The 56,358-nt window shown below is 62.2% G+C and carries 55 protein-coding genes (2 of these 55 only partly in view); 34 read left to right on the top strand and 21 right to left on the bottom strand.

The features are described 5' to 3' along the window. The 6 genes from iolD to ACR0NB_RS15545 form a co-directional block, all read left to right on the top strand. Window positions 1–405: the end of a 3D-(3,5/4)-trihydroxycyclohexane-1,2-dione acylhydrolase (decyclizing) gene (gene iolD, locus ACR0NB_RS15570; RefSeq protein ID WP_480776155.1), read on the top strand. 1,428 nt of this gene lie to the left of the window's left edge; the window shows 405 of its 1,833 coding nt (coding positions 1,429–1,833); its start codon lies beyond the left edge, outside the window; its stop codon occupies window positions 403–405. Next, entirely contained in the window at window positions 402–1,301 is a 900-nt protein-coding gene (iolE, locus tag ACR0NB_RS15565; RefSeq protein WP_480776154.1) for a myo-inosose-2 dehydratase, read from the top strand. The genes iolD and iolE overlap by 4 nt, the downstream gene beginning before the upstream one ends. Window positions 1,302–1,343: 42 nt before the next feature. Next, entirely contained in the window at window positions 1,344–2,525 is a 1,182-nt protein-coding gene (locus ACR0NB_RS15560) for a phytanoyl-CoA dioxygenase family protein (protein ID WP_480776153.1), read from the top strand. Window positions 2,526–2,568: 43 nt separating this feature from the next. Continuing rightward, window positions 2,569–3,375, top strand: a complete 807-nt coding sequence (gene iolB / locus ACR0NB_RS15555) for a 5-deoxy-glucuronate isomerase (protein WP_480776152.1) — start codon at window positions 2,569–2,571, stop codon at window positions 3,373–3,375. Then, window positions 3,372–4,130, top strand: coding sequence for an SDR family NAD(P)-dependent oxidoreductase (locus ACR0NB_RS15550; RefSeq protein WP_480776151.1), 759 nt, complete (start codon window positions 3,372–3,374; stop codon window positions 4,128–4,130). The genes iolB and ACR0NB_RS15550 overlap by 4 nt, the downstream gene beginning before the upstream one ends. A gap of 90 nt (window positions 4,131–4,220) precedes the next feature. After that, window positions 4,221–4,637, top strand: coding sequence for a VOC family protein (locus ACR0NB_RS15545; protein ID WP_480776150.1), 417 nt, complete (start codon window positions 4,221–4,223; stop codon window positions 4,635–4,637). Between the two features lie 42 nt (window positions 4,638–4,679). Here the strand turns inward: ACR0NB_RS15545 and ACR0NB_RS15540 are convergent, their stop codons facing one another. The 3 genes from ACR0NB_RS15540 to ACR0NB_RS15530 are packed head-to-tail and all read right to left on the bottom strand — an operon-like array spanning window position 4,680 to window position 7,366. Further along, on the bottom strand, window positions 4,680–5,519 hold the full coding sequence (locus ACR0NB_RS15540) for a class II fructose-bisphosphate aldolase (protein WP_480776149.1): 840 nt from the start codon (window positions 5,517–5,519) through the stop codon (window positions 4,680–4,682). Beyond that, on the bottom strand, window positions 5,516–6,352 hold the full coding sequence (locus ACR0NB_RS15535) for a 5-deoxy-glucuronate isomerase (protein ID WP_170456715.1): 837 nt from the start codon (window positions 6,350–6,352) through the stop codon (window positions 5,516–5,518). The genes ACR0NB_RS15540 and ACR0NB_RS15535 overlap by 4 nt, the downstream gene beginning before the upstream one ends. 9 nt (window positions 6,353–6,361) lie before the next feature. Continuing rightward, window positions 6,362–7,366, bottom strand: a complete 1,005-nt coding sequence (locus tag ACR0NB_RS15530) for a PfkB family carbohydrate kinase (protein ID WP_480776148.1) — start codon at window positions 7,364–7,366, stop codon at window positions 6,362–6,364. Between the two features lie 96 nt (window positions 7,367–7,462). Between ACR0NB_RS15530 and ACR0NB_RS15525 the strand changes: the two genes are divergently transcribed. After that, on the top strand, window positions 7,463–8,566 hold the full coding sequence (locus tag ACR0NB_RS15525; protein ID WP_480776147.1) for a Gfo/Idh/MocA family protein: 1,104 nt from the start codon (window positions 7,463–7,465) through the stop codon (window positions 8,564–8,566). Window positions 8,567–8,609: 43 nt separating this feature from the next. Further along, window positions 8,610–9,743: a Gfo/Idh/MocA family protein gene (locus ACR0NB_RS15520; protein ID WP_480776146.1), complete on the top strand. Its 1,134-nt coding sequence runs from the start codon at window positions 8,610–8,612 to the stop codon at window positions 9,741–9,743. Here the strand turns inward: ACR0NB_RS15520 and ACR0NB_RS15515 are convergent, their stop codons facing one another. Continuing rightward, window positions 9,744–10,742 carry a LacI family DNA-binding transcriptional regulator gene (locus ACR0NB_RS15515; RefSeq protein WP_170343223.1) on the bottom strand — a complete coding sequence of 333 codons (999 nt, stop codon included), beginning with the start codon at window positions 10,740–10,742 and terminating at the stop codon, window positions 9,744–9,746. Between the two features lie 245 nt (window positions 10,743–10,987). Here ACR0NB_RS15515 and ACR0NB_RS15510 point away from each other — a divergent pair, with 245 nt between their 5' ends. Together ACR0NB_RS15510 and amaB are read left to right on the top strand one after the other, a co-directional pair. Beyond that, a complete protein-coding gene (locus tag ACR0NB_RS15510) occupies window positions 10,988–12,094 on the top strand; it encodes a saccharopine dehydrogenase family protein (RefSeq protein ID WP_480776145.1) in 1,107 nt (368 codons plus the stop codon). Window positions 12,095–12,111: 17 nt separating this feature from the next. Continuing rightward, complete coding sequence (gene amaB, locus ACR0NB_RS15505) at window positions 12,112–13,611, top strand: L-piperidine-6-carboxylate dehydrogenase (protein WP_480728646.1); 1,500 nt, start codon at window positions 12,112–12,114, stop codon at window positions 13,609–13,611. Between the two features lie 44 nt (window positions 13,612–13,655). Here the strand turns inward: amaB and ACR0NB_RS15500 are convergent, their stop codons facing one another. After that, on the bottom strand, window positions 13,656–15,233 hold the full coding sequence (locus ACR0NB_RS15500; protein ID WP_480776144.1) for a DUF5928 domain-containing protein: 1,578 nt from the start codon (window positions 15,231–15,233) through the stop codon (window positions 13,656–13,658). Window positions 15,234–15,376: 143 nt separating this feature from the next. On the opposite strand from ACR0NB_RS15500, the gene ACR0NB_RS15495 reads away from it, so the two are divergent. Further along, window positions 15,377–16,195 (top strand): sulfotransferase family protein, encoded by an 819-nt coding sequence (locus tag ACR0NB_RS15495; protein ID WP_170583045.1) that lies wholly within the window; start codon window positions 15,377–15,379, stop codon window positions 16,193–16,195. Window positions 16,196–16,394: 199 nt separating this feature from the next. On the opposite strand, the gene ilvD is transcribed toward ACR0NB_RS15495, so the two are convergent. Continuing rightward, window positions 16,395–18,227, bottom strand: coding sequence for a dihydroxy-acid dehydratase (ilvD, locus tag ACR0NB_RS15490; protein ID WP_170342535.1), 1,833 nt, complete (start codon window positions 18,225–18,227; stop codon window positions 16,395–16,397). A 105-nt stretch (window positions 18,228–18,332) separates the two neighbouring features. Here ilvD and ACR0NB_RS15485 point away from each other — a divergent pair, with 105 nt between their 5' ends. The 4 genes from ACR0NB_RS15485 to ACR0NB_RS15470 all read left to right on the top strand — a co-directional run bounded on the left by ACR0NB_RS15485 (window position 18,333) and on the right by ACR0NB_RS15470 (window position 21,307). Further along, on the top strand, window positions 18,333–18,896 hold the full coding sequence (locus ACR0NB_RS15485) for a helix-turn-helix domain-containing protein (protein WP_480776143.1): 564 nt from the start codon (window positions 18,333–18,335) through the stop codon (window positions 18,894–18,896). Between the two features lie 22 nt (window positions 18,897–18,918). Then, on the top strand, window positions 18,919–19,188 hold the full coding sequence (locus ACR0NB_RS15480) for a CBU_0592 family membrane protein (RefSeq protein WP_170343184.1): 270 nt from the start codon (window positions 18,919–18,921) through the stop codon (window positions 19,186–19,188). 80 nt (window positions 19,189–19,268) lie between these two features. Then, window positions 19,269–20,123, top strand: coding sequence for a 3-mercaptopyruvate sulfurtransferase (sseA, locus tag ACR0NB_RS15475; protein WP_170365657.1), 855 nt, complete (start codon window positions 19,269–19,271; stop codon window positions 20,121–20,123). Continuing rightward, window positions 20,123–21,307 carry an amino acid aminotransferase gene (locus ACR0NB_RS15470; protein ID WP_480776142.1) on the top strand — a complete coding sequence of 395 codons (1,185 nt, stop codon included), beginning with the start codon at window positions 20,123–20,125 and terminating at the stop codon, window positions 21,305–21,307. Before sseA ends, ACR0NB_RS15470 begins: the two co-directional genes overlap by 1 nt. A 68-nt stretch (window positions 21,308–21,375) precedes the next feature. Here the strand turns inward: ACR0NB_RS15470 and ACR0NB_RS15465 are convergent, their stop codons facing one another. After that, a complete protein-coding gene (locus tag ACR0NB_RS15465) occupies window positions 21,376–22,704 on the bottom strand; it encodes an ammonium transporter (protein ID WP_170589234.1) in 1,329 nt (442 codons plus the stop codon). 34 nt (window positions 22,705–22,738) lie between these two features. Continuing rightward, window positions 22,739–23,077, bottom strand: a complete 339-nt coding sequence (locus ACR0NB_RS15460) for a P-II family nitrogen regulator (RefSeq protein ID WP_093963790.1) — start codon at window positions 23,075–23,077, stop codon at window positions 22,739–22,741. A 255-nt stretch (window positions 23,078–23,332) separates the two neighbouring features. On the opposite strand from ACR0NB_RS15460, the gene ACR0NB_RS15455 reads away from it, so the two are divergent. Next, window positions 23,333–25,519 (top strand): transglycosylase domain-containing protein, encoded by a 2,187-nt coding sequence (locus ACR0NB_RS15455; protein WP_480776141.1) that lies wholly within the window; start codon window positions 23,333–23,335, stop codon window positions 25,517–25,519. A gap of 48 nt (window positions 25,520–25,567) precedes the next feature. On the opposite strand, the gene leuB is transcribed toward ACR0NB_RS15455, so the two are convergent. Continuing rightward, complete coding sequence (gene leuB, locus ACR0NB_RS15450) at window positions 25,568–26,671, bottom strand: 3-isopropylmalate dehydrogenase (protein ID WP_093963789.1); 1,104 nt, start codon at window positions 26,669–26,671, stop codon at window positions 25,568–25,570. 143 nt (window positions 26,672–26,814) lie between these two features. Then, a complete protein-coding gene (locus tag ACR0NB_RS15445) occupies window positions 26,815–27,708 on the bottom strand; it encodes a LysR family transcriptional regulator (protein ID WP_170359837.1) in 894 nt (297 codons plus the stop codon). Between the two features lie 96 nt (window positions 27,709–27,804). Between ACR0NB_RS15445 and ACR0NB_RS15440 the strand changes: the two genes are divergently transcribed. Then, window positions 27,805–28,716, top strand: coding sequence for a Rossmann-fold NAD(P)-binding domain-containing protein (locus ACR0NB_RS15440; RefSeq protein ID WP_170440163.1), 912 nt, complete (start codon window positions 27,805–27,807; stop codon window positions 28,714–28,716). Here ACR0NB_RS15440 and ACR0NB_RS15435 read toward each other — a convergent pair. From ACR0NB_RS15435 to leuC, 5 genes are all read right to left on the bottom strand, one after another. After that, window positions 28,711–29,757 (bottom strand): endonuclease/exonuclease/phosphatase family protein, encoded by a 1,047-nt coding sequence (locus tag ACR0NB_RS15435; protein ID WP_480776140.1) that lies wholly within the window; start codon window positions 29,755–29,757, stop codon window positions 28,711–28,713. The two genes, ACR0NB_RS15440 and ACR0NB_RS15435, sit on opposite strands and share 6 nt — an antisense overlap. Then, window positions 29,754–30,584: a hypothetical protein gene (locus tag ACR0NB_RS15430; protein ID WP_170359843.1), complete on the bottom strand. Its 831-nt coding sequence runs from the start codon at window positions 30,582–30,584 to the stop codon at window positions 29,754–29,756. The genes ACR0NB_RS15435 and ACR0NB_RS15430 overlap by 4 nt, the downstream gene beginning before the upstream one ends. 332 nt (window positions 30,585–30,916) lie before the next feature. Next, window positions 30,917–31,522, bottom strand: coding sequence for a 3-isopropylmalate dehydratase small subunit (leuD, locus tag ACR0NB_RS15425; RefSeq protein ID WP_480728578.1), 606 nt, complete (start codon window positions 31,520–31,522; stop codon window positions 30,917–30,919). 43 nt (window positions 31,523–31,565) lie between these two features. Next, window positions 31,566–32,120: an HdeD family acid-resistance protein gene (locus ACR0NB_RS15420; protein ID WP_480776139.1), complete on the bottom strand. Its 555-nt coding sequence runs from the start codon at window positions 32,118–32,120 to the stop codon at window positions 31,566–31,568. 38 nt (window positions 32,121–32,158) lie between these two features. Next, window positions 32,159–33,562, bottom strand: a complete 1,404-nt coding sequence (gene leuC / locus ACR0NB_RS15415) for a 3-isopropylmalate dehydratase large subunit (protein ID WP_170367504.1) — start codon at window positions 33,560–33,562, stop codon at window positions 32,159–32,161. Window positions 33,563–33,828: 266 nt separating this feature from the next. On the opposite strand from leuC, the gene ACR0NB_RS15410 reads away from it, so the two are divergent. From ACR0NB_RS15410 to ACR0NB_RS15395, 4 genes are all read left to right on the top strand, one after another. Next, window positions 33,829–35,190, top strand: coding sequence for a mechanosensitive ion channel family protein (locus ACR0NB_RS15410; protein WP_480776138.1), 1,362 nt, complete (start codon window positions 33,829–33,831; stop codon window positions 35,188–35,190). 164 nt (window positions 35,191–35,354) lie between these two features. Then, entirely contained in the window at window positions 35,355–35,714 is a 360-nt protein-coding gene (gene rsfS, locus ACR0NB_RS15405; RefSeq protein ID WP_093963679.1) for a ribosome silencing factor, read from the top strand. Between the two features lie 44 nt (window positions 35,715–35,758). Beyond that, complete coding sequence (rlmH, locus tag ACR0NB_RS15400; RefSeq protein WP_480776137.1) at window positions 35,759–36,229, top strand: 23S rRNA (pseudouridine(1915)-N(3))-methyltransferase RlmH; 471 nt, start codon at window positions 35,759–35,761, stop codon at window positions 36,227–36,229. Between the two features lie 5 nt (window positions 36,230–36,234). Beyond that, complete coding sequence (locus ACR0NB_RS15395) at window positions 36,235–36,720, top strand: flavodoxin family protein (RefSeq protein ID WP_480776136.1); 486 nt, start codon at window positions 36,235–36,237, stop codon at window positions 36,718–36,720. A 3-nt stretch (window positions 36,721–36,723) separates the two neighbouring features. Here the strand turns inward: ACR0NB_RS15395 and ACR0NB_RS15390 are convergent, their stop codons facing one another. Then, on the bottom strand, window positions 36,724–37,071 hold the full coding sequence (locus ACR0NB_RS15390) for a hypothetical protein (protein WP_480776135.1): 348 nt from the start codon (window positions 37,069–37,071) through the stop codon (window positions 36,724–36,726). A 35-nt stretch (window positions 37,072–37,106) separates the two neighbouring features. Continuing rightward, complete coding sequence (locus ACR0NB_RS15385; RefSeq protein ID WP_480776134.1) at window positions 37,107–37,817, bottom strand: DUF599 domain-containing protein; 711 nt, start codon at window positions 37,815–37,817, stop codon at window positions 37,107–37,109. An 81-nt stretch (window positions 37,818–37,898) separates the two neighbouring features. On the opposite strand from ACR0NB_RS15385, the gene ACR0NB_RS15380 reads away from it, so the two are divergent. The 6 genes from ACR0NB_RS15380 to ACR0NB_RS15355 all read left to right on the top strand — a co-directional run bounded on the left by ACR0NB_RS15380 (window position 37,899) and on the right by ACR0NB_RS15355 (window position 44,118). Then, on the top strand, window positions 37,899–39,347 hold the full coding sequence (locus ACR0NB_RS15380) for an FAD-linked oxidase C-terminal domain-containing protein (protein WP_480776133.1): 1,449 nt from the start codon (window positions 37,899–37,901) through the stop codon (window positions 39,345–39,347). Between the two features lie 25 nt (window positions 39,348–39,372). Next, entirely contained in the window at window positions 39,373–40,473 is a 1,101-nt protein-coding gene (locus ACR0NB_RS15375; protein WP_480776132.1) for an FAD-binding protein, read from the top strand. 4 nt (window positions 40,474–40,477) lie between these two features. After that, complete coding sequence (gene glcF / locus ACR0NB_RS15370) at window positions 40,478–41,800, top strand: glycolate oxidase subunit GlcF (RefSeq protein WP_480776131.1); 1,323 nt, start codon at window positions 40,478–40,480, stop codon at window positions 41,798–41,800. A 119-nt stretch (window positions 41,801–41,919) separates the two neighbouring features. After that, window positions 41,920–42,711, top strand: coding sequence for a trypsin-like serine peptidase (locus ACR0NB_RS15365; RefSeq protein WP_342355391.1), 792 nt, complete (start codon window positions 41,920–41,922; stop codon window positions 42,709–42,711). Next, a complete protein-coding gene (locus ACR0NB_RS15360) occupies window positions 42,708–43,526 on the top strand; it encodes a trypsin-like serine peptidase (RefSeq protein WP_170448693.1) in 819 nt (272 codons plus the stop codon). Before ACR0NB_RS15365 ends, ACR0NB_RS15360 begins: the two co-directional genes overlap by 4 nt. 124 nt (window positions 43,527–43,650) lie before the next feature. Beyond that, window positions 43,651–44,118 carry an Hsp20 family protein gene (locus ACR0NB_RS15355; RefSeq protein ID WP_170342492.1) on the top strand — a complete coding sequence of 156 codons (468 nt, stop codon included), beginning with the start codon at window positions 43,651–43,653 and terminating at the stop codon, window positions 44,116–44,118. A 142-nt stretch (window positions 44,119–44,260) separates the two neighbouring features. Here ACR0NB_RS15355 and ACR0NB_RS15350 read toward each other — a convergent pair whose 3' ends face one another. Continuing rightward, window positions 44,261–45,736 carry an NAD-dependent succinate-semialdehyde dehydrogenase gene (locus ACR0NB_RS15350; protein WP_480776130.1) on the bottom strand — a complete coding sequence of 492 codons (1,476 nt, stop codon included), beginning with the start codon at window positions 45,734–45,736 and terminating at the stop codon, window positions 44,261–44,263. A 289-nt stretch (window positions 45,737–46,025) separates the two neighbouring features. On the opposite strand from ACR0NB_RS15350, the gene ACR0NB_RS15345 reads away from it, so the two are divergent. The 7 genes from ACR0NB_RS15345 (at window position 46,026) to ACR0NB_RS15315 (ending at window position 53,128) form a co-directional block, all read left to right on the top strand. Then, on the top strand, window positions 46,026–47,105 hold the full coding sequence (locus ACR0NB_RS15345; RefSeq protein ID WP_480776129.1) for a hypothetical protein: 1,080 nt from the start codon (window positions 46,026–46,028) through the stop codon (window positions 47,103–47,105). A 270-nt stretch (window positions 47,106–47,375) separates the two neighbouring features. Next, window positions 47,376–48,494, top strand: coding sequence for a hypothetical protein (locus tag ACR0NB_RS15340; protein ID WP_480776128.1), 1,119 nt, complete (start codon window positions 47,376–47,378; stop codon window positions 48,492–48,494). A 21-nt stretch (window positions 48,495–48,515) separates the two neighbouring features. Then, a complete protein-coding gene (locus ACR0NB_RS15335; RefSeq protein WP_480776127.1) occupies window positions 48,516–50,447 on the top strand; it encodes an AAA family ATPase in 1,932 nt (643 codons plus the stop codon). Next, the gene (locus tag ACR0NB_RS15330) at window positions 50,444–50,812 is read left to right on the top strand and encodes a hypothetical protein (protein ID WP_170421035.1); all 369 of its coding nucleotides are present in this window, start codon (window positions 50,444–50,446) and stop codon (window positions 50,810–50,812) included. Before ACR0NB_RS15335 ends, ACR0NB_RS15330 begins: the two co-directional genes overlap by 4 nt. A gap of 55 nt (window positions 50,813–50,867) precedes the next feature. Continuing rightward, window positions 50,868–52,205, top strand: a complete 1,338-nt coding sequence (locus ACR0NB_RS15325; RefSeq protein ID WP_480776126.1) for a DUF6638 family protein — start codon at window positions 50,868–50,870, stop codon at window positions 52,203–52,205. A gap of 1 nt (window position 52,206) precedes the next feature. Further along, complete coding sequence (locus tag ACR0NB_RS15320) at window positions 52,207–52,473, top strand: hypothetical protein (RefSeq protein WP_093963662.1); 267 nt, start codon at window positions 52,207–52,209, stop codon at window positions 52,471–52,473. 10 nt (window positions 52,474–52,483) lie between these two features. Next, complete coding sequence (locus ACR0NB_RS15315; RefSeq protein WP_170359868.1) at window positions 52,484–53,128, top strand: DUF1523 family protein; 645 nt, start codon at window positions 52,484–52,486, stop codon at window positions 53,126–53,128. A 50-nt stretch (window positions 53,129–53,178) separates the two neighbouring features. Here ACR0NB_RS15315 and ACR0NB_RS15310 read toward each other — a convergent pair whose 3' ends face one another. The 3 genes in view from ACR0NB_RS15310 to flgK are tightly spaced (at most 2 nt apart) and all read right to left on the bottom strand, a layout consistent with a single transcriptional unit that may run on beyond the window. Next, window positions 53,179–54,273 carry a flagellar basal body P-ring protein FlgI gene (locus ACR0NB_RS15310; RefSeq protein WP_480776125.1) on the bottom strand — a complete coding sequence of 365 codons (1,095 nt, stop codon included), beginning with the start codon at window positions 54,271–54,273 and terminating at the stop codon, window positions 53,179–53,181. Further along, complete coding sequence (locus tag ACR0NB_RS15305) at window positions 54,270–55,277, bottom strand: flagellin (RefSeq protein ID WP_480776124.1); 1,008 nt, start codon at window positions 55,275–55,277, stop codon at window positions 54,270–54,272. The genes ACR0NB_RS15310 and ACR0NB_RS15305 overlap by 4 nt, the downstream gene beginning before the upstream one ends. Before the next feature lie 2 nt (window positions 55,278–55,279). Beyond that, window positions 55,280–56,358, bottom strand: the 3' portion of a protein-coding gene (flgK, locus tag ACR0NB_RS15300; protein WP_480776169.1) for a flagellar hook-associated protein FlgK. Its footprint extends 361 nt past the window's final position; 1,079 of the gene's 1,440 nt are visible here — the last part of the coding sequence; its start codon lies off the right edge, out of view; it ends in the stop codon at window positions 55,280–55,282.

The raw sequence follows: 56,358 nt of genomic DNA, 5'->3' as shown, positions 1-56,358 counted from the left end.
ACGGCGGCGATGATGGGCGTGTCCTTCACCGTGGTGATCACCGACAACCGGGGCTTTGGCTGCATCAACCGGCTGCAGATGGGCACCGGCGGGGCCGAGTTCAACAACTTGCTGGACCATGCGGTGCACGAGACGCCCTCGGCCATCGACTTTGCGGCCCATGCGGCGGCGATGGGGGCGACCTCGGTCAAGGTCGGCTCGATCGCCGAGCTGGAAGAGGCGCTGGCAAAGCGTGCTGAAGTCAAAGGCCCCTATGTGATCGTCATCGACACCGACCCGTACCCCTCGACCGAATATGGCGGCACGTGGTGGGAAGTGGCGGTGCCCGAGGTCAGCACCCGCCCTGCAGTGAATGAAAAACGTGCGGCCTACGAGGCTGCCATCAAGGAAAGAAACACCAAATGAGCGTGAAGATCGGCATCTCTCCGATTGCGTGGCAAAATGACGACCTGCCCGACCTGACGGCGGCGTTCACGATGGAACAGGCCCTGAAAGAGGCGCGTCAGATCGGCTATACCGGGGTTGAGCGCGGGCAGCGCATGCCCGCCGATACCGCAGGCCTGCGCGCCTATCTGGAAGGCAACGACATCGCCCTGTGCGGCGGCTGGTGTTCGGGCAATTCGCTGATCAACGATTTCGCCGCCGAACGCGACGCGGTGCGCGCGCAGGTCGAACAGTTCGTGGCGTTGAACAGCCCCTGCATCGTCTATGCCGAATGCTCGAACACGGTTCAGGGCCAGATTGGCACCCCGGTCAATGACCGCCCGCAGCTGTCGAAAGACGAGATCAAGGCCTACGGCGCCAAGATCACCGAACTGGCCAAGTGGATGGCCGATCAGGGGATGCCGATGGCCTATCACCACCACATGGGCACGATCATAGAAAGCGAAGATGACGTGAACTGGTTGATGGAGGGGTCGGGGCCGGAGGTTAAGCTGTGCTTTGACACCGGGCATCTGCTGTTCGGCGGCGGTGATGTACTGGCTACGCTGAACCGCTGGGGTGATCGGGTGCATCACGTGCATTTCAAGGACATCCGCCCCGGCATCGTGCGCGACACCCGCGGCAACCGGCGCAGTTTCCTGGATGCAGTGATCGCAGGGGCCTTCACGGTGCCCGGCGATGGCTGCATCGACTTTCAGGAGGTCTCCCATGCGTTGAAAGCCATGGATTACGAAGGCTGGATCGTGGTCGAGGCCGAGCAGGACCCGGCCAAGGCCCCGCCCTATGAATACTCGAAGATGGGCTATGACCACATCGTCGAGGTCTGCGGTCAGGCCGGATTGACGATCACGGCCTGATCTTTCGCCCCCCGGGGCGCCGCCATGGGAAAGGAGCGTTTCATGGTCCGTCAGCAACCTGGTTTCGCCGGCTATTTCGGCCCCGAGTCCTGTGATCTGGACGAATTCAAGGTGCTGACCTCGCAGAGCCTGCGGCCCGAGCAGGTGCGCCACGCGGCCGCTGTGGAGAAGAACGTGCCGGTCTATGACATGCACGCGCTGCGGCCCGCCTTGGAAACCCCCAACACCCGGCGCGCCCTGCTGGCTGAATGGGGCTGGGTTCTGGGCCGATCTGCCGGGGTGATCGCGTTGAAAGGCGCCTATGCGGATACCGCGGTCATCGACCGGGCGACCGAGGTGTTTCGCCGGATCATCGAAGATGAGCGTCAGGCCGGGGGCGGCGAGGGCGATCACTTTGCGGCCTCGGGCGCGAATGACAGGGTGTGGAACGCGCTGCAAAAGCAATGCCTGCGCGACCCCGAGGGCTTTGCGCTCTATTTCGGCAACACGGCGATTGCCGCCGCCAGCGAGGCCTGGCTGGGCCCCGATTACCAGATGACCGCGCAGATCAACCAGGTGCGGCCGGGCGGCAAGGCGCAGCAGGCGCATCGCGACTATCACCTGGGGTTCCAGACCGCCGACAAGGCGGCCCAGTTCCCGGTGCATGCCCATATGGTCACCGCCGCGCTGACCCTGCAGGGCGCGGTTGCCCATTGCGACATGCCCATTGAAAGCGGCCCGACCAAGCTGTTGCCCTTCTCGCAGCTGTATGGCCCCGGCTATGTCGCCTTTCACGACGACGCGCATCGGGCGCATTTTGAACGGGCCTGCATCCAGCTGCCGCTGGCCAAGGGCGATGCGGTGTTTTTCAACCCGGCGCTGTTCCATGCCGCCGGCGAGAACAGCAGCGCCGACACCCACCGGATGGCCAACCTGCTGCAGGTCTCGTCAGCCTTCGGGCGGGCGATGGAGGCTGTGGACCGCAAGGCGATGTGTCTGGCCGTATTCCCCGCGCTGGTGGCATTGAAACAGCGCGGCGATCTGGATGATGCCCGCATCGGCGCCGCGATCGCGGCCACGGCCGAAGGCTATCCTTTTCCGACCAATCTGGATACCGATCCGCCGGTGGGCGGAAACGCTCCGCCCAGCCAGGCCGACATCCTGCGCCGTGCGGTGTCGGAAAGCTGGACGCAGCCGCAGTTGGAACAGGCGCTGGACGCGCTGCAGGCGCGGCAGGCGGCATGACGGAACCCGGGCGGCCGGTGCTGCCCCAACACAGGTGAAACCGATGGCAGAACTGCTGAGAAAACCGTTCGGAACCCATGGCAAGGTGCATGACATCACGCCCTCCAGCGCCGGCTGGCGCTATGTGGGCTTTGGCCTTTATCACCTGCGGGCCGGGGATCGCGCCGCCGAGATCACCGGCGACCGCGAGGTCATTCTGGTGATGGTCGAGGGCAAGGCCCGGATCACCGGCGCCGGGCAGGATTGGGGCGTGCTGGGCGACCGGATGAACGTGTTCGAAAAATCCCCGCCCCATTGCCTGTACCTGCCCAACGGCACCGAGTGGGAGGCCGTGGCCGAAACCGATTGCGTGATCGCCGTGTGCTCGGCCCCGGGCAAGGGCGGCCATGCCCCGCGCCGGATCGGGCCCGAGGGCATCACCCTGACCGAGCGCGGCAAGGGAACGAACACGCGCCACATCAACAACATCGCGATGGAGGCCGAAGATTATGCCGACAGCCTTCTGGTGACCGAAGTCTTCACCCCCAGCGGCCATTGGTCATCCTACCCCAGCCACCGGCATGACGAGGATGACTATCCCCGCATCACCTATCTGGAGGAGACCTATTACCACCGCCTGAACCCGGCCAGCGGGTTCGGCATCCAGCGCGTCTATACCGATGACGGTCAGTTGGACGAAACCATGGCCGTGTCCGATGGCGATGTGGTACTGGTGCCGCGCGGGCACCACCCTTGCGGGGCGCCCTACGGGTTCGAGATGTATTATCTGAACGTCATGGCCGGGCCGCTGCGCAAATGGCGTTTCGTTCCGGCGCCCGAAGTGGAATGGATCATGGAGCGCGACAAATGACCAAGGGTTTTGCCATCTATCCCAGCCTGAAAGGGCGCACCGTTTTCGTGACCGGCGGGGCCTCGGGCATCGGGCGCGAGATCGTGCGTGGCTTTGCCGAGCAGGGGGCCAAGGTTGGCTTTGTCGACATCAACGCCGAGGGCGGAAACGCGCTGCTGGCCGAACTGGACGGAACCCACGCCTTTGCCGCCTGCGACCTGCGCGACATCGCGGCGCTGCGGTCCGTTTTTGACGAGCTGGCGGGCGCGCTGGGCGCGGCGGACGTTCTGGTCAACAACGCCGCGCATGACGACCGGCACGACTGGCGCGAGGTGACGCCGGACTATTGGGACGAGCGCATGGCGACCAACCTCCGCCACATGTTCTTTGCCATCCAGTCCGTAGCGCCGGGCATGATCGACAAGGGCGCGGGGTCGATCATCAATATCGGCTCGAATTCCTGGTGGGAGGCCGGCGCGGGCTTTCCCGCCTATGCCACCGCGAAATCCGCAGTGCACGGCCTGACCCGCACCATGGCGCGGGAACTGGGCGATCACCGGATCCGGGTCAACACGGTCGTGCCCGGCTGGATCATGACCCAGCGCCAGAAAGACCTGTGGGTCACGCCCGAGGCGCTGGCCAAGCAGATCGACCGCCAATGCCTGCCCGACCCGATCGACCCGGTCTATGTGGCGCGGATGGTGCTGTTTCTGGCCTCGGACGACGCGGCCATGTGCAGTGCCGGGAACTTCATGGTCGAGGGCGGCTCGATCTGACGCCCAAGGGATCGTTCCCGTCCGGAATGGACCTACGTCTATACGCTGAGGCCGGTTGACGGATCGATACCCGGCAAGGAAGGATGCGGCATGATTTCCTATGTCACGGTGGGCGCGGACGACATCGCGCGCGCAAAACGGTTTTACTGCGCCTTTCTGCCGGATCTCGGCTATGCGCTGGAGGAGGGGCCCGAAGGGCTGAGTTTCGCCCAGCCGGTGCCGCCGGGCCAGCAACCGGTTCTGCCGGAATTTTATGTCAAACCGCCTTTCGATGGGGCTGCGGCCTCGGCCGGGAATGGTGCGATGGTCGCCTTCGAGGCGCGAAGTCAGCAGCAGGTGCGTGACCTGCACGCCGCCGCGCTGCGGGCCGGCGGGTCGGATGAAGGTCAGCCGGGCTTTCGCGCCATGTACGGACCTCGCTTCTATGTCGGCTATCTGAGGGACCCACAGGGCAACAAGATCGCCCTGTTTTCCAGCAATCCAAACGAACCGGGGCGCGACGACTAGGACCCGCCAGCGCATTTTGCAGAACGGCACAGGTCGGGACGGTTAGAGCTGCGGCGGCGCACCAAAGGCGCGGATCACGGTGCGGGCAGCGGCCTCAACCGGGTCATGGGTTTCCTTCAGGATCGTCACCCGGTCGAACCGGTCGGGGTCGCGGTTCACGGCCTCGCGCAGGGCGGCGCCGAAGGCCATGCGCAACTCGGTCCCGATGTTGAACTTGCAGATCGCGGTTTCACGCGCCAGCCGCGCGCGCTGTTCGACGGGCACGCCCGATCCGCCATGGATCACCAACGGTACGCTGGTCACGGCCTGAATTCGGCGGATGCGGTCCTCGTCCAGCCCGCCTTCCTTGTTCTGCTGAAGGTGGACGTTTCCGACCGAGATCGCCATCGCATCCACGCCGGTCTGGGCGGCGAAGGTGGCGGCCTCGTCCGGGTCGGTCCCGGCCGATCCTTCGCCCCCGGAGTAGCCGACGAAGCCGATCTCGCCCTCGCACGAGATCCCGGCGGCATGGGCCATTTCGGCGATCGCGGCGGTCTCGTCGATATTTTGCTGCAGGGGCTTGCGCGACCCGTCAAACATCAGCGAGGTGAACCCGCTGTCCAGCGCGATCTTGCACTCCTCGAACGTATAGCCGTGGTCCAGATGCGCCACGACGGGCACCGAGGCGTTTTCGGCCAGATACCGGAACATCTTGCCCAGAACCGGCAGCGGCGTGTGCTCGCGGCAGCTGGGTCCGGCCTGCAGGATCACCGGGGCGTTCTCGGCTTCGGCGGCGGCGACATAGGCGCGCATGTCCTCCCAGCCCAACGTCACGAGGCCGCCGACGGCATAGCCCTGTTCATAGGCGGGTTGCAGGACGTCTTTGAGCGTAACGAGGGTCATTTGAACTTGGCGATCATGTCTTTGATGCCCGGGATCGTCTCGATCTGATAGGCGTGGGTGGGTTGGAAATACTGCACCAGCGATCGTTGGGTCAGCCCGCCGAGGATGGTGAAATAATACATCTCGTATCCCGGCAGAACGCAGCAGGGGTGATAGCCCTTGTCGATACAGATCGTGGAGCCATCGACGATGTGATAGGCGTCACCCGGTTCGTTGTCCTCGCGCTGCAGCATCTGCAGGCCCGAGCCCCAGTTCGGTTTGAAACGGAAATTGTAGGTCTCGTCATGCCGGGTCTCGTCCGGCAGGCGGTTGGTGTCGTGCTTGTGGCTGGGAAAGCCCGACCAGCCGCCCTGACCCACGGTGAACAGCTCGCTCACCAGCAGGCGGCCGACCTTGTCATGCTGCTTCTGGCCCAGGATATGCTTGATCTTGCGATGGGTCTTGGTGTCGTCGCTGCCATATTGCACCAAGTCATGCTCGCGCACGTCGAACGGGTCCAGCACCTTGTCATACTTTGCGCCGGCCACGAACACCTCGGCCGTATCCGAGACGCAGACCATCTGCGCCCGTGCCCCTGACGGGACATAAGCCCCCTCGGGCTCGCCATCCCAGACATCCTCGCCCCGGTTGCCCAGATGGGCAAAGTGCACGCCCTCGACATCCACATCGACGCTGCCGGTGGCGGGCACGATGCAGGTCTCGTACCCTGGGACCTGGTATTCGAAGGCTTCGCCGCGCTTCAACTTGACGATGTTGAAATAGTTCAGCGGCACGGTCGGATCATCGACATCGACGATGGGTTTGTTCTGGTTGTCGAACGGGGGGATGTGCATCGGGCTCTCCTATCCGGCCGGGGTGGGGCCGGGGTGGGACGCAAGGAAAGCGTCCAGGTCTTCGGTGGTTGGCATGGCGGGCGCGCAGCCTGGTTTGGACACGACGATCGAGGCGCAGGCCGAGCCGCGCAACACCGCCTGTTCCAGCGAATGGCCCGCCGCGATCGAGGCCAGCAGCCCGGCCATGAAGCTGTCGCCCGCGCCGTTGGGTTTGACGGCGGTGACCGGGTAGATGCCGGTGTGGATCTCTTGCCCGTCGGTCAGGGTCACGGCGCCCTTTTCGCCCATCTTGTAGATGACGATGCGGCCGGGTTTCTCGGCCAGATCGCAGGCTTTCCGGAAGCCTTTCTCGATCCCACCGGCCATGAAGCCGAATTCTTCGTCATTGCCGACGATCATGTCGCTGGCCTCGCCCGCGCGCGACAGCACGTCGGCGGCGACCTGCGCCGAAGGCCAGCTGTAGGGCCGGTAGTCGATGTCGAAGATCACCGGCAGCCCGGCTTTGCGCGCGTTTTCGAAGGCGCGGAAGGTGGCGCTGCGCGACGGTTCGGCGGCAAACACGGTTCCGGCCGAGATCGCCGCGCTGAAACGGCCATAGTCGACCCGGTCCATGTCATCTTCGGTGACCTGAAAATCGACGGCGCCGTTTCGGTAGATGACGTTCTGAAAGTCCTCGATGCAGCTTTCATAGACCGCCAAGGACATGCGGTATTCACCGCCGACGACGCGGATGAAAGAGGTGTCGACACCATAGTGATGCAACTTGTTGAGGCAGAACCGCCCAACCGCGTCATCCGAGATGGAGGTGATCAGCGACGCCTGGCTGCCCAGCTTGACCAGACCCGCGCAGATATTCGCGGACGAACCGCCCAAGTCCGCGCGGAACATGTCGGCATGTTCGCTTTTGACACCGACCGGATCGGCGAACATGTCCATGCCAGCGCGCCCGAAAACGGCAAACCGGTTTCCTTTGATGCCGTCGATCAAGTGACTCAAACTGTACCTCCCAGGCATTTTGATCCCGCCGATCCGATGGACCTTGCATTGGATCGATTCTCACGATACTGATTTTGCAACCGGTTGCAATCAGTATGTTCGGAGCCGCCCAAAATGCCAGAAATCGGAATCGGAATCGTCGGAGGCGGCTATATGGGCAAGGCTCATTCGGTGGCCATGTCCGCCGTGGGCGCCGTGTTCGACACCGCGCTCAGACCGCGGCTCGAGATGATCTGCGCCTCAAGCCCCGAAAGCGCCGAACGCTACCGCGCCGCCTACGGCTTCCGACGCGCCACGGCCGACTGGCAGGCCTTGGTCAAAGATCCGGCGGTCGAGGCCGTCGTGATCGCCTCGCCCCAGTCCACGCACCGGCAGATCGCCGAGACGGCGCTGGCACTGGGCAAGCCGGTGCTGTGCGAAAAACCGCTGGGCGCGTCGCTCGAGGACAGCCGTGCCATGGTGGCGGCGGCCGAGGCCTCGGGCACCGTCAACATGGTCGGGTTCAACTATATCCGCACCCCGGCCAGCCAGTTTGCCCGCCAGCTGATCACCGACGGCGCGATTGGCGACATCACATGGTTCCGTGGTGAACATACCGAGGATTTCTATGCCGACCCCGAGGCCCCGGCGACCTGGCGCACGACCGGCATGGCCAACGGCACCATCGGCGATCTGGCACCGCACATGGTCAATGGCGCGCTGGCTCTGGTGGGGCCGATCGCGCAGGTCATGGCCGATGTGGAAACCGTTCACCACACCCGCCCGGGCGGTGCAGTGACCAATGACGACCACGCCCAGATGATGTGTCGGTTTGAAAACGGCGTCATGGGGAACCTCTATTTCAGCCGTATCGCGACCGGCCGCAAGATGGGTTATGCCTACGAGATTTCGGGCACCAAGGGCGCGATCCGGTTTGACCAGGAGGATCAGAACGCCCTGTGGCTCTATCGCCGCGAAGGCCCCGAGGCCCAGCGCGGTTTCACCAAGATCCTGACCGGTCCGGAGCATCCCGATTATGAGCCCTTTTGCCGGGGTCCCGGCCACGGCACCGGATATCAGGATCAGATCATCATCGAAGCCAAGGATTTTCTGACCGCCATTCATTCCGGCCGGAGCAACTGGCCCACCTTCCGGGACGGGCACGAGGTCAACCGGGTGCTGGCGGCGGCGCTGGCCTCGGCCGACAGTCGCGGCTGGCAGGACGTCGGCGCGTTCTAGGCCCGGCACGTTTTCCAACATCGTTCGCAGAGAGACCAAGACCATGGCAAAGTTGAAATGGGGCATGATCGGGGGCGGAGAAGGCAGCCAGATCGGACCCGCCCACCGTCTGGGCGCACAGGCCGACGGCCTGTTCGAATTCGCCGCCGGCGCGCTGGACCACCGGCCCGAGGCGGGGCGCGCCTATGCGCAGCGGCTGGGTGTGCCCGCCGACCGCGCCTATGGCGACTGGCAGGAAATGCTGGCCGGCGAAAAGGACCGGCCCAACCGGATCGACCTTGTAACCATCGCCACCCCGAACGCCACCCATTTCGAGATCGCCAAGGCCTATCTTGAGGCCGGGTTCAACGTGCTGTGCGAAAAGCCGATGACCATGACCGTGGAAGAGGGCGAAGAGATCGTGCGCGTGGCCCGGGAGTCGGGTAAGATCTGTGCGGTCAACTACTGCTATTCGGCCTATCCGATGGTGCGGCAGGCCCGCGCCATGGTCCGCGCCGGCGAGATCGGCAAGGTGCGCCTGGTCGTCACCAATTTCAGCCACGGCCATCATGGGGACGCCACCGACGCGGACAATCCGCGCGTGCGCTGGCGTTATGATCCGGCCATGGCGGGCGTGTCGGGGCAATTCGCCGATTGCGGCATCCACGCGCTGCACATGGCCAGCTTCATCTGCGATGACGAGGTCGCGACGCTGTCGGCCGACATGGCCTCGACCATTCCCAGCCGCCAGTTGGAAGACGACGCGATGGTCAATTTCCGCATGGAGGGCGGCACCGTGGGCCGGTTGTGGACCTCGTCCGTGGCGATCGGGCGGCAGCACGGGTTCGACATCCAGGTGTTCGGCGAGACCGGCGGGCTGCGCTGGGCGTCCGAACACCCCAACCAGCTGATCTACACCCCGGTCGGTGGACGAACCCAGATCATCGAAAAGGGCGAGGGCGGCCTGCATGAAGACGCGATGCGCCTGTCGCGGGTGGCGATTGCCCATCCCGAGGGCTTTCCGCTGGCCGTAGCCAATATCTATTGCGATCTGGCCGACGCGATCCGGGGCGAGGCCCGTGATGGTCTGCCCGATGCCGCCGATGGCGTCCGTTCGATTGCCGCGGTGCACGCAGCGGTGGCCTCGGCCCGGGCCGAGGGCGCCTGGCAGGACGCGCGCCCGCCGATGTTCCGTTGATCAGGGGCGGGGCCGCAACGTGCCCCGCTCGATCACCCGGCAGGGGAAGATCCGCGCCTCGGGGTAGCGATCGGGCGTTTTCAGCATCTCTTCGACCAGATCGACCGACGCGGTGATGATCTGCTTGATCGGCTGATGGATGGTCGTCAGGTTGATGTATTCCCAGCGCGACATCTCCATGTCGTTCAGGCCGATGATCCCGATGTCAGAACCCGGTTTCAGCCCGTGGTCGGCCAGCGCCGACAGCGCACCGATCGACAGGATGTCGTCGCCGCAGAAATAGGCCTGCGCCGGGTCACCCGCCAGCAGGCGCAGCATCTCGGCCCGGCCGGCCTCGAAGGAGTAGGCCCCGGCGAAAGAGTGGCTGACGGGAACCTGTGGGTGGTTTGCCATTTCCTCGGTAAAGCCCCGTTGCCGGTCCCGTGCCGAGGTCGCATCGATCGGCCCGCCCAGATAGCCCACGCTGGCATAGCCTCGCGAGACCAACTCGCGCGCGGCCATGCGTCCGCATTCCACATTGTCGATGCCCACCACATGCACCTCGGGCGAGGTCGCCGAGCGCCCGAAGGTGTGCACCACCGGCACGCCGGCATCGTGGAACGCCTTGGCAAAGCTGGGCGGCAAGGTCGACGAGGCGACGATCACCGCATCCACCGAATATTGCCGCAGCATGCGCACGGAATTGGCGGGCTCGGTCTCGTCGGTCAGGTTCACGATCAGGGGGCGCAGCCCGCGTTCCTGCAGGGCGCGGGTGAACTGGTCGAAAACCTCAAGAAAGATGGGGTTGTGGAAGTTGTTCGAGATCAGCCCGATCAGCTTGGTCCGCCCCGTCGTCAGCGACGAGGCGAGCGCGTTGGGGCTGTAGCCCAGTTCCTTGGCGGCCTTTTCCACCTTGGCGCGGGTCTTGGCCGAGACCGAGGCGCCCGGCGTGAAGGTGCGCGACACCGCCGACCGCGACACCCCGGCCAAGGCCGCAACTTCCTTCAGCGTAACGCCCACTTGCCTGGTCTCCTTCGTGAGGTCGATCGGGTCTGTTGAATGTCGCATCATTGCAAAAATGGTGCAATCGGTTGCAAGGCATTTCCACCCCTGACGTCAGGTTCCAAGACGCTGCGGCCGTGATCCGACATTATGATTCAATTTTCGTCATTATGGCGAAAAAGCCGCCCGTTTCGTCAACTCGATTGCTGTGCCCGGACGGCGGCGCGGTCATACTGGAACCAGAGCAGAGGAGGAGGCGCGCAATGAGTTGGAACATCTGCGTCGTCGGGGCCGGAAAGATCGGACAGATGATCGCCGCCCTGTTGAAGAAATCGCACAATTATACCGTAACCGTGGTCGACCATGACCTGACGGCCTTGTCGGCGTTGAACAGGAAGGGCATCACCACCCGCCAGATCGACGCGGGCGACGAAGCCGGGCTGGCACAGGGGCTTGCGGGGTTCGATGCGGTGATCTCGGCCGCACCGTTTTTCCTGACGCCTGCCATCGCCAAGGCGGCCAAGGCCGCGGGTGCGCATTATTTCGACCTGACCGAGGATGTCGCCGCGACCAACGCCGTGCGCGAACTGGCCCGCGACAGCGGCACCGCCTTCATGCCGCAATGCGGATTGGCCCCGGGTTTCGTCGGCATAGCGGGAGCCGCACTGGCGGCCGACTTCGACACGCTGGACAGCCTGCACATGCGGGTGGGCGCGCTGCCGCTCTATCCGACCAATGCGCTGAAATACAATCTGACCTGGTCCACTGACGGACTGATCAACGAATACTGCAACCCCTGCGATGCCATCGTGAATGGCGAACGGGTCAAGACCGCGCCGCTCGAGGATTACGAGATCATCGGCCATGACGGTGTGGAATACGAATGCTTCAACACTTCGGGCGGCCTCGGCACCTTGCCCGAGACGCTGGCCGGCAAGGCGCGGGCGGTGTCCTATCGCTCGATCCGCTATCCCGGCCATCGCGACATCCTGAGGCTGCTGTTGACCGATCTGGGCCTGGGCCAGCGCCGCGACCTGTTGAAGGACATCTTTGAAACCGCGCTGCCGCGCACCGATCAGGATGTGGTTCTGGTCTATTGCACGGCCAAGGGCATGATCGACGGGGCCCTGCGCGAGAAATCCCTGATCAACAAATCCTTTGCCCGCACCATCGACGGCCAGGTCTGGAGCGCGATCCAGATCACCACCGCCGCCGGCGTTCTGGGCGTGGTCGACCTGATGCGCACCGGCGCGCTGCCCACCCAAGGCTTTGTCCGGCAAGAGCAGGTCGGGCTGGATGACTTCCTGAACACCGAATTCGGCCAGCTGTACCGCGCTGGCGAAGTGTCCCCCCAGAACAAGGCGGCCTGAACATGAAAGACGTAGTCATGACTGCAGAACACACACTCGAAAAACTGGGCCTGACGGCGGCCGAGCTGACCAGCGGGACGCTGGAGGTCCGCTCGCCCATCGACGGCCGCTTCCTGGCGCGGGTGCATGAAACACCCGTTGCCGACATGGATGCGGTCTTTGCCCGCGCAACGGCGGCCTTCAAGGTCTGGCGCACCGTGCCCGCCCCGCGCCGGGGCGAGCTGATCCGCTTGCTGGGCGAGGAACTGCGCGCGGCCAAGGAGGACCTGGGCGCGCTGGTCAGCTGGGAGGCCGGCAAGATCACCTCGGAAGGTCTGGGCGAAGTGCAGGAGATGATCGACATCTGCGATTTTGCCGTGGGCCTGTCGCGGCAGCTGTATGGCCTGACCATCGCCTCGGAACGCCCCGGCCACCGGATGATGGAGACCTGGCACCCGGCCGGTCCGGTCGGCGTGATCTCGGCCTTCAACTTCCCGGTCGCAGTCTGGTCGTGGAACGCGGCGCTGGCGCTGGTCTGCGGCGATCCGGTGATCTGGAAACCGTCCGAGAAAACGCCCCTGACCGCGATGGCCTGTCAGAAGATCTTTGAAAAGGCCGTGGCCCGGTTCGGCGACGCGCCCGAGGGGCTGCTGCAACTGCTGATCGGCGGTGCCGATCTGGGCAAGGCGCTTGTGGCCAGCGAGGCGGTGCCGATCATTTCGGCCACCGGCTCGACCCGGATGGGCCGCGCGGTCGCACCGATCGTGGCGCAGCGGTTCGGCAAATGCATCCTGGAGCTGGGCGGCAACAACGCCATGATCGTGGGCCCCTCGGCCGATCTGGAAATGGCGGTGCGGGCCATCGTGTTCTCGGCCGTGGGCACCGCGGGTCAGCGCTGCACCTCGCTTCGGCGGCTGATCGTGCACAACTCGATCCGTGCCGATCTGGTTGCACGGCTGAAAAAGGCCTATGCCGGTCTGCCCATCGGTGACCCGCTGGCCGAAGGCACGCTGGTCGGGCCGCTGGTGGACGAGGCCTCGGGGCAGGCGATGGAGGCCGCGTTGAAGGCGGCCGAGGCCGAGGGCGGCACCGTCTTCGGCGGCAAGCGCGTGTCCGACGGCGTGCCCGAGGGCGGTGTCTACATGCAGCCCGCGATCGTCGAAATGCCGGGCCAGACCGAGATCGTAAAGACCGAAACCTTTGCGCCGATCCTCTATGTCATGGGCTATGACGGTTTCGACGAGGCGCTTGAGATGCAGAACGACGTGCCGCAGGGCCTGTCGTCTTGCGTGTTCACGCTGAACATGCGCGAGGCGGAACAGTTCCTGTCGCCCGCCGGGTCCGATTGCGGCATCGCCAACGTGAATATCGGCCCCTCGGGCGCCGAGATCGGTGGTGCGTTCGGCGGCGAAAAGGAAACCGGTGGCGGACGCGAAAGCGGTTCGGACGCCTGGAAGGGCTACATGCGGCGGCAGACGAACACCGTGAACTACTCGGCCGAATTGCCATTGGCGCAGGGCGTGAAGTTCGACATCTGAAAACCCGGCCCGGCGGCCTAGCGCGGCCGGGCCAACACATGCGTTCAGTCCGTGAACAGGTAGTCAAGCCGCATGATCGACTGGGCGGTTTCCTCCGAAACCCCAAGGAATTCTGCGATCGCGGCCACGTTCTCGGCCGGGTCAGCGGTTTCGCGCAATCGGAAGAACCTCTCGATCCCCGCACCGCGCAGCTGTTCGGATTCATAGGCCAGATCGCTGCGTATCGTCGGTAACAGGCGTTCGACGGTTGCGGCTGGGCTGTTTTCTCCGGCCAACCCGACCCTGTGGGCGTGGCCGACAAGATACGCGTCTGAATAAGTGCACTCGATTTCAAGCACATGGGTGCGCGCCTTGTCCGAGCAGAAATCCTGTACGATATCCAGACTGGCCGGATCCAGGCAGATCAGCAGCCGGTTGGCGCCGAAGTGATCGTACAGCATCCGGGTGACCGCCCTGCGATGCCGGGATCGTTTGACCAGCGTGGCCTCCAAGCCCCCCAGATCGGGCAGGGGGGCGGCTTCTTCGTTGAACAGGTATTCGATGCAGGGCAGGTTGGTCTCAGAGGCGATCTGGTCGATCAGCCGCTTGGCCACATGCCACTTCTTGCAGACGACGATGTACAGATCGCGATCGGCGCCCAGCGTGTTGGCCGTTTCCCAGAAGCGGGGCGCATACCGGCGTCCCACGCGGCCACGGCCGGTCAGAAATCCGTGCAGATTCCGACCCTCGTTCGATATCTGGAATTCGACCCCTTCGCTGGCATAGAGCGCACCCAATTTCTGCTTCAGCAACTGCGCCTCGGGGCTGATCTTGCGGGCGAATAAATAATCTTGCGTCAGCAGCAGGTCGTAGTGATCGTTGTAAAACGTCACCGGCATCCCGTAGTCCGAGAACATCAGGAAAGTCAGCGTGCGGTTTTCGATATCGGTTTTGGGGATCAGGTGGCGCACGAGGGTCTGAAAGAACGTCTCGTCCGGAATCCAGGTGGTCGAGAAAAAACGGACCACGTCCCGACGCTGGCGCAGGAAATCCAGGATCATCTCGATTGTCCGGCGGCGCAGGCACCACCACTGGCTGCCGATCATGATCTGGAGATCCTCCGGGATCTCGCGGGTCAGGCCGAGACGTTTCTGGGCCTCGTAGGCGGCATAGAACAATTTGCTCTGCGTGCGTTCGTTGAAATAGTGACGGTAGATCAGCCGGTCTTCCTTCATGCCGGTCTTGATCCAGTCGCTTTCAAAAAAGTCGTGGCTTTCGATGAAATCCTTGTCGGTTTCATCCAGAAACCGATGCGCATATTCCGCGGTCTTTATCGCCATGCAGTCGCCCGACAGCATGTAGAAATGGGTGGCTCGCGGGAAGGCCTCGACCGCGGCTTGCACCGCGTTCAGTGTTGCCTGCACCAGAGACCATTCCCCCCAGCCACATTTGATCCGCCTGGCCGCGAAGGTCACATTGGGATTGCTTTTCAGGGCCGTCTGGATCCGGTCAAAGTCCCGTGCGGATGCGCTGGCATCGAAATGGATGGCCATGCAGTCCCCTGCGGCCGTCAGCCGTTTGGCCTGTGCGATAATCGCGTCAGGGTCTTTGTGACACAGCAGAATGTAGGCGATCTTGGCCATTGGCGTTGCATGAAGTCCGTTACTGCCCGGTTCCAACCGTGATACTGAGGATGAGCGATTGAATAAACAGAATATTTTTGCTTCTCTGGCGTCAAAAGCTGGCGCATCACCTTGAGACTCGGTCGGCTAAGGAGGCATGGCAGATGGGATTTCCCGGTACATGGATGACCGAAAGCGAAAGCATGGTCTATCGCGTCGTGCCCAAATGCGCCTGCTCGACCATCGGGCAGATCATGTATTACTCGGATCATGGTCGGTTCTTTGACGGCGATATCCACGACGCCAATGACGGGATGCACAAATGGGCGTTTGACCACAGCCAGGATGTGATCTCGGCCAATGTGCGCGGGCACAAATCGTTCGCCTTCACCTGCGTGCGCAACCCCTACACGCGGATCCTCAGTTCGTTCTTCGACAAGATCTGCGGCATTCAGCGCAACGGGAAACGGTACCGGGGCAATCTGGTGCCGACGCTGATCTACAATTACGGGATCGAGGTCGGGGGCGAGGACGGCAAGGGCGAATTCGACCAGATCGCCAGTTTCCGCCGGTTTCTTCTGTTTGCCCGCGACACGATCCGTTGGCGGCGGCCAATGGACCCGGACATTCACTGGTCGGCCATGTCGGGGCATGTGTCGACCTTCATCGTGAATGGCGGACGCTATGACCGGATTTTCTGGACCGAGAAATTTAACGACGGGATGCAAGGCGTGCTGGACGCGCTGGAAACCCCGCATCCCGTGACCCTGTCCGAAATTCCGCGCTTCAACGAATCCGAGGGCCACGGCCCCAAACGTGCGCACCCGGTCGAGGACTATTTCGACGACCTGTCGATGCACCTGGTCTATGAGATCTACAAACAGGATTTCGAACTGTTCAAATACGATTTCGAGAACCCGGCCAACAAGATGCCGACAGGTGAAATCGACCTGGATGAGATTCACGCCAAGCTGGGTGATTGATCCCACAGGCAGGGGCGCTCCCGCCCATCGTCGAGGTCTCTGGCGAGAAATCTCCTCTGGTTGGGCCGGGCGCCGCGCACAGCGCGGCGCCCGGCCCAAGACTGAAGGAGGCAGCGGCGCAGCCGATGGGTCCTGTCAGGCGCGGGAGCACTTCGGTTTCAGGCAACGGAACGGCCCGCATGACGCGGGCCGTCAGCGTTCAGACCTGACGCACCGCGCCTTTTGCAGCGCTGGTGGCCAGCTTGGCATAGGCCTTCAGTGCTGTGGACACCTTGCGCTTGCGCGGTGCAGCGGGAACCCAGCCTTTTTCGTCCTGGACTTCCCGGCGGGCTGCCAGCTCTTCGTCGGACACGGCCAGGTGGATCGAGCGGTTTGGGATGTCGATTTCGATCGTGTCCCCGTTCTGCACCAGACCGATCTCACCGCCTTCGGCCGCCTCGGGCGAGACGTGCCCGATCGACAGACCCGAAGTGCCGCCCGAGAAGCGACCGTCGGTCAGCAGCGCGCAGGCTTTGCCCAGACCTTTGGATTTCAGGTACGAGGTCGGGTACAGCATCTCTTGCATACCAGGCCCGCCGCGTGGGCCTTCATACCGGATCACGACCACGTCGCCTTCCTTGACCTTGCCAGTCAGGATGTCGTTCACCGCCTGGTCCTGACTTTCGCAGACATAGGCGGTGCCGGTGAATTTCAGGATGTTCTCATCCACACCTGCGGTCTTCACGATGCAGCCGTCGCGCGCGATGTTGCCGAACAGAACGGCCAGACCGCCATCCTGACTGAACGCATGGTCCTTGGATCGGATCACGCCGTTTGCCCGGTCGGTGTCCAGTTCCTTGTAGCGGTTCGACTGGCTGAACGCCTGGGTCGTGCGCACGCCACCGGGGGCGGCCTTGAACAGATCTTGCGCTTTGGGGTTGTTGGTCACCGTGATGTCCCAGTTGGCGATGGCCTCGGCCATGCTGGCCGAATGCACCGTGCAGCAGTCGTCATGCAGCAGACCGGCGCGGCTCAGCTCGCCCAGGATCGAGAAGATGCCACCCGCGCGATGCACATCCTCCATGTGGACGTTTTCGGTGTTGGGCGCGACCTTGCACAGGCAGGGCACCTTGCGGCTCAGCCGATCCATGTCGGACATGGTGAAATCCACCCCGCCCTCATGCGCGATGGCCAGCAGGTGCAGCACCGTGTTGGTCGAGCCGCCCATGGCGATGTCCAGGCTCATGGCGTTCTCGAAGGCCTCGAAGGTCGCGATCTCGCGCGGGAGGAAGCCTTTTTCGTTCAGCTCATAGTGGCGCTTGGTGATTTCGACGATGCGGCGGCCGGCCTCCAGGAACAGCTCCTTGCGGTCGGCATGGGTGGCTAGCGTCGAGCCATTGCCCGGCAGCGCCAGACCCAGCGCCTCGGCCAGGCAGTTCATCGAGTTCGCAGTGAACATGCCCGAGCACGATCCGCAGGTGGGGCAGGCGTTTTCTTCGATATGCTTGACCTGCTCGTCGGTGTACTTGTCATCGGCGGCGGCGACCATGGCATCGACCAGGTCGATCTTCTTCACATCCAGATCGGCGATGTCGATCTTGCCGGCCTCCATCGGGCCGCCCGAGACGAAGATGGCCGGGATGTTCAGCCGCATTGCCGCCATCAGCATGCCCGGGGTGATCTTGTCGCAGTTCGAGATGCAGACCATCGCATCGGCGCAGTGTGCGTTGACCATGTATTCGACGCTGTCGGCGATGATCTCGCGCGAGGGCAGCGAATACAGCATCCCGTCATGGCCCATGGCGATCCCGTCATCGACGGCGATGGTGTTGAACTCTTTGGCCACGCCGCCGGCGGCCTCGACCTCGCGGGCGACCATCTGACCCAGATCCTTGAGGTGGACGTGCCCTGGCACGAATTGCGTGAACGAGTTGACGATGGCGATGATCGGCTTGCCGAAATCGTCGTCGCCCATCCCGGTGGCGCGCCACAGGCCGCGGGCACCGGCCATGTTGCGGCCATGGGTCGAAGTTCTGGATCGGTACATTGGCATGATGCTGTTTCCCTTTTGCCCGGTTGCAAAACCAGTGTTGCGTGCGTTATAGCGCACGTAACACATGTGCGTTATAACGCACAAGGTAAATCGCGGGACGTGGCCATGGAATCGGACGACATCACCCTGAAACTCAGAGACGTCCGGGCGGCATCGGGGCTGAGCCTGGCCAAAGCGGCCGAGTTGACCGGTGTCAGCAAAGCCATGTTGGGCCAGATCGAACGCGGCGAATCAAGCCCCACCATCGCGACGCTGTGGAAGATCGCCAAGGGGTTCCAGATGCCGCTGAGCGCACTGATCGGAACCGGCGCCCTGCGTGATCCCGCAGATGCGGCCCGGTTCCGCACCGTGACCTTTCCCGGCAGTCTGAAGGTCAAGATCGTCTTTCCCTTCGACCCGGTTCTGGGGGCCGAGACCTTTCACGTCGAACTGGACCCCAACCAGTGCCACGAATCCCCCGCCCATGCCGCCGGCGTGACCGAGGAAGTCTTCGTCCTGAGCGGCGCGCTCGAGGTGCTGCGGAACGGCGAATGGGTGCCGCTGAGCGCGGGCCAGGGGTTGCGCTTTCCGGCCGACTTGCCGCATGGCTATCGCGCCGGTCCCGAGGGCGCGGCCTTCTTGAACATGCATCACTACGGACACCGGCCTGCGACCGCCGCGGTCGGGTGATACGGCGGAAAGGGACAACCTGATGGCGGAATTCCTGAACGGCCTGACGCTGGCCGATGGCATCGGGTCCTTCGGGGCGCTGATCGTGGTTGCGGCCTATTTCGCAACACAGATGCGGATGATGAATTCCGACGATCTGGCCTTTCCGGTGGTCAACCTCGTCGGCTCGGTGCTGATCGCCTATTCGCTGCTGCAGAACTTCAACCTGGCCTCGATGCTGATCGAAAGTTTCTGGATCGCGATCAGCGTAATCGGCATCATCCAGCATTTCCGCCTGCGACGGGCGCGATAGGGCCGCAGGGACCCGATCCAGCCTTGAACCCGCACCCTTGCGCGTATAGGGAAATCCCTGCGCGTAAAGGGGAGGCTTTGATGCTGGACGATCCAAAAACCCTGGTTTCCACCGAGTGGCTTGCCGCCCACCTCAAGGACCCGGATCTGCGGATCCTCGACGCCTCGTGGTACCTGCCCCAGCAGGGGCGCGACGCCCGCGCCGAATACGAGGCAGGACATATTCCCGGCGCAAGGTTCTTCGACATCGACGAGATATCGGACCACCGCTCGGACCTGCCGCACATGGCGCCTCCGGTCGAGAAATTCATGTCGCGCCTGCGGGCCATGGGCGTGGGCGACGGCCATCAGGTCGTTGTCTATGACGGCGCGGGCCTGTTTTCGGCCGCACGGGTCTGGTGGCTGTTCCGCCTGATGGGGCAGGAGAACATCGCCGTTCTGGACGGCGGCCTTCCCAAATGGGTCGCCGAAGGGCGCGAAATCGAGGATCTGCCCCCTGTCATCCGCGACCGCCACATGACCGTGCGCGTGCAGAACCACCTGGTCCGCGACGTGACCCAGGTCTCAGCCGCCGCCAAGCTGGCCGATCACGAAATCATCGATGCCCGCGCCGCCGACCGTTTTGCCGGATCCCAGCCCGAACCGCGCGAGGGTTTGCGGGCGGGGCACATCCCCGGTTCGCGCAACGTGCCCTTCGGACAATTGCTGAATGCCGATGGCACCATGAAATCGCCCGAGGACTGCCGCGCGGTGTTCGAAGCCGCAGGCGTCGATCTGTCGAAACCCGCCATCACCACCTGCGGGTCAGGCGTGACCGCCGCGATCCTCAGCCTTGCGCTCGAGCGCATGGGCAAGAAAGACCATTCGCTTTATGACGGCAGCTGGGCCGAATGGGGCGCCTTCCCGACCCTGCCCGTCGCAACCGGAGACTCCTGATGTTTGAAAACCTCAAGCTGCAGCCAGCCGACAAGATCCTGGCCCTGATGCAGATGTATCGCGAGGACCCGCGCGAGCAGAAGATTGATCTGGGTGTCGGCGTCTACAAAGACGCCAATGGGGTGACCCCAGTGATGCGGGCGGTCAAGGCCGCCGAGCAGCGGATCTGGGAAGAGCAGGACTCAAAGGCCTATACCGGGCTGGCCGGTGATCCGGTCTATGCCGATGCGATGATCAGCCTGATCCTCGGCACCAGCGTGCCGCGCGCCAACATCGCCGCCGTGGCCACCCCGGGCGGCACCGGTGCCTGCCGGCAAGCGTTCGAGCTGATCCGCATGGCCAACCCCTCGGCCCGGGTGTTCGTGTCGAACCCGACCTGGCCGAACCACATCTCGATCCTGAACTACCTGGGCATCGAAACCGTCGCCTACCGCTATTTCGACGAGGAAACCCGTGGCGTCGATTTCGACGGCATGATCGAGGACCTCAAGACTGCCAAGGCGGGCGACGTCGTGTTGCTGCACGGCTGCTGCCACAACCCGACCGGCGCCAACCTGAACATGGTCCAGTGGCAAGAGGTGGTGAACCTGATCAACGACCGTGGTCTAGTGGCGATGATTGACATCGCCTATCAGGGCTTCGGCGACGGTCTGAACGAGGATGCGCAGGCGACCCGGCTTGTCGCTGCGTCGGTCAAGGAATGCTTGATCGCGGCGTCCTGTTCGAAGAATTTTGGTGTCTACCGCGAGCGGACCGGCCTGCTGATGGCCGTCAGCGCCGATGCGGGCCAGACTGCGCTGAACCAGGGCACGCTGGCGTTTCTGAACCGCCAGAACTACTCGTTCCCGCCGGATCACGGCGCGCGCGTGGTGACCACGATCCTGATGGATGAGGGCCTGCGCGCCGATTGGATGGCCGAACTTGAGGAGGTGCGCCTGTCGATGCTGGGCCTGCGCCGCCAACTGGCGGACGAGCTGCAGCGGCTGAGCGGATCGGACCGGTTCGGCTTCCTTGCCCAGCATCGCGGCATGTTCTCGCGCCTGGGCGCCGCGCCCGAACTGGTCGAGAAACTGCGGGTTGAGCACGGCATCTACATGGTCGGCGACAGCCGCATGAACATTGCCGGGTTGAACGAGGCCACCGTGCCGATCCTGGCCAAGGCCATCATCGACGTCGGCGTCTGAGGTCAGGCATTTCAAAAAAAGAAACCCGGGCACAAATGCCCGGGTTTTTTGTTTGGTTTGAAAAGGGCTCAGCCCTTCGAGAACTCGGGATAGGCTTCCATGCCCAGCTCGCCCATGTCGAGGCCATTGATCTCTTCTTCCTCGCCAACCCGCAGGCCGACGGTGGCCTTGAGGATCGAGAACAGGATGTAGCTGACCACGAAGACGAAGATCCCGATGGCCGCAAAGCCGATGATCTGGGTCACGAAGGACGCGTCGCCGTTGGTCCAGGCCACGATGAAGGTGCCCCAGAAGCCCGCGATCAGGTGAACCGGGATGGCGCCGACCACGTCGTCGATCTTCATCTTGTCCAGCAGCGGCACGGTGTAGACCACGATCACGCCGCCGATGCCGCCGATGATCAGTGCCTGGAACAGCGACGGTGCCAGCGGTTCGGCGGTGATCGAGACCAGCCCGGCCAGCGCACCGTTCAGCACCATGGTCAGGTCGACCTTGCCATACATCACCTGGGTCAGGATCAGGGCAGCGACGGCGCCGGAGGCTGCGGCCATGTTGGTGTTGGCGAAGATGCGGCTGATGTCAGCCATGTCGCCGATCGTGCCCATGGCCAGCTGCGAGCCGCCATTGAAGCCGAACCAGCCCAGCCACAGGATGAACGTACCCAGGGTGGCAAGCGCCAGGTTCGAGCCGGGGATCGGAACGACCTTGCCGTCCTTGCTGTACTTGCCGATCCTGGGGCCCAGCACGATGGCACCGGCCAGCGCGGCAAAGCCACCTGCGGCGTGCACCAGGGTCGAGCCTGCGAAATCGCTGAAGCCCATTTCGGACAGCCAGCCGCCGCCCCACTGCCACGATGCTTCGATCGGGTAGATGACACCGGTCAGGACGATCACGAAGATGAAGAAGGGCCACAGCTTGACCCGCTCGGCCATGGTGCCCGACACGATCGAGGCAGTGGTGGCGCAGAACATCAGCTGGAAGAAGAAGTCCGAACCGACCGACGCATAGGACAGATCGGTTTCGACGCCATCAAGGCCGACCGGTTCCAGCGAGGTGGGCGAGAAGGCGCCCAGAATGCCGGTGATGGTCCAGCCGTCGCCCGGATACATCAGGTTGAAGCCAACCAGCCAGTACATGATGGCGGCAAAGGAAAACAGGCCGATGTTCTTGACCAGCTGCATGGCCACGTTCTTGGAGCGCACCAGACCGGCCTCGAGCATGGCAAAGCCCGCGGCCATCCAGAACACCAGGAAGCCGCCCATCAGGAACAGCAGCGAGGTCAGGATATATTGCGTATGCTGCGCGGTTTCGCCGGTTGCGGCGGCCTCCTGCGCCAGGCCCATCTGCGGCAGCGCGACGATCGCGGCGGCAGGGATGAGTGATTTCATCAGGTTCATGTTCAGTCCTCGAATGATTGTCGGTCGCGGCGCCTTACAGCGCCTCCTCGTTGAGTTCCCCGGTCCGCACGCGCAGGGCCTGCTCGACATCGAGGACGAAAATCTTGCCGTCGCCGATCTTGCCGGTCTTGGCGGTTTTGGTGATGGTCTCGACGATCTGGTCGGTCATCGCGGCGGGCACCACGATTTCCAGCTTGATCTTGGGCACGAAGTTCACCGCGTATTCGGCGCCCCGATAGATTTCGGTGTGACCGGATTGCGAGCCGAAGCCCTTGATCTCGGTCACCATCATGCCGCGCACGCCCGCCTCGGTCAGTGCCTCGCGCACCTCCTCGAGCTTGAACGGCTTGATTGTCGCAATGATCAGTTTCACGTCTTTCCCCTCTTCTGTTCCGGTGGGTCCGGCTTTGCACCTGCAGAAAAAGAGCCCGACATGGCCGCGCAAGGAACGATTTCGGCAAAAAGACGCTGGGGAAGAGAGGCAAAGTTGCACATTTTTTGCACAAAAACGGCAAAGTGATTAAAAAATACGCAAGTGTGAGAGGGGAATTCGCGCTATTTCACACCTCTACATGGGCGCAACAGCGCGGTATGGTGCCACAAAAGCAAAAACGGGCAGAGTTTGAGCATGACTGAGTCCAAGCGTCGAAAACCGCTGGTGGCGGACAAACGGTATCCGTCCGGAGGCCGCAAGACCTCGTCTGCCAAGCGGACGGCGAAACCGGCGGGCAAGAAGGCGACGGCGCGCAAGACTACGACCCGAAAGACCAGCCGCAAGCCCCGGCGCAAACGTTCGGGAGGCGGGCAGGGCGGCTTCTTTCGCCGGCTGTTCCGCTGGATAGGGCGCCTGATCTGGGGGCTGACCTGGCGAGTGGGTACGATAGCCGCGCTGCTGCTGGCGCTTGCCGTTGGGGTTGTGTACTCAACCCTTCCCGAGGTCGATGCCCTGCTGGACGGGCGCGCACGCGGGTCGGTCACGCTGCTGGACCGGGACGGCAAGGTCTTTGCCTGGCGCGGGGATCAGTTCGGCGGCGTTATCACCACCGACACCGTGTCGCCGCATCTGAAAAATGCGGTTGTCGCGACCGAGGACAAGCGGTTTTACCGTCACTTCGGCGTAAGCCCGCGCGGCATTGCCAGTGCGGTGAAGATCAACCTGTCCGAGGGACGTGGCCCACTGTCGGGGCATGGCGGTTCGACCATCACCCAGCAGACGGCCAAGCTGCTGTGTCTGGGCGTCCCGTACGATCCGACCGAGTGGGAATCGGAAGCGGCGTATGAAGCCGACTGCCGTCAGGGCTCGCTGTGGCGCAAGGCCAAGGAAGCGATCTACGCGATGGCGATGGAGGTCAAATACTCCAAGGATGAGATCCTGACCATCTATCTGAACCGGGCGTTTCTGGGGGCCGGGGCCCGCGGATTCGAGGCGGCCAGCCAGCGCTATTTCGGCAAGTCCGCGGCCGAGGTGGACCCGGCCGAGGCGGCGATGCTGGCGGGGCTGCTGGTGGCGCCCACGCGTTATGCGCCCACCAACGACCTGCAACGCTCGCAGGACCGGGCCAAGGTGGTCATCAGCCTGATGGAGGATCAGGGTTACCTGACCACGTCACAGGCAACCGTGGCGCGCAACAACCCGGCCGAGCTGTCCGAGGCCGCCGCCGCCCGCGCTGGCGGGTATTTTGCCGACTGGGTCATGGCCAGCGGCCCCGAATTCTTTACCCGCAACACCACCGAGGACGTGGTGATCAAGACCACGCTGGACCAGCGGATCCAGCAGGCGGCCGAGGCGGCGCTGAAACAGGTGTTCGACGAAAAGGTCAGTGAAGGCTCAAAAGCGCAGGCCGCGATCGTGGTGATGTCGGCCGATGGTGCGGTCCGGGCCATGGTGGGTGGACGCAAGACCAAGGTGTCGGGTGCGTTCAACCGCGCGACGCAGGCGCTGCGACAGACCGGGTCCTCGTTCAAACCCTTTGTTTATGCCACCGCGCTGGAACTGGGCTATTCGCCACTGGCCACGGTGGTGGACGAGCCCTATTGCATCGACATCCCGGGGTCCGGCCAGTGGTGCCCAAAGAATTACACCAACAAGTTCTACGGTCGCGTGACCCTCGCGGATGCGCTGAAGAACTCGTTGAACATCCCGGCCGTCAAGGTGGCCGAGGTTGCTGGGTTGGACAATGTGCGCACCGTTGCCAGCGGGTTTGGCATCGAAAGCGATCTGGCGGCGGGCCCAGCCCTGGCGCTGGGCGCCTCGGAAAGCACACTGATCGAAATGACCGGCGCCTATGCCGGTATCCTGAATGGTGGCTCGTCCGTGGAACCGTACGGCCTGACCGAGTTGAAACTGCTGGGTGACGATGCCCCGATGATGGTAACGACGACCGGGATCGGCGAGCGGGTGATCCGAGACGAAGCTGCCAAGCAACTGACCTGGATGATGGAACGCGTGGTATCCGAGGGAACTGGACAACGCGCCAAGTTGCCGGGATGGCAGGTTGCAGGCAAAACAGGCACGACTCAGGCCGCCCGGGATGCTTGGTTCATCGGCTTTACCGCGGATTATGTGGCCGGTGTCTGGATGGGTTATGACGACAACACACCGTTGTCGGGCGTGACTGGCGGTGGGCTGCCAGCCGAGATTTGGAAGGAAACCATGGTGCGGGTCACCGAAGGCATGACTCCGACCCCTCTGCCGATGTTGGCTCCGGCCGCTCCGGTCCAGACGACTCAGCAATCCCAGCCACGCCGCAGGCAGCAGGGTGGCTTTGCCAAGGCCGTCGACAGTCTGTTGAAGGATCTCTTTGGCGGCAACTAGACCGCAGATGATCAGACGGGCGGCGCTGGGCGCCGCCCGGATCGGTCGTTACAGGCTTTCGTCCAGCGCGGCGACGATCGCATCGCCCATTTCGCTGGTCGAAACCGGCTGAACGCCTTCTTCGGCCAGCAGATCAGCCGTGCGGACACCATCGGCCAGAACCTTTTCGACCGCGGCTTCCAGACGATCGGCCTCGGCGCCTTGGTCAAAGCTGTAGCGCAGCGCCATCGCAAAGCTGAGGATACAGGCGATCGGGTTGGCCTTGCCCTGACCGGCGATGTCGGGGGCCGAGCCGTGGACGGGTTCATACAGCGCCTTGGGTCGGCCATTGGCCATCGGCGCGCCCAGCGAGGCCGAGGGCAGCATGCCCAGCGAGCCGGTCAGCATCGCCGCGCAGTCCGACAGGATATCGCCGAACAGGTTGTCGGTCAGGATCACGTCGAACTGCTTGGGTGCGCGCACCAGCTGCATGGCGCCGTTGTCGGCATACATGTGGCTCAGTTCGACCTCGGGATAGTCCTGGCCCACGCGGGTCACCACCTCGCGCCACAGGATGCCCGATTCCATTACGTTGGCCTTTTCCATCGAGCACAGCTTCTTGTTGCGGCGCATCGCCAGTTCAAAGGCCGAGCGCGCGGCGCGTTCGATCTCAGATTCGGTGTAGCGCTGGGTGTTGATGCCCACGCGCTCGTTGCCTTCCTCGAAGATACCGCGCGGCTCGCCGAAATAGACGCCCGAGGTCAGTTCGCGCACGATCATGATATCGAGACCGGCAACCACGTCCTTTTTGAGCGACGAGAAATCGGCCAGCGCGTCAAAGCACTGGGCCGGGCGCAGGTTCGAGTACAGGTCCATCTCCTTGCGCAGGCGCAGCAGGCCGCGCTCGGGCTTCACGCTGAAATCCAGATCGTCGTATTTCGGGCCGCCCACGGCGCCCAGCAGAACCGCGTCGACCTCTTGCGCCTTGGCCATCGTCTCGTCCGACAGGGGCTTGCCGTGCACGTCATAGGCGGCACCGCCGACCAGATCCTCGCTCACGTCGAATTCAAGGCCGCGCTTGGCGCCGAACCAGCCGATAATCTTGCGCACTTCGGCCATGACTTCGGGGCCAATTCCGTCTCCGGGCAGGATGAGGAGCGAGGGGTTGGACATGAACGGTCTCCTTGCGTTTTTCAGCATCGGGCCTAGCGTTTGCGGTGCATCTGGTCAATGAGGCGTTCTGGTCAAAATGCGCGGATTCAGGGCCGTACAGCGCGAAAAACGCCGCTGAACATGCGCTGGGCACCCGATTTGGGTTACAAGCTGGCTTTCAGCCCTTCTGCAAGCAGGTCCCAGACCCGGCGAATGCGCGGTGTCTGCCGCATGGCCTGCGGCGCAGCCAGCCAGACCGGCAGGACTGGTATGTCCACATCCAACGGCAGAATTTCGACCGCAGGATCAGCCTCGGCCACTTGAACCTGGCTGAAACCGATGCCGCAACCCGCGCGGATCAATTCCCAATAGGCGCTTTGAAGATCGCAACGGGTGGCAAAGTCTTCCTTGCTGGCAGGCCAACCCTTGGCCTGCATTTTCGAGATGATCAAGTCGTTGGAGTCGAAACCCACCAGGTCATGCTGAAACAACTCTTCGGGGGTGGTTGGCCGACCGGCGCGGTCCAGATACGACCGGGCTGCGCAGAAACACAACGGTACGTCGCCCAGATGCCGGGTCACGATATCGACCTGCTCGGGGCGATACATGCGAACTGCGATATCAGCTTCGCGGAACAGCAGGTTTTCGCTGGTGTCGGTGGCGACCAGTTCCAGCTGGATTGAAGGTTCTTGCCTGCGGATGTCCGCCAGAATGGACGGCAGGATATGGTGCGATGCGAAGACCGAGGCGGTGATGCGGACCGTACCGCCCAGCTGTTGCGACTGCCCGGCGGCGGCCAGGCTCAGCTGACGCATGGCCGCGTGCATCTGTTGCGCCATCGGCAGCAATTGCTGGCCGGCTGCGCTGAGCTTGAGGCCTCGCGCATGGCGATCGAACAGCGACACGCCCAAATCCGTCTCGAGTGCCTGCACCTGGCGACCAAGCGTCGGCTGACTGCGCCCCAGTTCCCGCGCAGCCGCCGACAACGATCCCGTTTCCGCAACTGCCAGAAAGCTCTGCACCAAAGACCAATCAGAAAGTGCCAAGGTTTTATCCATGCGCAGATGAATACATGCTCTGCGTTTTTCGGCAATTCCCAAAGGTGAGTGAATGGATATCTTTTGTTCAACCGCCAGGGCTGACAGGAGGTTGTGATGACGGGAAAGGTGCTGATCCTGGGATCTTCGGGGCGTTTTGGCCGCAATGCCGCAGACGCGTTTCAAACGGCCGGATGGACGGTGCGGGGATTTGACCGCGCGAGGGATGATCTGTCCACCGCAGCCCGGGGTGCGGATGTCATCGTGAATGGCTGGAACCCGCCATACACCGAGTGGGCGCGGCAGGTGCCGGATTTGCACGCTCAGGTCATCGGTGCGGCGAAGGCAACCGGGGCGACCGTGATCGTGCCCGGTAACGTTTATGTTTTTGGGGCCGACACGCCCGGGCCGTGGGCGGCAGATACGCCGCATCTTGCAACCAACCCTCTGGGCCAGATTCGGATCCGTATGGAGGAGGCCTATCGGTCGTCGGGCGTGCGCACCGTGATCCTGCGCGCCGGGGATTTCCTTGACACGCAAGCCTCCGGCAATTGGTTCGACCAGATCATGATCAAGCCCCTGGCCAAAGGGCGTTTCGTCTATCCCGGTGACCCTGACATTGCCCATGCCTGGGCCTACCTGCCGGATCTGGCCCGCGCTGCGGTTCAGTTGGCCGAGATGCGGCATGACTTGCCGCGCTATTGCGACATTCCTTTTGCCGGATACACGTTGACCGGCCGCCAATTGGCACAGGCCTTGTCGGAAGTGACCGGGGCTCCGGTACGCTTGAAGCAGATGAACTGGTGGCCAATTGTTCTGGCCCAGCCGTTCTGGAAACTGGCCCCGCATCTGCTTGAGATGCGCTATCTGTGGGACACGCCTCACCGCTTGGATGGCTCGTTCTTCGACTCGTTGATCAGCGATTTCGCATCCACGCCGCTGCACGAGGCATTGAAAACCGCTGTGCTTTCCGTGTCGCATGATAGCCCGCGAACCACAGACGTGGATCGGGTTCATGGCCTGTCATAGGCCCGGCGGCATGTCAGGGTGTGACAAGTCAACCCAAATCAGGCGATGTCGGCTGGCCTTGCGGGCCGCGGCAAGGGGCGCGCCTTTGGCGTCAGTCCAGCGGATGCCGGCGTTTTCAACCACCCAGTCGACCGATGGCAGCAGATAGTCAACACGCCGTTCACCCACCGCCTTCCAGACCACCGTTACAGCCGAGCCTGCGCCATCCACGGGTCGCGGATCCTGCAGGCTGGGGTGCTGTAACAGATCGCGGATGGCTTCATTGCGCCCCTCGCCCAGGTTCGGGTCAAGATTGGAGTCACCGGCAATGATGAAACGACTTTTCGGGGCTGGACCCAGCCCGCCGTCAAGCAACACCGACCACAGCCGGATCTCATCGCGATTGCGCAATCCGTTGCGATCCTCAGGCCCGTCAAAGACAGGAGGGGTGGCGTGAAAGGTCATTAGGTTCAGGCGGCCTTGAGGCGTCTCCACCGGAACGATCCAATGGGCGGTCGACGACAGGCGCTGAACAGCGTGGGCCTGTTCAGACGGGAAGGGCGAACCGCCACGGGTGGGTAGTGTCGCGCCGGGCAGGTCCTTCCACAGCAGCGCCGAGAGGTCACGAACCTCATCCTTTGCGATTGGATAACGGGACAGCACGGCCAGCCCGCCATTCCCGGTGAAACGGCCCCATCCCTGGGCGTCCCCGGGTCCGCCCCGTTCTCCGTCCCCGTCCAGATCAAGCGACGTCATCAGCCCCGAGTTGGGCTGACCAGCGAAGAGATGCGGGTAATCCAGCCCTGCCGCGCGCAACCGATCAGCCAGAGCGGACAGGGCCAGGTTGTCATGGTCCCAGTCGATGCCTTGCAGGGCCAGAACATCGGGGGCAGTGGCGGTCAGAACGTCAATCACGGCCTGCACCTGGGGATCATCACGCCGAATATCCCGCAGCAGCAGGCCCGGACCTTTCCGGCCTAGCTCAGCATTGAAGCTGGCAACGCGCACTGGCTCTGCCTGCGCCACAAACGGCAGCAACAGCAGAACAAGAATACGGATCATGCGGTTTGGGTCGTCTCGGTGGTCGAGTAGGCGCGGCGTTTTTCCACGATCAGCCCGGCAATGCGCAGGGTTGCCATCCCGCGCATGATCATGCTGGCCGGCAGGAAAGCCCACGCGCTCATGGTCCAGATCAACGTCTGCGGATTGGACAACGACAGCGGATCAATGAAATCCGTGAGCAGCTTGATCAGGGCCGGAATCAGGAACGGTAGCAGAACGCCGACCGAGATGTTCAACCGACCGTCGCGCTGCAGGCGAGTCACCACGTCTCCACCCTTGGTGGGGTCGAACAGGGGCAGGTTGGTCCAGACATTGAATGCCCCATTGCCAGTGGGCCATCCACGCAGTTTGACCGCATAGGCAAAGCTGGCGATCGTGACCAAAGCGGCGACATAGGCGACACTTGCCGTTATGCGTACCAACTCGACCAGGGGTTGGCTCGCGTCAGCAGGCAGCATCAACACCACCAGGCGGACAGGTGAATAGGGGAAGTCCACGACATTCGCGACCGCCAGGCCGACCGAATACACGGTGCTGGTCAGTTCCGTCGGCGCATAGGCGTTCTTGCAGATCAGGGTCAGGAACGAGATCATCGACATCAGGCCGACAAAGCGCAGCCTGTTCACGGGCGGCGCATCGCGGAATTCGATAAAGCTGGGAAAAGCCGAGTTGTATTCGGCGAATGTCAGAATGAATGCCAGGATTGCCAGAAAGACAACGATCTCGGTCCCGTTGGACGTTGATGCGGGCAGATACAATGCGGGTGTCAGCACCAGAAGTGCCACCAACAATCCCCGTATCGCAGCCCCTGTTGTGCGAGCAATCACTATCCGAACCCTTTCCAAACCGGACCAGTCGATTCTTCGCCGACTTGGTTCCAACTTGATGCCCGCCAATCTCGATATTTGGCGGATGCCCCTTTAGCGCCATCATTGGCGATAAGCGGCATTTCGCTCAAGCCGAGGTGCAGAAAACACGTGATTTCGGGCAAAAAGATGGCGAAACTGGTGCGGCTTTGCATCATTCACGTCGCAAATTCGACGTGTAATGGAAATGATTCTCTACATGTTGTGGTTGCTTTGACTTTAACCCCAAGAATGCGAACGGGGCCGCCTTGGCGACCCCGTCAGGTTGAGTATCCACAGGTTCATCCCCAGAATCACACCCAGGGGCGCGCCTGTCCGGCATGGGATTCGAACGTGTCGATGTGGTGATCTTTTTCCATCGTCAGGCCGATATCGTCCAGACCGTTCAACAGGCAATGCTTGCGGTGCGGGTCGATATCAAACTCGATCACGACGCCGTCAGAGGTGACGATCTGCTGATCTTCCAGATGCACGGTCATACGTGCGTTCTCGCCCTTGTGGGCATCCTCCATCAGAATGACGTGGTGGTGTTCTTCGACGACGATGGGCAGGATGCCGTTCTTGAAGCAGTTGTTGAAGAAGATGTCGGCGAAGCTGGTCGAGATGACCACCTTGATACCAAAATCCTTGATCGCCCAGGGCGCGTGTTCCCGAGATGAGCCGCACCCGAAGTTGTCGCCGGCCACCAGAATCTCGGCGTTGCGATAAGCGGGTCTGTTCAGGACGAATTCTTCGTTCTCGCGTCCGTCATCGTGATAGCGCATCTCGTCGAACAGGACGACGCCGAGGCCGGACCGTTTGATCGTTTTCAGATGCACCTTGGGAATGATCATATCGGTATCGATATTGATCAGGGGCATGGGGGCTGCCACACCGTGGACTTTTTCAAACTTTTCCATGTTCACACTCCTGCGGGAGAGGTCAGGCCCCATGCCCCGCGTTTCAAGCTTGTTGAGCTTCTGTAGTTTCGTCTTTGGGCGCGTTCTTGACGAAGAACGCCATGAAGACCAACCCGAACCCGTTGAACAGCATCTCGATGCCCAGCAGGATGCCCAGCAACTGGAACAGCACCGCCGGTTCCGAGCTTGCATAAGACCAGATGATGCTTGCCAGGATGATCGACAAGATGCCCGAGATCAGGGTTGGCCAGAAAAATGACGTGCCTCGCATCTGAAACGAGAGAATGATCCGTGCGATCCCGCCTGCCATGAACAGGATAAGCACCACCGTTGCCAGCGTCAGAGTGCCCGCCAGCGGATGGTCCAGAAACGACCAACCCAAGAACAGCATGACCGCACCCATGATGAAGGCAAGGATCTTGTTGCCGGTTCCTTCGACGGTGAAACCGCCGACAACCTGTAGAACGCCGGTTACCAGCAAAAGGACGCCGGTGACCACGGTCACTGCTACGGATGCCACGACTGGTGCGCCCAGCACGAAGATGCCGAACACTATCGATAGAAGCCCCATCAGGAGCCATTTGACCCATTCACTCATTTCAGTCTCTCCCTCAAATATCTAGATATGAGGAGACCTTACATCAATTCGCGCACATCTGTCAGCTTTCCCGTGATTGCCGCGGCGGCAGCCATCGCGGGGCTCAGCAGATGGGTGCGTCCGCCGCGGCCCTGACGGCCCTCGAAATTGCGGTTCGAGGTGGCGGCGCAACGCTCGCCCGGGGTCAGCTGGTCGGGGTTCATGGCCAGGCACATCGAACAGCCCGCAAGGCGCCATTCGAACCCGGCCTGCTTGAAGATCTCAGCAATGCCTTCCTCTTCGGCCTGCGCGCGGACAAGGCCCGAGCCGGGCACGACCATGGCGCGGATGCCGTCCTTGATCTTCTTGCCCTTCAGGATCTCGGCGGCGGCGCGCAGATCCTCGATGCGGCCGTTGGTGCAGGAGCCGATGAAGACCGTGTCGATCTCGATGTCGCTCAGTTTCTGGCCCGGCTTGAGCCCCATGTATTCGATCGAGCGGCGCGCGGCCTCGACCTTGCCGCCCTCGAAATCCTCGGGGTTGGGCACGGTCGCGGTGATCGGCAGAACGTCTTCGGGGCTGGTGCCCCAGGTAACCACGGGGGCGATGTCCTCGCCGCGGATGGTGACGACCTTGTCCCAATGGGCGTCGTCATCGGAATAGAGCGTCTTCCACCAGGCCAGGGCGGCCTCCCACTGCGCGCCCTTGGGAGCGTGCGGGCGGCCCTTGACGTATTCGAACGTCTTTTCGTCCGGCGCGATCAGGCCGGCGCGGGCGCCGCCCTCGATGGCCATGTTGCAGACGGTCATGCGGCCTTCCATCGACAGGTCGCGGATCGCTTCGCCGCAATATTCGATCACATAGCCGGTGCCGCCGGCGGTGCCGGTTTCGCCGATCACGGCCAGAGTGATGTCCTTGGCGGTCACGCCCGGCTGCAGTTTGCCGGTGATCTCGACCTTCATGTTCTTGGACTTTTTCTGGATCAGAGTCTGGGTGGCCAGAACATGCTCGACCTCGGAGGTGCCGATGCCGTGGGCCAGCGCGCCGAACGCGCCGTGGGTGGCGGTGTGGCTGTCGCCGCAGACCACGGTCATGCCCGGCAGGGTCCAGCCCTGTTCGGGGCCGACGATGTGGACGATGCCCTGACGGATATCATTCACCGGGTAGTAGTGAATGCCGAATTCGCGGGCGTTCTTGTCCAGTGCTTCGACCTGGATGCGCGATTCGGGGTTCTCGATTCCGTTCACGCGGTCGGGCGTGGTGGGCACGTTGTGGTCGGGCACGGCGATGGTCTTTTCCGGCGCGCGCACCTTGCGGCCCGCCATGCGCAGGCCTTCGAAGGCCTGCGGGCTGGTCACTTCGTGCACCAGGTGGCGGTCGATATAAAGCAGGCAGGTGCCATCGTCGGCTTCGTGCACGACATGGGCATCCCAGATCTTGTCATAGAGTGTTTTGGGGGACATCGGTCCTCTCCCGTCTGTATTGAGAAATGCTGGCGAGTGGCTGGGCGCCGATTATAGGCGGGCCAGAACCGTGCGGGCGGCCCCGAAGAACCGTTCACGCAGGCGCGCGCGGTCTTGCAGGTTGGGAGCAGGGGCCTGATGGAATCTCATGCGATCCAGATATATCGCGCCCCCTCGTCAATCAAGGCTCAATCCGCGTCCCACGACAGGTCGGTGGGCCTTGCAAGCCGCCACATTGCTGTTCAATCTGGCGGCAGGAGACGCGCATGGACAATGATTTGATCCCAAGTTCGATTTCAGAGCTGTTCGACAACATGGCCGAGGCCTTTCTGTTGCAGCTTGGGAACCTGGTCGAGTTGATCGTGACTCCGGGGTGGCGGCAGTATCAGATCGCCATCATCCTGGGGCTGGTGGCGCTGTCCTTCCTTTTGACACTGCTGACAAAAGGCCGGTGGGAAGCCTGGGCGCGGGCGCGCAGTGGATGGCCCAAATGGCGGTTGCGGGTTCTGGTTCAGCTGATGCAGCGGATGACGCTGGTCTACTTCGTCGTGCTGGCCTGGGGCGTCTATCTGGTGATGCAGCAGGTCACCTGGCCATCGCGCAGTTACATCATCGGTGTTCTGGCAACGCTGGCAGCCGCGTGGCTGGCGATCGCGCTGATTTCGCGACTCGTCCGCAACCGGACGATTCGGCGCATCTTCCGCTGGTCGATGTGGATCTACGCCACGCTGGTCGCGCTGAGTCTGACCGATGACGTCGCCGAGTTTCTGGACGGCGTGGCGATTTCGATCGGCAGCCTTCACATCTCGGTATTGGGGATTCTCAAGGCCATTCTGCTGATCGGCACGTTGTTGGTGCTGGCGCGGCTCGGCACCCGGGCGGCGGAACGCGGGCTGAAAAGCAATGACGACATCTCGCCCTCGATGCAGGTGTTGCTGGCCAAGGGGATCCAGGTGGCGCTGTACGGGCTGGTCTTTCTGGTCGGGATCCGGACGCTGGGATTCGACCTGACCGGGATCGCGCTGTTGTCCGGTGCGGTTGGCGTCGGTATCGGCTTCGGCCTGCAGAAGGTCGTGTCGAACCTGATCTCGGGGATCATCATCCTGATGGACCGGTCGATCAAGCCGGGCGACGTGATCTCGCTGGGCGATACGTTCGGTTGGATCAACGCGCTGGGCGCCCGCTACGTCTCGGTCGTTACCCGCGACGGGCGCGAATACCTGATCCCGAACGAGGATCTGATTACCGGGCAGGTGGTGAACTGGTCCCATTCCGACGAGTTCGTCCGCCTCGATCTGACTTTCGGCACCAGCTACGGCGACGACCCGCACAAGGTGCGCGAGACCGCCGTGCGAACGGTGAAATCAGTCAAACGCGTTCTGAGCGGCGGCAAGCACGAACCGGTCTGCCACATCACCGGGTTCGGCGACAGCAGCGTCGATTACGTGCTGCGGTTCTGGATCCGCGATCCGACGGCCGGCCTGACCAACATCCGCGGCAATGTCTATCTGGCGCTGTGGGATGCATTCCAGGCTGAGGGCATCTCGATCCCCTTCCCGCAGCGCGAAGTGCGCCTGCTGGGGCAGGGTGCCACCGACACCGCTGTGCCACATCTGGACACGGATTGATCAACCCCGTGCCATCAACGGTTGCCGTTCATTGAAATGTTGCAATTGCCTTGCTACCTTAATAGTACCTCGGCGCCGGGGTTACACGGCGCTTTAGCAAGGAGGACCATGTCCTGTCTCTACACACACAGGCGGGTTTGCCCGCCGATGAAGGGGCCGCTGTGATGGCCCGCTCTCAGTCAATCAGCGACAAGCTGCTTGAACGCATCCTTTCCTCACTTTCCGATGACAAGGCCGAAGATGTTGTGCAGATTAACCTGCAGGGCAAGTCTTCGGTGGCCGACTACATGGTCATCGCTTCGGGCCGGTCGACGCGTCAGGTGTCGGCGATGGCGGAAAAGCTGACCGATCGCATCAAGCAGGAATTCGGTTTCACCTCGAAGGTCGAAGGCAAAGATGCCGGCGACTGGGTGCTGATCGATACGGGCGATGTGATCGTCCATATCTTCCGCCCCGAAGTGCGCGAATTCTACCAGCTGGAAAAGATGTGGCTGCCTCAGGGCGGCAGCGCCTCGGCCAACTGAGGCGCCATCCCGGCCCGTATTGAAGGGCCGGCGGCGAGAGCGACATGCGTATCAGCATTTGTGCGGTCGGGCGATTGCGTGCCGGACCGGAGAAGACCCTGCTTGACGACTATCTGACCCGTTTCGACCGGACCGGCCGCGGCCTGGGCCTTGGGCCTGCGCGTGTGATCGAGGTCGAGGACAAGAAGAACGTCGGCATGGGCGCCGAGGCCGCCTTGCTGCGCAAGGCGCTGCCCGCTGGCGCGGTGATCTGCACATTGGACGAGCGCGGAAAGGTGATGTCTTCCCCCGATTTCGCGCAGAAACTGGCCGGGTGGCGTGACATGGGCCGGCAGGATCTGGCCTTTGTCATCGGCGGCGCCGACGGGATCGACCCGGCGCTGCGGGCCGAGGCCGATTTTTCGATTTCTTTCGGCGCGATGGTCTGGCCACATATGCTGGTCCGGGTGATGCTGTCGGAACAACTCTATCGTGCCGCGACGATCCTGTCGGGCGGCCCGTATCATCGGGCGTGACCATCATGGCCCGTCTGCTGATCGTCTATCATTCGCGCACCGGCGGCAGCCGGCAGATGGCCGAAGCGGCCGCGCTGGCGGCCAGCGCCGAGGCCGAGGTCAACCTGAAACCCGCCGACGAGGCGGGACCCGACGATTTGCTGGCGGCCGACGGATACATCTTTTGCGCGCCCGAGAACCTGGCGGCGCTGTCAGGCGTCATGAAAGACTTCTTCGACCGCTGCTATTACCCGGTTCTGGGCCGGATCGAAGGGCGGCCCTATGCGCAGATGATCTGTGCCGGGTCCGACGGTCAGAACGCGGCGCGGCAACTGGCGCGCATCGCTACCGGTTGGCGTCTGAAACAGGTGCAAACGCCCCTCATCGTGTGCACCCACGCCCAGACGCCCGAGGCGATATTGGCGGAAAAGACCATCCCCGAGGATGAACTGGACAAATGCCGCGAGATCGGCGCCGCGCTGGGCGCCGGGCTGTCGCTGGGCGTGTTCTGACGATCAGTCCAGCGTCACAAGCGTGGTGTCCGCGTTCCAGCCATCGACACTGCACCGGGCCTGTACCTGAACCTGACTCGCGCCTTCGGGGATCGCGACCCCGCCCAGCGACCGGGTAAAGGGCTGCTCGGTCTCGTGCGGGTGATGCAGCACCCGCATCCCCAGCTCGGTCCCGTCCATCGCCAGAACGCGCCAGCCATCGGCATAGTGGTCCCACCCGGTATCGGGGTGGCGGATGGTCACGTCGAATCGCCAGGTTTCGCCCGTGCGCGACGCGGTGACATTTTCGACTGCCGGTGGGTCGGCGAGGGCCGGGGCGGCCAGAAACAGGCAGGGGATCAGGTGTCGCATTTCGTCATTTTAGGATCTGATCAGGCGGGGCGCGATCACGTCTGCGTGTCCGGCGGCAGGCTCAGCAGGATCGCGCGGGAATGCGAGGCAAACTCGCGCCGATAAAGAACCCCCAATGTCAGAAGCGTGCCGATGATCAACGTGATCGGGCCCAGTATCCACGCCAGCGACGCCAGCGCGAAATAGGTGGCGCGCAGGGCACGGTTGAAGCTGCGCGCGGCGGTCACGCAGATCTCGGCCGCCTGTTCCGCGCGGGGATAGGCCTGCGGATCCTCGGGCTCGTTCGGCACCGCCGCCATCAGCACCGCGCAGTAGCCGAACAACCGATGCGCCCAGACGTATTTCAGAAACGCATTCGACAGAAACAGCAGCACGATCAGGATCTTGACCTCCCACACCATGGCCGGTGCGCTGCCGATGGCCAGATCCTTGGCGACGCCCGACAGTCGCTCGGTATTGCCCAGAAGGGCCAGCCCACCCCCGATGGCGATCATCGTGGTCGAGGCAAAGAACGTGCTGCCCTGACGCATCGTGCCCACGACCTGGGCGTCGAACATGCGGGGCTGACGGGTCACCATTTCGCGCATCCAGCAGCGGCGGAATTCGTCCATCATCACCGCGACCGAACGCTTGCCCGGCGCGGGGTTCTCGATCCGCCATCCGATCCATTGCCAGGCGATCAGCAACAGCAGGACGGCGGCGTAGTCCAGGGGCGAAAACAGCAGGGCGCGTTCGGTCAGTGTCATGGCGCGACAGTACGTCCGACGAAGGCAACTTGCCAGATGCAGAAATTGGTAATATTATTTTACCAAACCGGAGGACTCGCCATGGACATGCCACAGATCAACCCCGACGTTCTGGCCCGCAAGGCCAGCGTGCTTGCCCGTCTGCGGCAGGTCCTGCCCGAAGATGCCATCATCGCCGATCCGTCCGAAACCCGCGCCTATGAATGCGACGCCCTGACCGCCTACAAATGCGCGCCGATGATCGCGGTTCTGCCGTCTTCGACGCAGGAGGTCTCGGGCATTCTGCGCATCTGCCATGACGAAAGCGTGCCGGTCGTGCCGCGCGGGGCCGGGACCTCGCTGGCCGGTGGGGCGCTGCCCACCGCCGATTGCGTGATCCTGGGCGTGGCCCGCATGAACGAGGTGCTTGAGGTCGACTATGACAACCGCTTCATCCGCGTGCAGACCGGCCGCACCAATCTGAGCGTCACCGGCGCGGTCGAGGCGCAGGATTTCTTCTATGCGCCCGATCCGTCGTCGCAGCTGGCCTGTGCCATCGCGGGCAATATCGCGATGAACTCGGGCGGCGCACACTGCCTGAAATACGGCGTGACCACCAACAACCTGCTGGGCGTGACCATGGTGCTGATGGATGGCCGCGTGGTCGAGATCGGCGGCGCGCATCTGGATTCCGGCGGGCTGGATTTGCTGGGCGTGATCTGCGGCTCGGAAGGGCAACTGGGGGTCGTCACCGAGGCGACGCTGCGCATCCTGCGCAAGCCCGAGGGCGCCCGCCCGGTCCTGATGGGTTTTGATGACAATGCGGTGGCGGGCGAATGCGTCTCGGACATCATCAAATCCGGCATCCTGCCCGTGGCGATCGAGTTCATGGATCGGCTGTGCATCGAGACCTGCGAGAATTTTGCCCATGCCGGCTATCCGAATTGCGAGGCGCTGCTGATCGTTGAGGTCGAGGGCTCGGATGCCGAGATCGACAGCCAGCTGGCCAAGATCGTCGAGATCGCCAAACGACACAACCCGGTCGAACTGCGGGAAAGCCAGTCGGCCGAGGAAAGCGCCCGCATCTGGCTGGGCCGGAAATCGGCCTTTGGCGCGATGGGGCAGATCAACGACTATATGTGTCTGGACGGCACGATTCCGGTGTCGGCCCTGCCGGACGTGCTGCGCCGCATCGGTGAATTGAGCAAGGAATTCGGCCTGCCCGTGGGCAACGTGTTCCACGCCGGCGACGGCAACATGCACCCGCTGATCCTGTTCGATGCGAACAAGCCCGGCGATCTGGAAAAGTGCGAGGCCTTCGGGGCCGAGATCCTGAAACTGTGCGTCGATGCCGGCGGCTGCCTGACCGGCGAGCATGGGGTGGGCATCGAAAAGCGCGACCTGATGCATCATCAATACGCGCCTCAGGACCTTGAGGCGCAGATGGCCGTCAAGGACGTGTTCGACCCGAAATGGCTGCTGAACCCCGCCAAGGTGTTTCCGCTGGACGCCAGTGCGGCCCGGCGCGTCGTGCCGATGGCGGCGGAATGAATCCCAAGACAGAACGGACCCCGCAATGAGACCTGAATCAGAGTCTGAACTGGCCGAAATCGTGGCCGGCCTGAACGAACCGGTACGCGTTGCCGGTGGCGGCACCCGTGGTGTGACCGGCCCCGACCGGATGCTGAGCACCGAGGGGCTGCGCGGGATCACCCTGTACGAGCCGGGGGCGTTGACGCTTGTGGCGCAGGCCGGAACCCCGCTGGCTGAGATCGAGGCCGCGTTGGAGGTCGAAGGCCAGCAACTGGCATTCGAACCGATGGATCACCGCGCCCTACTGGGGTCCTCGGGCGCGCCCACGATCGGCGGTGTCGTGGCCGCCAACGTCTCGGGGCCGCGCCGGATCCAGGCCGGGGCCTGCCGCGATTTCCTGCTGGGCGTGCGCTTTGTCGACGGGCAGGGGCAGATCATCAAGAATGGCGGCCGGGTGATGAAGAACGTCACCGGATACGATCTGGTCAAGCTGATGGCGGGGTCTTGGGGCACGCTGGGCGTGCTGACCGAGGTCTCGCTGAAAGTGCTGCCCAAACCCGAGGCCAGCGCAACGCTGGCCGTACCCGCCAAGGACGCGGCGACCGCGGTTCGCATCTTGTCCGAGGCGCTGAAATCACCCTTTGAGGTCACCGGCGCAGCCTGTGATCCGCAGCAGCAGCGCGCCTTGATCCGGATTGAGGGGTTTGCGGAATCGGTCTCGTATCGCACCGAGCGTCTGCAGGAGTTGCTGGGCCAGTTCGGCGCGGTTGATCCGGTCGAGCCGTCGGATGCCCTGTGGCAGACGATCCGCGATGCGGCCGATTTCGCCGACACGCCCGGCGATGTCTGGCGGATTTCGGTCAAACCCGGCGACGCGCCCGAAATCGCCGCGCGGGTCGAGGCCGACCGGACCCTGTTCGACTGGGGCGGCGGGTTGATCTGGGCGCTGGTGCCCGCAGGCACCGACCTGCGCGCGCGCATCGGCGCGTTTTCCGGCCACGCCACGCTGGTGCGGGCCGGGGCCGATACCCTTGCCCGGCTGGGCCGGTTCCAGCCGGAACCGCAGGGAATTGCGTCTCTGACACAGGGGATTCGACAGAAATTCGACCCGCGCGGCATGTTCAACCCCGGGCTGATGGGATAGGGCGATGCAGACCACATTCACCGAAGACCAGTTGAAAGACCCCGGCACCCGCCGCGCAAACGAGATTTTGCGCAACTGCGTGCATTGCGGGTTCTGCACCGCCACCTGCCCGACCTACCAGGTGTTGGGCGACGAATTGGACAGCCCCCGCGGGCGCATCTACCTGATCAAGGACATGCTGGAAAACGAGCGTGTGCCGGACGAAAAGACCGTCAAGCATATCGACCGCTGCCTGTCCTGCCTGGCCTGCATGACGACCTGCCCGTCGGGCGTGCATTACATGCATCTGGTCGATCACGCCCGCGAATATATCGAAAACCGCTACAAGCGCCCCTTCTCGGACCGGGCGCTGCGATGGGTTCTGGCGCGGATCCTGCCCTATCCGATGCGGTTTCGCTGGGCGCTGATCGGGGCCAAGCTGGGGCGGCCGTTCCGCTTTCTGATGCCCGACGCGCGCCTGCGGGCAATGCTGGACATGGCGCCGAAACACATCCCGCCGGTCAGCCGCAATGACGACCCACAAAGCTTTGCGCCCAAGGGGCAGGCGATCAAACGCGTGGCTCTGATGACAGGCTGTGCGCAAAAGGCGCTGAACACCGACATCAACGATGCCACGATCCGCCTGCTGACCCGGCTGGGCTGCGAGGTCGTTGTGGCCGAGGGCGCTGGCTGCTGCGGGGCGTTGACCCATCACATGGGCAAGACCCGCGAAAGCCATACCACCGCCGCCGCCAATATCCGCGCCTGGACGCGCGAGATGGACGGCAAGGGGTTGGATGCAATCGTCATCAACACCTCGGGCTGCGGCACCACGGTCAAGGATTACGGGCACATGTTCCGCGACGATCCACTGGCCGAGGACGCGGCGCGGGTGTCGGGCATTGCCATGGATGTCAGCGAGGTCCTGATCCAGCTGGACTTGCCGCAGGGTGACGACAAGGGGCTGACGGTGGCCTATCACGCGGCCTGCTCGCTGCAACACGGGCAGCAGATCAAGACCTATCCCAAGGACCTGCTGAAACAGGCGGGGTACACGGTGGTCGAGCCCGCCGACAGCCACCTGTGCTGCGGCAGCGCCGGCACCTACAACCTGATGCAGCCCGAGATCTCGGCGAAGCTGAAACAGCGCAAGGTGCGCACGTTGGAGGCCAGGAACCCCGATCTGATCGCGGCCGGGAACATCGGCTGCATGATGCAGATCGGGTCGGGCACCCGACTGCCCATCGTGCATACGGTCGAGCTGTTGGATTGGGCCACGGGCGGGCCTCGGCCCCCTGCGCTGGATCGGGCCGGACAGCCTGCGGATACGGTGCCGATCCTGCGGTGATCGGGCCTGATGCGCCGACGCATCAGTCTGGTGCGGATTAGGCGCGGTGTGGCTCTGCCCTATTTTCGCCAAACGCCACGCGTAAGTAGATTGGCCGATACCTCATGCCGGAGAACCGCGTGCGCACATGGATCAGGGCGATAGCGTTATGTGTTCTGCCATTGGCAGCCACGGCGCAGGATACTGGGCTGCAAAGCCTTGAAACCTCGGATTCCGGACGCGAATGGATGGCGGTCGGACGGCTGAACATCAACGGCACCGGCTTCTGCACTGGCGCGTTGATCTCACCCACCCTTGTTCTGACCGCAGCGCATTGCCTGTTCGACCAAGCAACCCGCCAACGAATTGATCCGGGCCAAATCGAGTTTCTGGCGGGGTGGCGACATGGCCGCGCATCGGCCTATCGCACGGCGCGCCAGGCGGTCATTCATCCGGAATACGAGTATGACCGCGCCGCATCTGTCAGCCGCGTGCGCCACGACGTCGCGCTGATCGAGTTGTGGCAGCCGATCCGAAATACGACCGTGATCCCGTTTGAAACCGGCTACAGGCCAACGCGTGGCGAGGATGTCGGAGTGGTTTCGTACGCCCACAACCGCGCAGAAGCCCCTTCGCTGCAACAGGTCTGCTCGGTCATGGCGCAGCAATCGGGGGTGCTGGTCATGTCCTGTGACGTGGATTTGGGTGCGTCCGGCGCGCCGATCTTCTCGTTCTCAGGGGATCACCCCCGGATCGTATCGGTCGTGTCCGCAAAGGCCGAATTGGAAGGCCGGCGGGTATCGTTGGGAACAGCGCTGGAAGAGTCGCTGGAGGTGCTGCGCACCGAGCTGTCCGCAGGGAATGGATTTGGCGCTTCCGGCAATACGCTCGAGCCTGGAAAGAACGTCGGCGCAAGGTTTGTCCGGCCATGACCTGCCGTATCGTGACATTGGCCCTGATTTTGGCCGGGATTGCTGCGTCGGCGGTGGCCCAGGACAGTGGCAAGCGCCGGCTGACCGATCGGGACGACCTGTATGGTTGGGAGGCGATCGGACGGCTGGACATCGGAGACCGCTCGTTCTGCACGGGTACGCTGATCGCGCAGGATCTTGTTCTGACCGCAGCCCATTGTGCGACGGACAAGGCCACCGGTCGGACCTATGCACCCGGCGAAGTCACCTTTCGCGCAGGCCTGAGCGATGGACATGCGCTTGCAGAAGGCACGGTCGTGCAGATCGCCGTCCTTCCCGACTATGACCCCCGGGTTGGCCTGTCACCCGAGATGGTCCGGGTCGATGTCGCCCTGATGCGACTGGATCAACCGATCCCGTATACCGTCGCCAACCCATTTGCATTGCACAGTGGCCGGGTCGCCGGGGATGAGATCAGCATCGCTTCGTACGGGCGCGGCCGATCCGAGGCAATCACGCGCCAGCGGTCCTGCCGGATTCTCGAGCGGCGCCAAGGTCTGATTACCTTCAATTGCGATGTCACGTTCGGATCCTCCGGTTCGGCCATTCTGGCCCGCAACGGGCCGCGTTGGCAGATCCTTTCTGTGGTATCTGCGGTTGGTACCGACGGCCGTCGCAAGGTCGGGTTCGGCATGGAACTTGAGGGGGTCGTCTCGGACCTCAAGGCCATCATGCGGCGGGATGCGCCGCAGCCAAAGGCCAAGATTCGGCGGCTGCAGGTCGGCTCGGGCAAGTCCAGCTCGGGCGCGAAATTCATCAGCTCCGGCGGGTCTTGAACTCAGCCAGTTTCTTTCCCATCTCCTGTGTGTCGGGCAGCCAAACCGGGGTCCGACGATCACCAACGCCCGTCCAATCGGAGGGCAAAACTCGTAAATCGCTCTGAACATGAGGATAACGAACATGCGTAGCTTTGATTTTGCACCACTGCACCGTGCAACCGTCGGCTTTGACCAGATTGCCGACATCATGGATCGGGTCATGACCAGCGAAGTGTCACAACCCAGCTATCCCCCGTACAACATCGAAAAAACCGATGCCGATGCGTATCGCATTTCGATCGCAGTCGCCGGCTTTGCCGAAGATGACCTGACGATCGAAGTCAAGGAAAACGCGCTGGTCGTGGCCGGCAAGAAAGCCACCGAAGACACCAAGCGCACCTATCTGCATCGCGGCATCGCCACCCGCGCTTTCGAGCGTCGTTTTGCCCTGGCTGACCATGTCCGCGTGACCGGCGCCAGCCTGGAAAACGGTATGCTGCACATCGACCTGAAGCGCGAGGTGCCCGAGGCGCTGAAACCGCGCCGGATCGAGATCACCTCGACCAAGGCGATCGAAAAGGACGTGGTTGACGCCAAGCCCGTGAACTGAGGCTGAGACCGCCCAAGCGGCGATAATCGTCTCCTCCCTCGGTTGTCGCACAACCCCGCGTTCCTCAGAACGTGGGGTTTTTTCATGACGCTTGCAAAGAAAAAGGGCGCCCAAAGGCGCCCTTGTCTCATGGTCCGTCCGATCAGACCGCCATGCAGATGTATTTCATCTCAAGATAGTCTTCCATGCCGTGGTGGCTGCCTTCACGGCCAAGGCCGGATTGCTTGACGCCACCAAAAGGACCCAGTTCCGAGCTGATGATGCCGGTGTTGATGCCGACGATGCCGTATTCCAGCGCCTCGGCCACCTTGTACACGCGGCTCAGATCCTTGGCGTAGAAATACGAGGCAAGGCCGAAGATCGTGTCATTGGCCATGGCGATGACCTCGTCCTCGTCCTCGAACTTGAACAGGGGCGCCAGAGGACCAAACGTCTCTTCCTGCGCGACCTTCATGTCCTGGGTCACGTCGGTGATGATCGTGGGCTGGAAGAAGGTGCCGCCCAGATCGTGCGGCAGGCCACCGGTCAGGATCGCGCCGCCATTGTCCGTGGCATCGGCGATGTGCTCCTGCACCTTGGCCACCGCCTCGTCGCTGATCAGCGGGCCGGTCGTGGTGCCATCGGACAGGCCGTCGCCGATTTTCAATGCCTCGACCGCGGCCTTAAGCTTGGCGGCAAAGGCGTCATAGACACCGGCCTGAACATAGATGCGGTTGGCGCAGACGCAGGTCTGGCCGTTGTTGCGGAACTTGCACAGCATCGCGCCTTCGACGGCGGCATCCAGATCGGCGTCGTCGAACACGATGAACGGCGCGTTGCCGCCCAACTCCATCGAGCATTTCATGACCTGGTCCGCGGCCTGGCGCAGCAGGATCCGGCCCACCTCGGTCGAGCCGGTAAAGGTCAGCTTGCGCACGCCAGGGTTCTCGCAGAACTCCTTGCCGATCTCGCTGGCCTGTGACGAGGGCACCACGTTGAACACACCCGCCGGAACACCGGCCTGTTCGGCCAGCAGCGCCAGCACCAGCGCCGACAAGGGCGTTTCGGTGGCCGGGCGCGCGACAAAGGCGCAGCCGGCGGCCAGTGCCGGGCCTGCCTTGCGCGTTATCATCGCGTTGGGGAAGTTCCACGGCGTGATCGAGGCCGCCACCCCGATCGGCTGTTTCAGCACCATGATCCGCTTGTCGCGCTGATGGCCGGGGATGGTCTCGCCATAGACCCGCTTGGCCTCTTCGCCGAAGAATTCGATGAAGGACGCGCCATAGGCGATCTCGCCCACCGCCTCGGCCAGGGGTTTGCCCTGTTCGGCGGTCAGGATCTTGCCCAGATCCTCGGCGTTTTCCATCATCAGGTCGAACCACCGGCGCAGGATCGCAGCGCGCTCCTTGCCGGTCAGCTTGGCCCATTCCTTCTGTGCTGCCTCGGCCTGCGCGATGGCACCGGCCACCTGGGCGCGGCTGACATCCGCGACCTCGGCGATCACGTCGCCGCGGGCCGGGTTGGTGACGGCAAAGGTGCCGTTGTCACCATCGACCCACTGCCCGCCGATATAGGCCTTGGTGACTAGAAGGTCGGGGTTCTTCAAAAGCGATTTCAGGTCGGTCGTGGTATCCAGCATGGGTCGGCCTCCGGGCAGGGAAAGAATTTGCGCGTACCCAATCAGGTGGCGCAGAACATGTCTAGGGCCACCCGGGGGCGTCAATCAATCCAGATTTGATCAAAAAATCGATCGGCGTGCGATGCAAGGGCCGGAAAGCATCAAAAGCCAGTCAGCTGTTGGTTTTGACGCCTATCTTTTTCGATAGGGTTTTGCCACAGTTCCGGTGATTTGAGAGACCCAAGGGGATGTAAATCGTTATAACATTCCCTATCTTGTTGGGTAGATAAGAAAAACAAGGATTGGACAGATGTCGAACCAGCAATTCGAAGCATTGATCGAGGAAACCCAGGGCAAGGTGCGCGAAAGCCAGTCGCAGATCGAAGGGCTGACCTCGCGGATCGAAGCCGCACGTGCCAAGATCGGAACGGCCGAAGCTGATATCGACATCGAAAATGCCACGCTTGAAGACGTGCACGCCCACACCGAGGTGATGAACGCGAACATCGCTGAACTGATCATGGGGTTGGACGACGTCACCAGCGCGTTTTCCAAGGATTTCGACGAGATGCGCTCGAAGACCGGGTGGGAATCGTTCGTGAGCATCTTCTCGAAGGGTAAATCCGAGTCAATGCGCCAAGAACGGATGCGCTCAGCCAATATCGACGACAAGCTGCAGGACCTGATCGCCAAATCCGACGTGATCGTGAAGCTGCTGGAAGGACAACTGGCCGTGCTGGAAGAGCAGCGCGTTAAGGTAGAGAACAACCTGACCGTCACGCTGGATGACCGTGAGGCCACCGTGGCCGAATTGGAAGCGTTGCGTACCGAGATTCAGGGTATGGACCCGGCGATCATCACGCTGGAAAACAAGATCAGTGTCGAGCAGGACGCCGCCGCGCGCACCAAGCTCGAAACCGAACTGGCCGAGCTGAACAAGCAGTACAACGCGAAGGTTCAGGAAGAACAGGTCAAGCTGGCCAAGTCCCAGACGCTGGAGCGCTATATCGAAAAGGGCAAGACCTGGGTCGATTCACTGCAGAACCAGGCGGCGACGCAGATGGTGCTGATCAACAAACTGCAGACAGACACGCAGCAGCGCGTGGTGCTGTATGACGCCCTGACCAAATCGCTGAAAACCGCACAGCAACAGGACGTGGCGCACCGTATCAACGAGATCGGCGTGCAGACCGATCAAGAGGCGCAAACCGCCATGGCCGCCATCGGCACAGCGACCAACCAGAAAATGGCCGACATGCTTGAGGCACATGAGGACCACATGGTCTTTGCCCGCGACGTGCTGGAGAAAAAGGCCAAGGCGGATGAGCGGTTCGCCCGCCGGTTTGCCTCGATTGTCGAGAAGCATGATAAGAATTTGTATGGCGGATGAAGTGGTTTAGCCAAAAAGACGTAAAGCTGCTCAGGATTGGCCTCTTTCTCGTAGTTTGGCCGCTTCCGATTTATGGACTAACTGCCCTTTTGCACGAATTGGGTGTTGAAGGCGGAGCTTACAAACTGCTCGGCTTTCTCACTGTTTATTTCGGTCCGGGTAGCATAGTTTTCGGGCTTGTCATCTTCGCTTTGTACTTGATCTCAGAAGTTCTTCTCCTGCCTTGGCGGCTCACTCAATTCCACGGAGCCGGCAATAGAAAAAACCAAAATGACTAATCCCACCCAAGATCATGTCGGCCTGACCGACACTTTCGCCTCGCGGCGCTACTTCCGCAAATTCGAGGTGATCACCGTCCACCTCCTGCGCGTGGCCGCGACGATGGAGGCTGAGGGCGCGATCAGCAAACAAGAGGTGCGGATCATTTCGCGGTACCTCTCGGGGCTGCTCTACACCTTCCGCGCGCTCAGCATGAAATACCTGCTGGTCGGGCGCGATACGGGGCGGTTCTTTGGCAGTCTGGCCATGGACAAGCGCGACAGCGGGTTTCCGGTGGCGGCCGAACTGCTGACCATGGCCAATGACGCGCAGCAGGCGCAGGTACATCTGGCGAATATGCCCTCGGAAGATGACCTGAAAACCGAGATGGTGCGGACGATCATCAGCGACAGGGAAATCCCCACCAAGCTGCAATTCGCGCTGTCCCAAAGGCTCTATTACGAGGAATTGTTGAAAGGTCAGTTGTTCTGGGCCCGCAATGACCCGGAGTGCCATTGGATCGAGACCGAGGGCGAGCGGCGGAAGTTCCTGATTCATTGGGCGGTCTATGACAGCCAGATCAACCTACCGGTCATCTACCTGATGCAGTTGGAGGACAGCGGCAAAACGGCCCTGCCCAAGGACCAGCGTCGCTGGCCCGAAGTGCAGGCGCATCTGATGGCGCAGTCGCTTGGTGACTTGAAACTGGTGACCATCGCCAAAGGCTTCGACCAGGATTTCGACGACCTGCACCCCAAACATTTGCGCCGCATCCATGTGGGCCCGATGTATTCCTCGGCCTATACCGAGCAATCCGGCCCCCTGCGGCAGGTGTTGGAGGACGCGCAAGCCCCCGAGGGGCAGGATTGGGCTCTGGCCTGGACCACCGAAGAACTGCACAGCGAAGAGGTCATCGAAGAACGCGCCGGATGGTTCTCGACCGTCGAGCGCGAGGTCTTTGCGTTGGACCCCTTCGCCGGACAGGGGGCCGAGACCGGGGCCACACGCACCCAGCGCTCGATCATCCTTCCCCAGCGTCCGTTCCAGGTTCTGGCCGAACGCAATCCGCCGGGCTTTGCGGATGTGCGCAAGTTTGTGGTCAGCAAGTCCGGGCAGGTGTTGCGATATTGATAATACAAAGGCGATTTTGAAATGAGTTTGACGTCAGACCAGATGGAATTGCGCGAAGACGATATTCGCAAGCACTATCCTGCCGCCACCGCATTGCTGAACGGGTTCGAGCATGCGCCGCGCATAGCCAAACCCGCCGAGGCCGCCGTCGAACGGTCACCGGGTGTGTCGACGGGGCGGCGGTTCAGGTCGACCACGCCGGGGTTGGTAACCCGCCGCACTGCGCGAGCCGATGGGGTGCATCTGGTCGAACGGATCGAGGCCGCGGATGACGGCGACGCGCTGGTGTCCCCACAGCAGGCGACCACACAGCAGGCGATCCGCCGGGCGATTGCCATCGCTCTTGCCTTGGCCGAAACCTATGCGGACCAGACCCCGCTGGCCGATCTGAAACGCGCCAATCTGGCGGGGGACCTGCCTGTCGCGCGCAAGACCGAGTTTTCGGAATTGCTGACCGCCGAAGCGTTGATCACCTTGCACACCTTCGGCAATGCGTTGGCCTATTTGATGTCCTCGCATCTGGGGGAGACCACGGTCGAAATCGGTGAAATCGAAGAGGTCCTGACAGACAACGGCCAACTCGCCCTGCACGGTGCCCTGTGGGAACTGGATCAGGTTCTGGCCAAGCACGCGCCCGATGATGCCCATCTGATCGCGGCCACCAGTGCCTATGCAGAGCAACTGATGGAAAAAGCTGCTCTGCGCGCGCAAACGGCTGGCCATCTGGCCCCGTTCCAGAACGCCGCCTGGCATATCGAGGCCGACGATCTGACGATCCGGGGATTTGAGCCCGCGTCGAAGGCCAAATCCACCACGCTCACCATGACGTTCAAGAAACCGAACGAGGTGGTGGGCAACCATATCGCCAAATATCAGGCCATGAAGCTGGCCAAAATGCTGATGGCTTATGATTTTGACCGTCGCCTGAACCCGTTCGCGGAGCTTGGCGGGTTTATCTTTACCTTCATGGGCGACGGCAAACCGGGCACCGGCAAGACGACCCTGATCCAGATGATGGCCGGGCTGATCAACGACTACTGCCAGAACGCAGGCTATCCATTCCGCTATCAGAACCTGAGCACCGACAATATCGACAGCTATCAGGGCAAGTCCGGCCAGAATGCCAAGGCGTTCATCAACACGATCATCGACCCCTCGGTCATCGGCTTTGGCACGATCGACGATATCGATCAGCTGGCCGGCAAACGCGGCGACCGGCAGTCGTCAGCCGGTCAGCTGGAAATCACCGCCGTGCTGATGGAGAGCTTTGCCGGCGCCAACACCGTGGTGCGCGGCAACTGCACCTTTGGCATGTTCTCGAACTACCCCGAGAATGTGGACGACGCCCTGCGCCAGCGGGCAGGCGCGCGGTTCCTGGTGGACGGGCCGCAAACGCGTGAGGATTACATTGACATTCTGCACCTGCTGATGGGCCGCAACCACGACATCCCGCTGGGCGAGCACGACGCCTATGCCGCGCAGGAAATCAAGAAGGCCGTCGCCGCCAGTTTCGAAAGCCACTCGCGCCCGCATGAGGATGCTTTGCTGCTGGTCTATGAGCGTGTTTCTGGTGAGATCGGCCAGATGGACACGATCGCCAAGCTGGGCACCTACCTCAAGGCGATCCAGCAGGCGGATGAGCGGTTCACCGGCCGCGCGATCAAGAACATCACCGACGCAGTCAAGGTCCGCGCGATGGATTTCGAACTGCCCGACGAGTGGATGGAAAACCCCGACCTGTTCCTGTTCCGCGACTACGACACCAAGAAGGCGATGATCGAGGAGCTGCGCCAGCCGATCACCGTCGAGATGGTGATCCAGGAGATCAACCGCTACGCCGACAGCGAGTTCCGCTATGCCGACAAGAGCGACGAGGTCGCCACAGAAAACGCCGTCCGCGAGATGGGCCGGATGGAAGAGGCCAAGCGGCGATATCTGGAGGGGAAGGGGTGAGCTTTTGGAGCTTTTTCTTACCCTACTTCGTTGCTTTATTAGTACTTTCTCTATTGAGCTATATTTGTGTGTCTCTCTTTTGGCTCAAGCCGCTCGAAAGGCTACATATTCTTTTGGCATTGGTAATCGATGTCGTGATCACGATCTCGCTTATGTCTGTATTGACGGTCATCGCCCTTCTTTATGCAACGGGTTTCGCTGTCTCGGAGACTTGTGGCGACCCCCTCACAAGCGGCTTACCTTGTCCGATTCTGGAAAAATTCGGTTGGTCAGTTTGGGCGATACTTATTTGGATTCCAGTGACTTTTTTTGGTTTGGTACGAAGGCTCAAAGTGGCTTTCGTCGAGAACAGAGCTGCATCATGATGGATAGCTATCTGTCATCAATCGATTGGCCGCCAACTGAACAAAGGCTCGCTTCATGATCCGCCTCATCGAAAAAGGCCTGATGTTCGGCAATCTCGTCCACATCTCCAGCCCGGCTCTGGTCGAGCGGTATAACCGCGCGCTGCAACATCTGGCGGGCAAGACCACGGCGCTGACGGATTTCCATGTCGATATCTCGGGTTATTCGCCGGAGGTGGGGATTGAGTTGGACGACCCGCTCTATCTCAACCCCAACGGGGTCAACCGGCAGTTCATCCTGCTGACGACCGAGCAGAAACGCGCGCCGCTGCTGAACGTCAAATTCTCGACCTCGCGCGATATCCTGCGCGAATTCATCGAGATGAACGAGGCGCAGCTGTTTGCCCTGACCGCCACAGATGCGGTGGCCGGAGAGTTGGTGAACTCGGTCTTCAAACTCACCACCCCGCGCGACCTGCTGAACCTGCGCAAGATCGAGATCGAGGCCGACACCGTCGGCGGCACCCTGCGCAAGGCCGATCAGTTGGCAGGCATGGTGGAACGGTTCAAGACCGAAGAAGACGCGTGGTTCGACGATGTGCTGATCGCGAATATGATCGAAACCGCTAAGGAAACCGGCGACGTCACCCGCAACCCTGTCCGGTTGCGCCACACGGTGTTTGAACAGCGCAACTTCTGGACGGCGCATTTCGGCGGCATGTATCTGTTCCCGGATCTGGATCACCCGGCGGTGATCTGCATGGGTGAAAGGCCAGAGGATTTGCCGATCAAATATGTCTTTGATCCGTCGCAGCGAAACCAGATCGCCAAATTTCTGAATTACAACGATCTGGTCGAGCCGATCGTCAAGGCCCGCGGCGTGGATGCCGCCGCGATCCTGCAACAGAAGATGGACTTTCTGACCGTTGACGCCGCCGCGGATGCGGGCATTGATCTGACCGGGCTGGACCGCAGCGACATGCGGCGTTTGGCGCGCAATCACGCGGATCGCTTGCCCGAAGCCTATCATGGCCTCGCGCAATTGTTGCGCTGGGCGACCGATGGTGGGCCTTGGCCGCGTATCACCTCGGATCATCCGGCCTATTTCTATTCGCTGCGCGCCGCCAATACCCCGAACCGCGATCTTGTGAATATGCTGCTGGCCGAGCTTGCCCCGCTGGACCCGCGCCAGATGTTCATTTGCCACAAGGAACTGTTCTACCGTACCTATGGTGGCTGGTCGGAGCCGAAAAAGGCCTATGTGGCCGAGTTTCTTGCCCGTGAATATCAAGTGGACAAGGCCGGGGCCCGCGCCGCACTGTTCGGGCATGAACCCGACATGAGCGGCGAGGACCGCGTCAGCGAGGCGGTGATCGCACGGGTCGGCCCTTGGGGCGCGGTAAGGAAAGAGTGATATGTTCGGAGCAATGCGCCTGTTTCTCGGTTTGCTTGTCGTTCAGACGATTGCCTACTTTGCCTTGTCACTTTACTCGCGTCGCGTCCGGCGGCAAAAGCTTGAGACGTGGTGGGAAGAGAAGGGCAAGACCGGCAACAAGGAAGCCTTTGTCGAACGCGGATTGCATGTCTATGACAATTCGTTCCGTCGCAAACTGATCCTGGGTGTTTATATCGTGCCTTGGGTGGCGATCGCCGCGCTGATCTATGTCGTGAACTACATGTGAGGTTTTGGGAATGGTCTACATCAAATGGGCGTTCATCCTGATTTTCTGGATCACGCTGGGTGCGATCCTGCAATACTCGCTGCCGCAGCACGACATTGTCCGCATCGTAAACACCTACGAAGAGCGGCAGGATCTGACGGATTGGACCCGCGTTTTCTGGTCTGAGCCCGATGATCAGTCGACCAGCCTTTCGAACCGCGATGTGCAGTTCATCCAAGCCGTGCGGGCGAACGGCAAGCCGATCGTCTATCGGAACGAAGATACCAGCTGGGGTTGGCCACCCTATTTTAAGTTCGATACCGCGAACCTTTACACCGAAGCCAACGACGCAATCTCGGACAAGGATGATCCGGATTGGGTTGTCGTGACCCACTACGGCTGGCGCAACGAGTTTCTGTCGATCTTCCCGAATGCCATCTTCATCAAACATGTCGAAGGACCGGACGTCCGCATCATTCCCTGGTTCAACATCATTTTCCTGACCGTTTTTTTTGCCATCGTCTGGGCGCTTTGGGTGCGTTGGCGCAGGTTCCGCGAAGCCCGCATCGACCCCATGCTTGAAAGCGTCGAGGATGGTCTCTACGCCGCTGGGGATGCGATCGACGAACGAAGGTCCAGCTTCCGGCGCTGGCTGGACAGTTGGAAGTCAAAATAGAACGGAACCGGGAATTTGTCTGAAAGTCGGTTTCCTGCCTATGCGGACCGCTATCTGACGACAAACTCGGCGTGAAGGGCTCCGGCGGCTTTGATGGTTTTGAGGATGTCGATCATATCCCGCGGAGACACGCCCAACGCGTTCAGGCCGGCAACCACCTGCGACAGGGTCGTCGCTTCGGGTATTTCTGCCAACCCGGTGCCGGCGTCCTCTTCAATCCCTGCGATGGTTCGTGGAACAACAACGGTCTCCCCTCTGGCAAAGGGGTTGGGCTGAACGGCGATCGGAGATTCCTCTACCCGAAGTGTCAGGTTGCCTTTGGAAACCGCAACACGTGAGATTCTGACCTCCTGCCCCATGACGATCGTGCCGGAGCGCTGATCAACAACCACGCGAGCCTTGGTTTCGGGTTCAATCAGGATGTTTTCGATCCGGCCGATCGCATGCGCCGTGGAAGGGGCCCGCGTTTCCGGGATGCTCAATTCCACCGTGCCCGAGTCGCGCATGACCGCAACGGCGCGATTGAACTCGCGGTTGATGGCCGCTTCGATCCGGCCGGCGGTTGTAAAGTCCGGCTCGCGCAGGGCCAACCGCAATTGGGAAAGACCTGACAGTTCAAAATCGATCTCCTGCTCGACCCGCGCCCCGGCGGGGATGACACCGGATGTCGGCACCCCCTGAACAACCGATGCAGCGTCGCCCTCGGCGACTGCACCACCTGCCAGAACTGTGCCCTGCGCAACTGCATAGATCTGCCCATCTGCGGCATTCAAGGGTGTCATGACGAGGGTGCCGCCCAGCAGGCTTTTGGAATCTCCGATCGCCGAAACGGTCACATCGATCTGCCCACCAACCCGCGCAAAGGGCGGAAGGGTGGCGGTGACAAGAACGGCGGCGACATTCTTGGGGCGAAAGTCCTCGCCAGTGACGTTTACGCCCAACCGTTCAAGTATGTTCGACATGATTTCTTCGGTGAACGGGGAATTGCGCAACCCGTCACCGGTTCCGTTCAGTCCAACGACAAGGCCATATCCCACCAGATCATTGCCGCGTACACCGTCAAAATTCACCAGATCCTTGAGCCGAACAGCCCCGGAAACCGCCACCGAAGGCAGCATGATCAGAAGTAAGGCCAGAAGTCTCATCTCAGGAAATTCACCAATGATAGGGCCGAATTGCGGACGGTGACCGAATAGAGGCTTTCAAGCTGGAACTGCACGGTCTGCAGGTGTGCCACAGTTTCGTAGGGATCGGCGGCGACAAGTTCGTTGCGCGCGTATTCAAAACTGGTCCTGGCCGCCGCATTTCGTGTTTCGGCCTGTTCGATGCGGGCTTGCGCCGCTCCGATCTGAGCGCGCATCGTCACGACGTCATCCTTGGTGTTGGCCAGAGCCACGCCCAGATCGGTGAACAAGGCAGTTTGCAGGTCTGGTGGCCATCCCAGCGCGCCCTCCTTTGCCAGCGCCGCAAGCGCGACATCGCGCAATCCATCCCGAAGTTTCGGATCATTGGACGTGAACTGCATGTTCACCCGCTCGGTTTCCGAAATCTGCATAGGCGCGAGGGTCGTGTTGGAACCGTTGTACATGACCGCCTCAAACCCGGCAGGATCATTGAACCAATCTTCGGCCGCCTGGCGAATATCGTTCAGGGTTGTCAGCCCCGCCAATTCGGTTCGCAGAGCAGCCAGTAGCGTGTCCGTCGACTGCAGCGGGGAGGCATCCGTGGCGGTTCCCGCGAACAAGCTGCGGCCACCGACCCGCGTGTTCAATGAAGAAATCATCGTGTCCAGTTCGTTGCGCGCCTGAGCCGAGGCCTGAGCATGCGATGTTGCTTGGTTGGATGTCCCAAACGCGAGCAGAGAAGCCGAAACCTCGCCAATCGAGGTTTCAAACGTCTCGAGGCTGATCTGAGTGGCATCAGCAAACAGATTTGCCTCAGCGGTCGCCGTAGAGAAGGCGTCCAGCTGTGCAATTTTTCGATCCAGGTCCAGCAGATGCGAGTAATCGCCACTGAGACGCCCAGAAATGTCAGCGGTTTGACCCGTAGACATCTCATAGGACAGGGTTTCGATCTGCGTTTTGATCTCGGTGCTGCGCGCGCGCAAGGTCAGACCGCGGGCCAGATCACCAATCGAGTTCAAGGTCATGGTTACATCCTCAGCAGCAAATCCATCAATTCGTCGACAACAGTGATGATCCGCGCATTGGCGGCATAGGCCTGTTCAATCTGCATCATGCGCTGCAATTCGGTGTCACTGTCCACGCCCTGCTCGGCCACTAACTGTTCCATTTGGAGTTGCGCGTTGGATGCGTAACTTTGGCGCGATTGAGCGGTATGGGCAGCGGTGCCAGCTTTGGACAAAAGCGCCGCCGACACTTCACTGGCCCGCAGGGCCCCTGTGCCGAAAGCCGGGGCAGGGCGCGGCGAGGTCAATACGGCGCCAAAAGCCTGCAGCTGGGTTGCCTCGCCGGGGTCGTTGGGTGCAACGGCCCCCAACCCCGCGCGCAGTTTCCAACTGTCGCCGCCGGCATCTGGATCGACAATCGGGTTGAGCTCAAGACGGGACGCGAGCCCCGCCGGCGCCGCGGCATCGAAACGCGAACCGGCATCGGTGAACAAGCCTGGATCAGTCGGCATCGCGGTCGGGTCCAGGCCGGCAGTTTCGAACCGTTCGATCAGATCGCGCGCAACTGCGTCCAGGTCCTCATGCGCGTCGATGGCCAACACGTCGCGAATGTCAAACTGGGCTGCCAGAGCGCCGCCGCGGATCTGTGCGGAATCACCGGATGTGCGGACTGGCCGTCCATTGAGTTCGAGCCCGGACAGCAGTCCGTTTCCTACGGTCATGTGCGGTTTGGTATTACCGGTGACCGAGAACGCGAACTCTGCGGCTGATCCTTCTAGAAGTATCAGCCCACCGTCGGAGTACAGCGAGACGCGGTTGTTGTCGCGCGCCACGACATTGACCGGAACCAGCTGGTTGACCTGGTCAATGAGAACCTGGCGTTGATCCAGCAACCCATTGATATCGCCGCCCGCGTTCTCAACAGCCGGGATCTTGGCATTCAATGCTTCGATATCTTTCAGGGTTGAATTCAGTGTTTCGACATACGTCCCGATTGTTCGGTCCGCGTCAGAACGCATCTTGCTGAGGCCGTCGGACGCCATATTCAGATCGGCAACCAGATCCCCAGCTGCGCGCGCCGCCAGATCCAGACGCTCGACCG

This window comes from Ruegeria sp. CG3 (assembly GCF_056537205.1).
Note: the sequence above shows the minus strand (reverse complement) of the source record. Positions and strands in the feature narration are given on the sequence as shown.

Bases quoted from the DNA above. Each gene is read 5' to 3' on its own strand.
- ACR0NB_RS15385 (WP_480776134.1), bottom strand. From the start codon at position 37,817: ATGACACTGACCGAACGCGCCCTGCTGTTTTCGCCCCTGGACTACGCC.
- iolE (WP_480776154.1), top strand. From the start codon at position 402: ATGAGCGTGAAGATCGGCATCTCTCCGATTGCGTGGCAAAATGACGAC.
- ACR0NB_RS15375 (WP_480776132.1), top strand. From the start codon at position 39,373: ATGAGACCTGAATCAGAGTCTGAACTGGCCGAAATCGTGGCCGGCCTG.
- leuD (WP_480728578.1), bottom strand. From the start codon at position 31,522: ATGGAAAAGTTTGAAAAAGTCCACGGTGTGGCAGCCCCCATGCCCCTG.
- ACR0NB_RS15535 (WP_170456715.1), bottom strand. From the start codon at position 6,352: ATGCACATCCCCCCGTTCGACAACCAGAACAAACCCATCGTCGATGTC.
- ACR0NB_RS15480 (WP_170343184.1), top strand. From the start codon at position 18,919: ATGGCGGAATTCCTGAACGGCCTGACGCTGGCCGATGGCATCGGGTCC.
- ACR0NB_RS15540 (WP_480776149.1), bottom strand. From the start codon at position 5,519: ATGACCCTCGTTACGCTCAAAGACGTCCTGCAACCCGCCTATGAACAG.
- leuC (WP_170367504.1), bottom strand. From the start codon at position 33,562: ATGTCCCCCAAAACACTCTATGACAAGATCTGGGATGCCCATGTCGTG.
- ACR0NB_RS15495 (WP_170583045.1), top strand. From the start codon at position 15,377: ATGGGATTTCCCGGTACATGGATGACCGAAAGCGAAAGCATGGTCTAT.
- iolB (WP_480776152.1), top strand. From the start codon at position 2,569: ATGGCAGAACTGCTGAGAAAACCGTTCGGAACCCATGGCAAGGTGCAT.
- ACR0NB_RS15435 (WP_480776140.1), bottom strand. From the start codon at position 29,757: ATGATCCGTATTCTTGTTCTGCTGTTGCTGCCGTTTGTGGCGCAGGCA.
- ACR0NB_RS15380 (WP_480776133.1), top strand. From the start codon at position 37,899: ATGGACATGCCACAGATCAACCCCGACGTTCTGGCCCGCAAGGCCAGC.
- ACR0NB_RS15485 (WP_480776143.1), top strand. From the start codon at position 18,333: ATGGAATCGGACGACATCACCCTGAAACTCAGAGACGTCCGGGCGGCA.
- ACR0NB_RS15410 (WP_480776138.1), top strand. From the start codon at position 33,829: ATGGACAATGATTTGATCCCAAGTTCGATTTCAGAGCTGTTCGACAAC.
- ACR0NB_RS15420 (WP_480776139.1), bottom strand. From the start codon at position 32,120: ATGAGTGAATGGGTCAAATGGCTCCTGATGGGGCTTCTATCGATAGTG.
- ACR0NB_RS15500 (WP_480776144.1), bottom strand. From the start codon at position 15,233: ATGGCCAAGATCGCCTACATTCTGCTGTGTCACAAAGACCCTGACGCG.
- ACR0NB_RS15355 (WP_170342492.1), top strand. From the start codon at position 43,651: ATGCGTAGCTTTGATTTTGCACCACTGCACCGTGCAACCGTCGGCTTT.
- ACR0NB_RS15525 (WP_480776147.1), top strand. From the start codon at position 7,463: ATGCCAGAAATCGGAATCGGAATCGTCGGAGGCGGCTATATGGGCAAG.
- ACR0NB_RS15305 (WP_480776124.1), bottom strand. From the start codon at position 55,277: ATGACCTTGAACTCGATTGGTGATCTGGCCCGCGGTCTGACCTTGCGC.
- ACR0NB_RS15440 (WP_170440163.1), top strand. From the start codon at position 27,805: ATGACGGGAAAGGTGCTGATCCTGGGATCTTCGGGGCGTTTTGGCCGC.
- ACR0NB_RS15445 (WP_170359837.1), bottom strand. From the start codon at position 27,708: ATGGATAAAACCTTGGCACTTTCTGATTGGTCTTTGGTGCAGAGCTTT.
- ACR0NB_RS15345 (WP_480776129.1), top strand. From the start codon at position 46,026: ATGTCGAACCAGCAATTCGAAGCATTGATCGAGGAAACCCAGGGCAAG.
- ACR0NB_RS15545 (WP_480776150.1), top strand. From the start codon at position 4,221: ATGATTTCCTATGTCACGGTGGGCGCGGACGACATCGCGCGCGCAAAA.
- leuB (WP_093963789.1), bottom strand. From the start codon at position 26,671: ATGTCCAACCCCTCGCTCCTCATCCTGCCCGGAGACGGAATTGGCCCC.
- ACR0NB_RS15395 (WP_480776136.1), top strand. From the start codon at position 36,235: ATGGCCCGTCTGCTGATCGTCTATCATTCGCGCACCGGCGGCAGCCGG.
- ACR0NB_RS15315 (WP_170359868.1), top strand. From the start codon at position 52,484: ATGGTCTACATCAAATGGGCGTTCATCCTGATTTTCTGGATCACGCTG.
- rlmH (WP_480776137.1), top strand. From the start codon at position 35,759: ATGCGTATCAGCATTTGTGCGGTCGGGCGATTGCGTGCCGGACCGGAG.
- ACR0NB_RS15350 (WP_480776130.1), bottom strand. From the start codon at position 45,736: ATGCTGGATACCACGACCGACCTGAAATCGCTTTTGAAGAACCCCGAC.
- sseA (WP_170365657.1), top strand. From the start codon at position 19,269: ATGCTGGACGATCCAAAAACCCTGGTTTCCACCGAGTGGCTTGCCGCC.
- ACR0NB_RS15335 (WP_480776127.1), top strand. From the start codon at position 48,516: ATGAGTTTGACGTCAGACCAGATGGAATTGCGCGAAGACGATATTCGC.
- ilvD (WP_170342535.1), bottom strand. From the start codon at position 18,227: ATGCCAATGTACCGATCCAGAACTTCGACCCATGGCCGCAACATGGCC.
- ACR0NB_RS15340 (WP_480776128.1), top strand. From the start codon at position 47,376: ATGACTAATCCCACCCAAGATCATGTCGGCCTGACCGACACTTTCGCC.
- ACR0NB_RS15310 (WP_480776125.1), bottom strand. From the start codon at position 54,273: ATGAGACTTCTGGCCTTACTTCTGATCATGCTGCCTTCGGTGGCGGTT.
- ACR0NB_RS15455 (WP_480776141.1), top strand. From the start codon at position 23,333: ATGACTGAGTCCAAGCGTCGAAAACCGCTGGTGGCGGACAAACGGTAT.
- ACR0NB_RS15510 (WP_480776145.1), top strand. From the start codon at position 10,988: ATGAGTTGGAACATCTGCGTCGTCGGGGCCGGAAAGATCGGACAGATG.
- ACR0NB_RS15560 (WP_480776153.1), top strand. From the start codon at position 1,344: ATGGTCCGTCAGCAACCTGGTTTCGCCGGCTATTTCGGCCCCGAGTCC.
- ACR0NB_RS15390 (WP_480776135.1), bottom strand. From the start codon at position 37,071: ATGCGACACCTGATCCCCTGCCTGTTTCTGGCCGCCCCGGCCCTCGCC.
- ACR0NB_RS15320 (WP_093963662.1), top strand. From the start codon at position 52,207: ATGTTCGGAGCAATGCGCCTGTTTCTCGGTTTGCTTGTCGTTCAGACG.
- rsfS (WP_093963679.1), top strand. From the start codon at position 35,355: ATGGCCCGCTCTCAGTCAATCAGCGACAAGCTGCTTGAACGCATCCTT.
- ACR0NB_RS15470 (WP_480776142.1), top strand. From the start codon at position 20,123: ATGTTTGAAAACCTCAAGCTGCAGCCAGCCGACAAGATCCTGGCCCTG.
- amaB (WP_480728646.1), top strand. From the start codon at position 12,112: ATGACTGCAGAACACACACTCGAAAAACTGGGCCTGACGGCGGCCGAG.
- ACR0NB_RS15550 (WP_480776151.1), top strand. From the start codon at position 3,372: ATGACCAAGGGTTTTGCCATCTATCCCAGCCTGAAAGGGCGCACCGTT.
- ACR0NB_RS15520 (WP_480776146.1), top strand. From the start codon at position 8,610: ATGGCAAAGTTGAAATGGGGCATGATCGGGGGCGGAGAAGGCAGCCAG.
- ACR0NB_RS15360 (WP_170448693.1), top strand. From the start codon at position 42,708: ATGACCTGCCGTATCGTGACATTGGCCCTGATTTTGGCCGGGATTGCT.
- ACR0NB_RS15530 (WP_480776148.1), bottom strand. From the start codon at position 7,366: ATGCCTGGGAGGTACAGTTTGAGTCACTTGATCGACGGCATCAAAGGA.
- ACR0NB_RS15465 (WP_170589234.1), bottom strand. From the start codon at position 22,704: ATGAACCTGATGAAATCACTCATCCCTGCCGCCGCGATCGTCGCGCTG.
- ACR0NB_RS15325 (WP_480776126.1), top strand. From the start codon at position 50,868: ATGATCCGCCTCATCGAAAAAGGCCTGATGTTCGGCAATCTCGTCCAC.
- glcF (WP_480776131.1), top strand. From the start codon at position 40,478: ATGCAGACCACATTCACCGAAGACCAGTTGAAAGACCCCGGCACCCGC.